Source organism: Nitrospiraceae bacterium, from assembly GCA_020632595.1.
Taxonomy (GTDB): domain Bacteria; phylum Nitrospirota; class Nitrospiria; order Nitrospirales; family UBA8639; genus Nitrospira_E.
In genome coordinates this window covers 115,343-173,013 of record JACKFF010000009.1, presented here as the reverse complement: position 1 = coordinate 173,013, position 57,671 = coordinate 115,343, and the positions used below count along the sequence as shown (strand labels likewise).

The following is a 57,671-nucleotide window of genomic DNA, read 5'->3' as shown; positions in this document are numbered from 1 at the left end:
CCTTGCGTGAAGGCGAGCAAGAGCATGGCACTGAGAACGATCTTGAGAGAGCCTAAGAAGGAGAGGGCAGAGCGACGTGTTATCATTCGACTTGTAGTCAATTTGATCTTGAGAAGAAGCTCCCCAATGGTGTCGGGGATGTCAGCGTTGAGGTGCAACCTTAGGGGATTGTCAAAAAAGTGTCAAGAGAAACTCAAGTTTCTCATTAGAATGAAAATTATTGGAAGAAATGATGACGTTTTGGAAGCTGAGACGACAATCTCACCACGTATTGACTCTGATGCTTTGAAAAGACGGGACCCTGCCTGTCATGTGAACAGTAGCAAGGGCCTGTGGTGATGTTCAGCATTCCCCTTAATTCCCCTGTTTGCAGGGTATAATTTTAGAGGAAAGCGTCTCGTGCCTCAAGCATGGGGCCCCTCTATCCTATCTTTAGATATCCTGAGATGCCCTGCGAGGGCGAAGCATTCGTGGGCGCAATATTGTGAAGGCGGTCTGAGACAGGATCAAAGGCCGCTGAGTGAAGGTCTGTGCGACGGATGTATCCTGGATAGCGTCCTACCCCGGAGAAGAAGTCAGCGTGGGATTATTTTTTTCGTGAATGGCATTGGCCCGCGTTTCCTGCGTGACGGCGTCCTCGGTACGACCTATTTTTCGCAAGAGCGTGGCGTAATTTCTAAGCGCTCGTTCCACCCGGAAATGATCTTTCCCCATGGTCTGTTCCGTGAGGGTGATGGTCCGTTGAAACAAAGGATCGGCTTTATCATATTGTCCTGTGGTGACATACAGTAACGCTAAATTATTGAGAGGGCCGCTCAGACTTGAATGTTCCGGCCCTTCTGCTTGTTCAATAATGGCAATGGCGCGTTGGATTAAGGGGATGGCTTGCTCAGGTTGGTCCTGAAGTCTGTGAATTTCTCCCAATTGATTGAGGATGATGGCCACCCGGGGATGGTCCTTGCCAAATCCCTCTTCGCTAATCGTCAGCATTCGTTCCAACACAGGCGTCGCTTGCGAAAATTGCTTAGCCGTACTATAGAGAAGCGCGAGATTATTCAAGCTGCCAAGGAGATGGGGATTGGTGGGGCCAATTTGTTTCTCCTTGATGGCTAACGCTCGGAGTAATAAAGCCTCTGACTGGTCATACTGTTCCTGGGCTCGATGGAGAAGCGCGAGATTATTGAGTGGTTCAATGAGTTCAGGTGCTTCCGGTCCTGTGGTTCTTTCCCGGCTGTCGAGAACGCGCTTCAAATAGGGTTCCGCCTGGGCATAGTGGGCTTGCCGGACAAACAGTGCTGCAAGATTTTCCAGGTCACGGATAACCTCGGGATTATCAGGACCCAGTGCTTGTTCCCGAACTGCCAAGGCTCGTTCGAATGAGGCTTGAGCCTGGTCGAACTTCTGTTGGGTGACATACAGCGCGCCAAGATTGCTGAGGCTTGCCGCTAACTCGGCTGTCTGAGGATTTGGCCCTTCTTCATGAATGGCCACAGCCTTCAGAAGGAGGGTTTCAGCCTGTTCGGGTTCTCCTTTCGCATTGTGCAGAATCGCCAGATTCGTGATGGACTGGGTGAGGCGAGGGTCCTGGCCTTCGAACTGTTCGGCCAGTTCAAGCGCAGCCTCCAGTTCCTGTTCAGCTTCCGGGAACTTTCCCTGTTCCATCATGGTCGTGCCTTGTTCGGTGTGGAGTTGCCAGGGTGTTTTGTCTTCGCTACACCCGATGAGGATGATAATGATGAGCAGGGTAAGGGGCAGGTACCACAAGATATGTGAGGGCCGAAGAGAAAGAATCATGAGATAGGGTGTATCCTTTGGTTCTGAATGAGCAAGAAGAATTGTCAGAAGTGGATTGTACTGAAGGACTCGGGGTCTTGCCAAACTGCGTGTTTCCGGTTGGAGTTTTGAGGGAGGAGCCTTTGACGGAGAGTCTGTGTGAAAATTGAAATAGTATTCCTCTGAGACCCACATGCGGGTGATCTAAAGCTATTTGAAAAAAATCGGGAGTTTTCAAAAAGGTTCGTCCAGCAAGGCCGCAGCTCCTTGGTTTGGCGGAGCGTACGGAGGAGTCTGTGAGCCAGGCCAAGGGGCGAGAACGCCGCTGGCGGCCTTTTTCAACTCTCCCACAGAGAGAGTTGCGTGGGGCCTGGCCGTCGAAAGGTAGGGGGAATAGGTATATCGGGAATGTCCTGAAATCCATGTTTCTTTGAGGAGGTGTCGAATAGTTGCTCGATGACATTCCATGTTTTCCCCTCGCCAACATGGCGTTTGAAAAACGTTTGATCCCCAACTTGGCCTCCTCGAACTTCTCTGAGGTGGGCGAGGATTTTCTGAATTCGATCGGGAAAATGATGCGTCATCCGTTCAATAAATACTTGTTCCACGTTATCGTTGAGACGCAGCAGAATATAGGCAGCATGTTGGGCTCCGGCATCGCGGGCGCGCGATAAAATTTGTGGAATGTCGTGTTCATTTAATCCTGGAATGACGGGGGCAATCGAGACCGCGGTTGAAATGCCGGCTTTGGACAACTGCTCTAAAGTCTCAAACCGTTTTGTAATTGAGGGGGCTTGCGGTTCAACTTTCCGGGCAATGTCATCTGAGGCAAACGGAATACTTAAAAAGACGCGCACCCATGCTTTGTTATGCAGTTCTTGTAATACATCAATGTCTCGTACGATGAGGGCGGATTTAGAGATGAGTCCAACCGGATTATGAAATTCTGCACAGACTTGTAGGCAGGATCGGGTCAGTTTGTAGGTGGCTTCCAAGGGTTGATAGGGATCGGTGTTGCCGGAAAAAACAATCAATTCCCCTTGCCAGGAAGGTTTGAGCAATGATTCCTGAAGTTTAGCAGGAGCATTGATCTTGACGACCAGCTTGGATTCAAAGTCCGTCCCAGACCCAAATCCCCAGTATTCGTGGGTGGGCCGGGCATAACAATAGGCGCAGGCATGAAAGCATCCTCGATAGGGATTCACGCTCCATCGAAATGGGAGGTCGGGGCTAGTATTGTGGCTGAGAATGGTCTTCACCGTTTCTTCGTAGATGTCCGGAGTCACGGGTGCAGGTGGCTCCAGGCGCTCGCGGACTTCCGGAGAAAAAGGATTTTGGGGATTGGAGATCGGTTTCATGTCCTGTTAAAGAATACGCTGGGTTCTCTTGTTCCCAATCTATAAACAAATTTTTTTTACTTCTGCCTTGAAACAGGTGGACATCCCGACATAGATAGGGTCTGCTAGGATTGTAGATGAAAGCAACTGCTTCCGCATAGTCGACTCCTGGCTCCCTAGCTTGGTCGATCAGTCGGATAGAGCTATGGATTTTTAATCACCTGCGGATATATTCCCCGCCGCTTGCGGCGTAAACGACTCGGGTGAGCGAGTACATTCACAAGAGCCATAATGTTACGGTTTTGTTGTACCACTTGGTTGTTCCTGCCAAATATCGCCGTGCGATCTTTGATTCAGCCGTCGACAACGTGTTGAAGGAGGTTTGTCTAGAGATCGAGCAGCGGTATCAGGTGAACTTTCTGGAGATTGGGACAGATCGGAACCATGTCCATTTTCTGGTCCAATCCGTTCCCGGGTATAGTGTGACGAAGGTGGTGACCATCATCAAGAGTTTGACGGCCAGAGAGATCTTCCGGCGCGCCCCTCAGGTCAAAGAGCAATTATGGGGCGGTGAGTTGTGGACAGATGGGTATTACGCCAGCACTGTGGGTCAACATGGCAATGAAAATATGAATTATAGGGAAATATGTCAACCAACAAGGGGAGGCATACCAAAAGTTGTACGCCAATCACCAGTTAGCCCTCTTCTAATATTCCGTCCGCTTGCAGAGGGGATTACTTATTCGACGTTTGGGACTATTCCGCATCGGACAGTGCGAACCAAAGGGTGTCTGACTCGGGAGGCCTGTTGCACATGATGTTCAAGCTGGGCCAGTGTGCCGAGAAGACCTGGCGGCGACTCCGCGGATTTCGTCAACTGGGAAATGTGATCAGAGGGTTTCAATTTAGAGACGGTCTTGAAGAGACAGCCACAAACTCGGCCGCCGCGTTCTCAAACCCTTGGACACCAGATTAGCTCCCAATCCTCTATTCCTACCTTTATGAACACTTTAACTGCTTTTTTTGGCTGCCCCCTCGCTAGACTCCCACTCCTACGGATCCTAATTTCAATACCCAACGAACACCTGTCGATTACTTTTCAAAAAGAAGTGGGAAACTTTTGAAGCTTACAGGCAATGAACAGGATTCTAGTCAGATGCAGGCTGATATGGTGGAACAGTTGGTCCGGTGATAAAAGCAGATCCCTAGAGGAATATAATTTAGGGACAAGCAACCTGGTGCTTACTTCTTGGCTTGTATGGGGCTTCTGAGATCCTAGTCGGGAGTGAATGGAAGTATGCGATAGACCATATTTCTCATGAAAAAACATACTCAAAGATATTTTTAGGAAAATATTGAAGTGAATTTTCAGTACACCCATCTTTTTAGGGGGTATGATGTTCGGAATCTCGATTGGGCCCCTCGCCCCCCAAAGGTATTCAACTGCGTCCTGTTTAAAACCGATGAATTTTCATAGGGATCAAACGTTCTGTTTATGAAAACTGATCATGAGGGCCTTATCTTGGGTGAAAGACGACTATTCCCACTCCCCAAATCTCTGGAGTTCAGGGGGATTATCTAATTAACCGTCAACTAGAATTGAAACTTCAAAATCAACGGCGAGATTAACTGCACTTTCGCATGGCCTGTTCGTTCAGGCGATGTGGGTGCTTATTTTCTCGAAACCTCCAAGAGGTTGTTATTCGGCTCATCCCTACAGGGGGGAATTGGAAGGTGACGGTGGCGAGCACACCGAACAAACACTTAGTTCTTTGCTCCTCTCCTTCTGACTTGGATGAGCATCATTCCCCATTGTTAGGTACTTAAGTGGATTGGGAATCAATTGGAATAACCCTCCCATATCCCGTAGAATATTTTTACGCATCACCAACACAATCTTCCTTGTCCACACATCGTCCGGAATTCGTAGGAGGGTTCGGATGCAGACCGAGAGCACTCCCCATTCTTCATTGCCTTCCCTTCGTTTTCTCTCTTCCGAGTGGGCGAAGGTCCTGGGTCTTCTCCTTATGGCCTGGGCCGCGCTGCTGGGCCTCTATTTCCCAACGGCCTTTTCCCTGGTCAAAACCTGGTCTGGGTCGGATACGTATGGCCATGGATTTTTGATTTTTCCCATAAGTGTGTATCTTGCTTGGCGGGAGAGGCATCGTCTGGCTACTCTGGTGCCCAGGGCGAACCCGTGGGCGCTATTGTTGCTCGGTGGGTCCGCTGGTGTATGGTTCCTGGGTCGTGTGACATCAGTGATAGTCGCCCAACAATTAGCGTGGATTACTATGTTCGCCGGCATGGTGTGGGCCCTGGCTGGCAATAAGGTTACCAAGGTATTGCTTTTTCCTTTGGCGTTTCTTTACTTGGCAGTCCCTGTCGGAGCAGATCTGGTTCCGCCTCTGCAAGACTTTACTGCCTTCTTTGCCGTCAACGCGCTTCAACTATCGGGGATACCGGTCTTCTGGGAAGGGCGCTACTTTATGACCCCCTCAGGCAGCTGGCACGTGGCCGAAGCCTGTGCGGGAATACGGTCTCTAATTTCCGGCGCCACGCTGGGGGTGTTTTTTGCGGGTGTTGTTTATCGGAGTTGGAAGAGGCGCGTGGTATTTGTTCTGGTTGTCATTCTAGTCCTCATTCTGGCCAATGGGATGCGCGCATATGGCATTGCGCTGTTTGGGTATCTTGTGGATCACGAATTGGCGGCGGGAGTGGACCATCTTCTGGGTGGCTGGGCGTTTTTTAGTGGGGTCATGTTTCTGCTCTTTGGGGTGGGCTTGGCGATACATAAACCTGAGCCTTCCCTCTTCAAGGATAAGGTACGTGCCTCATCCGTCGGGGAAGCGGACCTTTCTTCACAAGGAGGAGAGTGGTTTCGTCGGGGCACCCAGAGGAGATCTTTTCTCCAGATGGCTATGGTAGCGGGGTGTGGTGTGGGTGTGGTAGCCTTGGCACCTCTTTGGGTGATGGCATTACCCCCTTCTCCTCAAACCTCGTTGGATCCGTCTCCCTTTACTCTGGCGGTCTCCTCTCCTTGGCATGCTCTTTCCGACTATGCCGGGAATTGGACGCCCCACTTTGAGGGAGCCGACACCATCCTCATCAAGAGCTACACCGATGGACGCCGGGAGGTGCATCTGTTCCTGGCAGTGTATACCCAGCAGCAGCAGGGGAGTGAATTGGTCAGTGAGAGCAATACCCTCATTGATAGGAACCGCTGGAAGCTAATGTCCGAGGGCCGCAGAGAAACCCTTGTGGAGAATTACCCTTTAACAGTAAGGGAGAGTTATATTCGCTCCGAGATGGCGCCTCGTCTGGTGTGGAGTTGGTATTGGTTAGGTGGTCATATGACCTCCAATGCCTACGTGGCCAAACTCCTGCAAGCCAAAACCTATCTTTTTGGAGAGGCGAGGGAAGGGGCCGTCATCGGGATCGCCGCCGATTACGGCTATTCCTCGTCGGAAGCCGTGAACGTTTTAGAAGACTTTCTCCAACACACGTCCTTCATTCAAGCCACAAACTCTGCCCCTAAAAAGTCACCCTTTGGGGACTAAATTTTTAAGGGCCAATTCATCGGGAAAATTGGTAAATAGGATGGGTGGGTCAATTTGCGGAAAAACGTGGCGACGACTGCGAGTTTTCCGTGAGTACGCAAAAGTGGTAGACGGGGTTTCAGTTTGTTGACGGCCTTGAAGAGCCAATGAGTGATTGGGTTGCTGTGTGAGTAGCGGCTTGGACTTCATATATGACAATAGGGCTTCTCTCAGTCATCTGTTCTAATTCATTGTCCTAGCTTTCACACTTAATAAGAGCCAAGGGTAGCAAATATAGCGAGGTTTCTTGTTTCAAGGTGTGTATTTTTTCATAAAAACAGCCCGGAGACCCATAAGCCTGCTGAGGGGAACTACAATCACTGTATTTCCTCATGGTCAAAAACAGCGTTCTTCCAAACTTCACGTCAACAAAAATCCTGACTTCATTTGGAATCAAGCTTTTTGTAAAACCTATAAATTTATCCTTAATCAGGCTTTTTTGTCTTTTCGATACCTCAAAGCCCCCAGTGCAGCAAATCCTGACCCCAGTAGAAGGACGCTGGCGGGTTCGGGAAGACTAGCAGCAGTCCCGGATCCGTCTCGTATGGCAGGTAAATTAAATGTACCAAACCGTGTAGGATAGGCGTAATTGTAAGATTCCGTTATCGATCCAATCGAGTAGGGCCCTGGTTGATTCAGCAAAGGACTATAGTCCGTGAAAATCAGTGATCGTCCTGTGCCGAAGTCAGTGAAAATTAATGATAAAAAGGAAAAGTTGACTAGCAAGCTGGATGAGAGAGGGTTGTATGTAAAGTTGCTTATTGAATTTCCAATTGGATCCACCCCGCCTGATGTCATAAACGACCAACTTGTTGGAACTATATAATTTAATGGTCCAGCGTCTGAATCTATCTCCATAGATCCCGAAAGTAAGCCGCCATCACTAAAAGTGCCGTTAACCTTATACGGCATGGGAACTGCGTGTGCCTGCCCAAACGTACCAAACAAAAAGGCCACACTTAACAACATTGTAAGTAACATTTTTGGGTTCATGCATTTCCCTCCTCTAACATTGGTTATTGAAATATTTCTTGAAACTTCCAATGGCAGCTTACGCCTCTAGGTGCACAGGTAAATTCCAATTTATTAAAATATAGCCAACCGCTGGAAGCAATACCTCCAATGAGGTATCCAGTTGATTTCATAAATATTTCATCTGTCAGATTACGCCTTCTTTGGATTAAGTCTATTAAATAAAATATATTCAACCGCTGGAAGCAATACCTCCAACGAGGTATCTATAATACCGTAATCAGTTAGACCTCTAGGACAGACTTCCCACACCCAAGACCTTACTCCAGAGCACCAACGCATTCAGCTCTTCGACCCAGAGGTGAAATGCCTGAAAATGAAATAACAATTTTCAAAAAAGGTTCCCACCTTCTCCCCCGAGGCCATGTTGCCCTTTATGCCCTTACCCTTATTGATTATTTGCAATTGGACTATCCCATTATCATGCTGGGTGCGGTGTTAGCCTTAGGACGAAGTCGTTAGTCTGGCAGGATCGCCCCGTTCAGACCCAACAAGTTCATTTATGGGAGAAATCGCGCGCGGTGAACAATGCAGTTGAGGCACAGCGGGTTCAACTATAATGGCGAAGGCGTTGGGAGTGAGTCGGAGGGGCCCGCAAGCTAATGCAGGCTTTCCAGTTGCGGAGTAAACCACTAGGCACCCTGAAATTCCGGCTTGGGCAGAATGAACTTGAGGCCGCTCCCAATCAACTCAATCGGGCCTTCCATCCGAACTTGCCAAATCGTCTCTGGCGCCGAGATATTCTTGTGTGCTCATTCCATGACGCTGGGCACACCTCTCGGTCGTCCCGGACCTGTAGCCCGTCGTGTGGTGGCTTGGTGTGTGTCGCAACGCCGGACGCCGAGTAGGTGGTCTTGGCACCCAGACGAGCGGTGGAAACTTGTTAACCCCGAGGGCGGGCTACGCTTCACATCTGACCAAGGGGTGCAGCCCGAAGTAGGGTCTATCCACACCATTTGACGAGAGGGCAAATTGGTCAACGCATGAGCCAGAAAGCCATTTGTTGGGACAATGACCTGATTGCACGGTGCTCCTGAGCCTCAAGACCAAATGGATTTCTACAGTGGAATATGAGATCTTCTAGTAGGGCAGCTAGGATATGGGAGCATATTTCATTGGCTATTACAATCAGGAACGGCTGCCAATCAACAATTGCCTCATCCTTAGAGATGCCGGAGCAGCTCTGAAAACTACCTAATCCGGTGGCAAAAGAAACTCGATCACTACAAAAGCGGAACCAATAAAGCTGAGTAAGATTTTTAGAAAATCGCGTCTTTTGGAGGGCGGGATCTTCACTCTCAGAATATGACTACAGCTTTCAGCTGCTGACAAGCCCAATTTTTTGCCGAATAATCACACCTCTTGCGTATTCAATTCTCCTCTCTTTCCCGCTGGTTCCACTCCTCTGGCATGCACCTTTTTCTGACTTTCAACATATTCCCGAACTTTTAGCAGCATATCGTTTTATCATATTGGTGTGAAAGAAGATCTCTGCTCTGTGAACTATAAACTCCAAAATTCATGTAATTTGAATTGGTGATCAAACTTGTTCAAAATGCCTACGGTTTATCATCCTTTGCTTGTACGATTAAGAATTCATTTTCTTCAATCAGGGCCCGTCGAAAGTATCATTGTTCATTCTAAATGTTCAGATTCTCTTAGATTTGAGGTCCCTAAAGCTTTCGAAGCCAAGTACAGAACCACTCTAAGAAAAATGATTTCGCTAATAATTACAATATTTTACCTAATTAATTTTTGTCTGATCCCCATTAAGCGAGGGGAAATATTGAAGAATGGGAAACGTATTTACGATAGGGTATGTATGACACATAAACCCATCATGGTAGTTTTTTGCTGTGTGGTTCTTCCATTTTTGCTCGTCAGTTTAACCAATTGTACCCAATTATCGGACGAGGAAAAAAAGGCTAGACACCAGGAGAGAGCAGAAGCCTATTTTGAGGAGCAAAAATATCAAGAAGCCCTCATCGAATTGAAAAATGTCGTCCAACTCGATCCGAAGGATGCTAAGGCCTATCATCAATTAGCTCTGATTCACCTCAAATTGGGCGGGATGCCCGATCTTCAGTCTGCGTTCGGGGAACTTACCAAAGCCGTCGAGTTGGATCCGTCGATTCAGGATGCCCAACTTAAACTCGGTGAATTGTATCTGCTTTCCCAACAGCCCCAAGCGGCGAAACGACACGCGGAAGTTGTGTTGATTTCCTCTCCATACCACCCCAAAGGCCATCTGTTACGTGGCCGTAGCTTGATTATGGAAAAGAAACTTGAGAAGGGCATTGAAGAACTCAAAAAATCTTTGGAACTTGATCCCGACAATGAGCAGGTATATGTCGATCTGGCGCGTGCCTATCTAATCCTTGAAAAACCCGAGGAAGCTGAGGACATTCTCGACCAAGGTTTAAACAAGAAGGCAAATTCCCCCACGCTTATTTTGGCCAAAGGCGAATTCTACTTGCTGCAAGGAAGAAATACTGAAGCGGAAGCCCTTTTTCAGGAAGTTCTGGTGTTAGATCCTGAGAATGATGGGTACTACGTGAAGCTTGCCGGTTATTATCAAACTACCCAAAAATGGAAGGAAGCGGAAGAGGTCTATCAACGTCTCGCCAACCACAAACCCGCGAGTGAAATACCCCAAATTTTGTTGGGTGAATTTTATACGTTTATGGGAGATGTTGCCAAAGCCGCAGTACATTTTCAAAAGGGAGTGGAGTTGAACCCCAAATCTGATCCGGCTAGAAATTCTCTGATCAATTTCTATCTGGATAACCAGCAATGGCATGAGGCTGAAAAACTTCTGAAGCCACTCTTAGAAACCAAATCGAAGAGCATTATGACTATGATTTTTGAAGCCCGACTCATACTGGGGCGTGGAAACGTGGATGAAGCCATCCCCTTGTTTCAAGCAATCATTAAAGATGACCCCACTCAGGCGATGGCCCATCAATATTTAGGGTTAGCGTTTGCGAAAAAAAATGAGACGGTCCAAGCGATTCAAGAACTCACGGAAGCTAAGGAATTAGCTCCCCAAGTTCGAGGGGTCCGAAAGGCCTTGGCGGTGGGCCTCATGGCTGAGGGATCGTACAAGATGGCCATTGAAGAAGCCCAAATGGCCATTCGTCTCAATCCCCGTGATGTCCAAGCTGTAGAAATCCTGGGTCAAGCCTACTTTGGTGAAAAAGACTTTTCAGCGGCGAAAAAGGTGTATCAAGCGATCATTGACCAAATCCCTCAAGACGCGATCGCCCATTTTCACTTAGGCCTCATTGACCAACAGGATAAGAGAGTTAAAGAAGCCATTGACCATTTTGAGGAAGCCCTTAAGTACAATCCCGATTTTGTGCAAGCTTTGAGTCAAATAGCCAATGCCCGATTGTCAATGGGAGAAGAACAGCAGGCTAGAGAACGGGTTCAACAGCAAATTAAACGTTCTCCTAAAAACCCGTATTTCTATAATTTATTAGGGCGCCTCTCGATGCAGGCGAAGCAGACCGATCCAGCGGAGAAGGCGTTTAAACAAGCGTTGGCTTTGAATGATCAGTTGCAGGATTCCTATATAAACTTGGCCGAATTATACCATCGAATGAATCGTGTTGATGAGGCGATCATGGAATATGAACGTCTGTTGGACAAAAACCCCAAGGCGGCTTTTGTCCATATGATCCTTGGGATACTAGCTGAACAACGCAATGAAGTTGAGAAAGCCCAACAGCATTATCGGAAGACGTTGGAAATTTCACCCGAATTCGCGCCGGCTGCCAATAATTTGGCTTGGCTCATGGCAGAAAATGGGGGCAACTTAGATGAGGCGTTAGCGCATGCAGAAGATGCCCTCGCCCGGCAAGGCGATAACCCGTATGTCGCGGATACCTTGGGCTGGATTTACTATAAAAAGAATGCCCATATTAAGGCGGTTTCCCTCCTAGGGGAAGCGGTCAAAAAACTGCCGGAAAACCCGTTGGTTCGGTATCATTTAGGCATGGCCCTGTTTAAAAAGGGGGAGCCCAATAATGCCAAAAAGACGTTGGAGTTTGCTTTGAAGATGAGTCCAACTTTTCCAGGAGCGGAGGAAGCCAGGACGACCCTGGAGAGTTTGTAATTTTTCATTGAGGTGTGGTGCGAACTTCATGCGCCCTTTTCTTTTTAAAAAAGAAAGGGGCACACTTTTTTGATTATCGTTGAATTTTCGAATTTTTGATCGCAGAGTAATTTTATCAAGTGTTGCCTTTTGAGATTATGGGGAAGGGGCCAGGCTTTAACCAAATAAATAATGGACCTACCGTGTGAAAGGATGAATTGCGGGTGCTGAATGGGATTGATGGGAAGAAATGTCGCTAAAATGTCCCTAAAATGTGAGAATGGCCGCTCCGAAGGATGAGAGGCCCGGGTTTTCAGTGAAGAGGAATGGAACAAACTGTCTTTCTGGTCCTCCCCTAAAGCCTGTTCTGCTCATTCCGCATTTCATGGGATTTCGGCTGGGAGAGAGATTTTAAATCTGACAAAATGGTAGTTTGACCTTCAATGGGGATTTATCCCATTTTCAGAGAAAGACACAACATTTATGATTCTCGATTGTTGCCTCTGACTACCCATATTCGACAATATCAGGGGTATTTGTTCAAGTTGGGCTTTGGGGGGGCTATTAACTAACTTATTGTCTTTTGTATAATTGGCGAAGTGTTGGTTCTGTTGAAATACGTTCAGATTGCTTCGGACCTGCCGGTGTTCAGAATTTCGGTTTCATGATCTGAGCAATTGAGCAGTGACGAATGTTTGAAGATCGGGTTGGATGCTGGGACTGTCTGAAGGTCTTTAGTCATCAGTTTAGAGAAGATATTTAAATCTTTACAGGCATCTCAATGAAGAGGATTGGCTCAAGTCATAGGGTAAACGTAACTCCTAATAGCGTTCACCAATTTCCTTTACTGGTAAAATCTGTATCGTGTTCAAATTAAAGGCTGCCCCCGTAGCTCAGTCGGATAGAGCAGCGGTTTCCTAAACCGCGGGCCGCACGTTCAATTCGTGTCGGGGGCACCATTTTTTCAACAACTTACAGCGATCTCTCCCTCCTTCTCCTTCCCCATTGTGCTCGAAATTGTGCTCAAGGTGTTCAATTTGTCCTTAGCCTGAACCAGGTCTGCCTCACTCACAATATTGTAGCGGTCAAAGACGGATCGGGTCCGATGGCCAGAAATATCCATAGCCACTCGTTCAGAAATGCCGGACCGGATGAGGTTTCGAACGCCTGTCCTTCGTAAGTCATGAAACAGTTTCTCTGGCATATGGGCCTTGTCACAGGCCTCTTTCCATGTTCTCTTGGGTATTCTCCGTAACCATGTTCCCCTGTAATGGCACACCCACGGGCAATAAGGGTATTTCAGGCGGGATTCTCGCCACCATTGCTTGAGACCATGGGTGACCTCATTAGCCAAGGGAATGATTCGTCCCTCCCCATTTTTGGTGGTACCGGGGTCTAATCGGATCCACCCCTTTTCGAGATCAACGTGATCCCATTGAAGACCAAGAATCTCTCCTGATCGCATTCCCGTCCAATAGGCAATGATGAAGGGAATTTTGAGGTAATCGGATAAACGGCCCCGGAGTAACTGATACTCTTCATGCGTAAAAAAACCGGTCCGAATATTGTTTTCCTTGAGTTTCGGGATGTGGGGGATGGTATAGGGCTTTACGAGAGGTGGGGTTTGTTTGATTGCTAAATTAAACATGCGTTTGAGGGCGGCCAATTCACGATTTATAGTGGCAGGAGCGGCTTTTTCCTGTTGTCGTCTTTCGATGTATCTCGAAAGGTGAGGGCTCGTTATATCGTGGGCTCGAAACTTGGAAAAGGATTCCTTGAGATGATTAACGAGTTGTTCGACTCGGGTGAGGGTTTTTCGGCCATTATTGCGGTAATCTTGGATCAGTAGGTTGGTCAGATCCTCAAACGTGGTTCGATCAGCCTGTAAATTTGGTAACCGGCCATCGACGACTTCACCTTCCCGTTTTTTTAAGAACGCCGTCGCGACTGATTTTTGAGGGGAACGGCTACTTTCCCTAAACAATTGTCCCTGGTGGTAATATTGTATCCACCACGTGTGCCCTCTTTGGTAGACCCTTCCCATGGTTCATCCCCCTGACTCCTTGATGGATCGCTCCATTGAGTCCAAAAGTCAAGGCCCCTCCACCTTTTTGAGTCTGGAAATGTAGGCATCCAGGTCTTGCCGATCAATGAGAATCCGGCGATGAATTTTTACGGAAGGGAGTTCTCCCCGAAACCGCAAGTTTCGAACCGTCCAATAGGAGATGCCAAGGTACTGTGCGGCTTCCTGTTCGGATACCAATCGAGACTCCACAATATTAGGGCTGGATTTATTCATGATGGGCCTCTCGAAGACGACGGCGAATGGTAGACCGACTACACTTCAACTTCCGAGCGATGGCCGGAATGGACAGGCCTTCCCGATGCAAAAAACCAATATAAGAAATATTGTTTGCGACGGGCGGTCGGCCTAACCGAATCCCACGGGCTCGGGCTCGGTCTAATCCGGCCTTGACGCGATCTCGAATTATATCCCGTTCAAGTTGGGCCATTGCGCCGATGATGGTAAACATGGCGTGGCCAATGGGCGTGGAGGTATCGAATTGTTCCTGAAGGGAAATGAAATGAATATTCAGGGACCGGAAATTTTCTAATGCCGAGAGCAAATGTTTAACCGACCGAGCAAAACGGTCAAACCTCCAGACGAGCACCGCTTGAAATTGTCCATGCCAGGCGGTCTTATTCAGGCGATCTAAGCTGGGACGTTTTTCTTTTGCCCCCGACACCCCATGATCAATAAATTCCTCCACAATCGTGAACCCCCGCTGCTCGCAATGCTGCCGAAGGGCTCCTAATTGAACCTCAGGATCTTGGCTCCCGGTACTCACACGTGCATATAAGGCCACTTCCATTAGGTGTTCTCCTTTTGGAAGATCAACAAATATTCATGCAACGTAGGAATAAAAGGGGTCGGACCGTAACGAAAGAATTGCGCCCGGCGCTGATGGTCCCCTTCCTTAATAAGGACCACTTCGAGGCGCAAGAGATTCCATTGGATGATTTCGTTGTGTATGGGATAAAACTTCCCTTGTTTTCGGCCATCCCCGATAAGAAGGGCAAGATGTCCCCCTGGAGCGAGACAATCAATCAGACGGGTAAACGCTGCATGAAGGGCCAGCAAAAAATGTTTGATATTCTTGGCTGAAGAAAGATCGTTTGGATGAGTCGAATATTGGTGGCCGGGCCAATAAGGAGGATGCCAAAAGATCAATTCAAAATCTCGGTTGGGGAGAGGAGAACTGAGGAGATCAAATCCTAGTTGTAAATCTCCCCCGCAATAGTCCACCTCAAAATCAAAGCAGACATCTCCTGCGGTTCCCGATCCTTCCATAGGGTCAAATAGAGATTTTGGTTTTAAGTAATCCAATAAATCCACCACCAGATAACCGGGGCAGTTTCCAAAATAATTGGAAGTTCCCCACGGTCCCCGCTCGGGGTAGCGCAGTACGGACGTTAACCGAGGGCGGGATTGGAGATGCTGTCGGATCAGTGCCTGCCGGGTTTTGGCTTGGATGAGATGGTGTTCGAGGTCTCTTCTGGAGAATCCAAACAGGGCCTCGGCTTCCATCAGAGAATGTCCGGCTTCCGCAAACCGTAGGGCTTGCCGAAGGTTTTCTTTCGGAGAGGTATTCATAATTGGTTGATCTGGTTCCAGAGTATTCATACGCTTTTTCATTCCTTTCCTAGTCTGTATGGTCTAATGTCCGGGTTACGCTGATATCGTGTGTCACTATCCTTCCTAGAGGTTTTTGGACACCCTCTGGGAGGGTTCCCTTGGATGTTTCTTTACCCTTCCACATGAGAAAGGTGAAAAGGCAGAAAATATGTTGTCGATGATTCCCTGTTTGTTTTCCTCAAGGGATTCAATGGGCTTTTCCGTCAACAACTTGATGGCATTCATGGCATTTGGTTTTTCATCTCAACCTCCCTTGCTTTTTTTAAGGTTTTACCTTCTACTAACGAATGACCACAAAGTAATCCCTGCGAAAAAGTTTTCCTATGGGAGATAAGGGGATTCCCCTTATTCTGCGGAATGGCTAGAGCAAGTAAGAAAGATGAGCAGACATGGGCGAGGAAGTTATATTTTTTTCATCGAGAATGCGTACGGAGGAATCCACAATACGGGCGTGAATATAAACGGTGGGTCGAATCTGGAAAACCGAAGGTTTCCCCCTTTGAAGCTCTTCAGGGAAAATGGAAAGTTTATGAATCAGACCCTCCCAATCCCGAAGATATTTCAGTTTTGGATGAGGTGTTAAGAAACGGGGAATTCCCAAAGTCTGTGTGGAAAATTTTGGGGATCCCTGAGAATGAATTAATGGCTTATGGAACAATTAATAATTGCATTAAACGCGAGGATTTTACAGAAACCCAAATGGGAAACTTAAAGGGGCACCTTTTTTTGTTGTATTTTCCGGAGGAAAAGGAATTTAATTGGAATGATACGGTTGGAGTTGTTGATATGCGACGACCGAAGGACGAAATTAAAACGAGTATTTCTGAAAAAATTAGTTCCTGGTTAACTGAACGAACGGAAGCCGGACTCAAACAAGAAAAGGGGAAAGAGAGAATTCGTTTATCGGAAGCCTTCCAATATCTCAAGGCCTTTGATTTACGTAAGCATATACTGCTCCCCTTGAAAGTGAGACCACCTTTAAGACATAACCCACATCTTAAAGGAGGGCATCTGCGGGCCAAGGACAAGAAGGACCAATTAACGATGGACCGCCAAACGACGAGCTGCGCTGGTCTTGAGTGTGCTCAAAGGGGAGACGTCGGTGGTTGAAGCCGCCCGGCAACACGGTCTGCGAGTAGCCGAAGTGGAGAGTTGGCAAGATCAGTATCTGCGGGCGGCAGAGAATGGCTTGCGGCGACGGCCCAAAGATGAGGAAGCCTTGAAAGATGACTAGATCAAAAAGCTCCAACAAAAGATTGGGAGCTGGTGGTGGAGAATGATGTGTTACGGGAGGCCATGAAACCGTACCCTTAGCGCGAGAGATGTCCGACGCGTGAGAGCCGAGGCCGGACATCTCTGAACGAACCGCCTGTCGTCTGCTCCAGGTGAGCCGATCGGCGCTGCATCGGTCGACCAAAGGCAAGCGGGCTCATGCGACGCTTCCGGAGACACTCGTGGCCAAGCTTGAGCCACTGATTCAGGCCTATCCAACCTATGGGTATCGCCGGCTGTGGGCCCTGTTACGCTGTGAGGGACGTTCCTAAATCGCAAAGCGGTCTATCGGGCCTTACGCCTGAAGCGGTGGTTGGTACATCAGCGGACAGCGACCCCACGCCCTCGTGTGCAGTCTCGGCGAAGTCGAACGACACAGAGTAATCATCGCTGGGCCATGGATGTGACGTATATCCCTGTGGGCAGGATGGCTGGGGCATTTGACCGCCGTGATTGATTGTCATGATCGCGAAGTGATTGGCTATGAGTTTGCGGTTGCGCGGACGGGCGCAGGAAGCGGAACGAGCCATCGAAGCGGCCTGTCTCACCTGATTCGGCACACTTCGTCCCGTGGTGCCACCCCGTCCTTCGCAGTGACAACGGGTTAATCTTTCAGAGCCGCCGTTTTCGACAAGCCTGTCGAGACTATCGCTTAACTCAGGAGTTTATTACGCCGTACACGCCGCAACAGAATGGGTTAATCGAGCGGTTTTTTCGGAGTCTCAAAGAGGAGTGCATCTGGCAATATCGATTTGCAGCTTCAAGGAGGCGCAACACCGGATCAATGGATGGATGCGATGGTACAACGAAGGACGACCCCATCAAGCCTTACAGTATCGGAGTCCTCGTCAATATCGGCAGAAACAAGGCTTACAGGTGGCTTGATTTCGGGGGAGCACTACAATTTTGCCTGAATTAACTGACCTCGGGGAGTTCTCTAAGAGACTTTGGTTCGCTTATCTTGTCGATCAAAAAACGCTCTTTGGAGAGCTGATAAGAAAATACAAAGAAGGCCAAGAAGAAATAAGAGCGCTTTTGCAAAAAGCAAAAGATGAAAAAACCGAATGGGAAGAAGTTGTTAGGATTTTTAATAACCGATTTACTCACCTGCCATTTCGGTTGGCTATCAAAAATAAAGAAGACGTTATTTTAAAGGGTAATGTCGAAACCATCGAATTTATCTTTAATGATAGAACGGATCAAAAAACCTTTGATAAAAAAGACGACTTGTTAAAGATATTAAGCACAGGCGAAAAACGAGCATTATATATTCTAAACATCATTTTTGAGGTTGAAGCTAGAGCCCGGAGAAGTGAAGGGGGAGAGGGGGCAACGCTTTTTATTATTGACGATATTGCAGATTCTTTCGATTACAAAAACAAGCATGCCATTATCGACTATCTCAAATATATGTCAGAGATAGAAAAATTTCGTATGATGATTTTGACTCATAATTTTGACTTTTTGCGCACCATAGAAAGTAGGCTAATAGCGCCTTCTCACCAATGCTTAATGGCCATCAAAGACGATGATGGAATTAAACTAGAGGTTTTTAAGCGATCATATATTCGTAACCCTTTTAGCAGATGGAAGGGGAAGCTCAATGATAATGTAAAGCTAATTGCTTCAATACCTTTTGTTAGAAATATAGTTGAGTTCACTCAGGGTACGAGGTTCCGTCAAATAGTGTGTAAACAGAGTTAGGCGGCCACCTCAGTTTTCGATTGTTTTCCATCCACAAATTCCACTCCGCGATAGACTTCGGCCATCAACTCCGGATGTTTCACTCGACGAAAGCTCTGTTCCGCGACCATGAGCAGTTTCCAAATTACTGCGGTGGCATTGGCCACTTTCTTGTACCGTTTGGCCGCATCCGTGCGTAAGCGGACGGCGGCAAACGGCGACTCCACTGGATTCGTCGTGCGCAGATGTTGCCAATGCGGCTGTGGAAATTGATAAAAGGTCTGTAGTGCTCCCCCGAAATCAAGCCACCTGTAAGCCTTGTTTCTGCCGATATTGACGAGGACTCCGATACTGTAAGGCTTGATGGGGTCGTCCTTCGTTGTACCATCGCATCCATCCATTGATCCGGTGTTGCGCCTCCTTGAAGCTGCCAAATCGATATTGCCAGATGCACTCCTCTTTGAGACTCCGAAAAAACCGCTCGATTAACCCATTCTGTTGCGGCGTGTACGGCGTAATAAACCCTTGAGTTGCGATAGTCTCGACAGGCTTGTCGAAAACGGCGGCTCTGAAAGATTAACCCGTTGTCACTGCGAAGGACGGGGGTGGCACCCACGGGACGAAGTGTGCCGAATCGGGTGAGACAGGCCGCTTCGATGGCTCGTTCCGCTTCCTGCGCCCGTCCGCGCAACGCAAACTCATAGCCAATCACTTCGCGATCATGACAATCAATCACGGCGGTCAAATGCCCCCAGCCATCCTGCCCACAGGGGATATGCGTCACATCCATGGCCCAGCGATGATTACTCTGTGTCGTTCGACTTCGCCGAGACTGCACACGAGGGCGTGGGGTCGCTGTCCGCTGATGTACCAACCACCGCTTCAGGCGTAAGGCCCGATAGACCGCTTTGCGATTATGGAACTGTCCCTCACGAAAGCGTAACAGGGCCCACAGCCGGCGATACCCATAGGTTGGATAGGCCTGAATCAGTGGCTCAAGCTTGGCCACGAGTGTCTCCGAGAGCGTCGCATGAGCCCGCTTGCCTTTGGTCGACCGATGCAGCGCCGATCGGCTCACCTGGAGCAGACGACAGGCGGTTCGTTCAGAGATGTCCGGCCTCACGGCTCTCACGCGTCGGACATCTCTCGCGCTAAAGGGTACGGTTTCATGGCCTCCCGTAACACATCATTCTCCACCACCAGCTCCCCAATCTTTTGTTGGAGCTTTTTGATCTGGTCATCTTTCAAGGCTTCCTCATCTTTGGGCCGTCGCCGCAAGCCATTCTCTGCCGCCCGCAGATACTGATCTTGCCAACTCTCCACTTCGGCTACTCGCAGACCGTGTTGCCGGGCGGCTTCGGCCACCGACGTCTCCCCTTTGAGCACACTCAAGACCAGCGCGGCTCGTCGTTTGGCGGTCCATCGTTCAATTGGTCCTTCTTGTCCTTGGCCCATAGATGCCCTCCTTTAAGATGTGGGTTATGTCTTAAAGGTGGTCTCACTTTCAAGGGGAGCAGTATAGGTCGTGAGCCGGTCCCAATCCCGCTCCAGACAGGTGGCGGCTTCCATGTGCCCCTGTTGTTCACACCACCGCACAAACTGCTCTTTTCGCCGTTCTGCCTCCCGGCACGTTGGCGCATAGGGAATCTGACAGAGGAGAGTCTTGGCTTCCGGTTGTGCGCGCTTGGGAAGTTTGTCGAGCACATTCAGGCTCTTGTGATTCCAACAGCGCTGTTCCTCGACATCCGGATAGACATTGCGCAGGCCCGCCCAAATCCCCAGATGGCCATCGCCAATTACCAACCGGGGGGTACGTAACCCACGAGCTTTCAGATCCCGTAACACGGCACTCCAGCTGGCGGTGGATTCTCGGTGGCCTGGCACGACAGCAAGGATGACTTTTTGCCCATTGCTCAACGCCGCCAACACCACGAGGAGGGCTGCCTTGTCTTTCTCTAACCCCGCTTTCACATAGAGGCCGTCTACCCAGAGATAGACGACCTCCAGGTCCTCCAGCGACCGGCTTTGCCAGTTCACGAATTCTGCCTGCCAGTGTGTCTTGAGTCGGGCGATGGTGGAACTCGAGAGCGGCGCGTCTGCGCCTAACAATCCACCAAGAGCCAGATCAAAGTCACCCTGAGCCAGACCGTGCAGATATAACTCGGGCAAGAGATGATCTACAGCGGTGCTTTTTCGCTTGAAGAAGGGGAGCACACGACTGATCAAGCGTTCATCGCACTCGCGGACCCGTGGACGCCGCACCATGATCGTGCCGCAGCCCAAGGTTAACCGCCGTGGTTGGCCATACCCATTCCGGTATCCAGTGGACCCATCGAGGCCCCCACGCCGGACAGATTTCTGTCGGCCAAGCAACTCCGTCACTTCCTCTTCCAAGACGTGTTGAATAAATTGTTGGACATGACCCCGAATCCAGACCTCTAAAGTCTCCCAGGTTGGGCTTGATTCACCGGTCTGCGTTGTGCTCTGCTTTTTCATGGCGGTGCCTCCTTTTGTTAACCGGATTTTCCCGGTGGGTTTGGTCACCCGAGAGGATACACCGCCTCTCTCCTATTTACACACCTTTTGAAGATACCTCCAGGGTACCGAAGAAAACGATGACTATTCATTGTTAACGTCAGTGTTGCACTATAAGGATGGTACTGCGGCTTTAACTGTTAATGATATTAAGGAAGTCTTTGAGAGAAATATTCAGGACCTCGATTTTCCTGATATTGAACTTAGTAAATGTTTACTGGATTTCATTTTGGAAACTGCCGACAGTTGTGTGGATGCCAATGAGGGAATTAATTTAGAAAACAAGATAGTCTTATCAATTGCGATTAGATTGGTTGCTGAGAAGTTTATGGTTAGCCAGATAACTGATGGTAGTGAAATCGGCGCTAATCAAACGTGGGAACTTCTAAAAAGGTATGAAGAAGAATATAACAACGAACATGACAATATAGAGATATTAAAAAGAGTAAACCTAATTACGCCTGCCAATATCCATATCAATTCATTTATGTATGAGCCCATATTGGATATGGGGGATGGGGAATTGAGGCAGCTTTATGGAAAAGTCAAAGAAGGCCTAAAATAGTAGTCAGGCCAATTTATGGTCAGAATTTTCATGTCCGCTTTTGGCCGTTTTCGACCACTCGTGATCTGACCTTGAATTTGTTTTATCCGGGTAGCGAGACAACAGCAAGGTTGAATCGGCCTATAGGGTCTGGGAGCTAGATTCAAAATCAGTTGTTTTTGAATATGGAGAATTTACTGAAAAAATGGTGAATTATAAGGAGGTGTAAATTTTTTAACCAAAGAGGTTTTTGAATTAGTCCACTCTCTGAAAGAGGAGTGGTTTATGCCAAGAACAATTATTAGGATAAATCATGTAACCCATCTCCAAATGAGGATGGTTTATCTGATAGCCCTTTACTTGGTATTCAGCATCACGGGCTGTCAGGGTATTCAATCGACCGCCAAGAAGTCGGAATGTGTTCCTGGCTTGATCCATACTTCGTGCTTTTACGAAAGGGAAAAGCCTGGGAAACGAAATAAACTCATCCTTTTTGTTCATGGCGTTATTGGAAGTGCAAATACAACATGGGGTAATCCACCAAATGAGAATTTTTGGCCCGCCATGGTTCGGGGAGATTCACCTCGTTTTGAAGACTATGACATATATCTTTTTAACTATCGTACTGCCGTTAGAAAAAGATCTCCGAATATACACGAAATTGCTGTTAATGAGCTAGCGCAATTGAAATCACATGAGGTTTTTGAGCAATACACAGACATACATTTTATTGCTCACAGCATGGGGGGATTAGTGGTTAAGAGTATGCTGGTGGCCCTTAAAAGTGGAGATGAAGAGGATCTACTTCAACAGGTGAAATCTGTAAATTTCCTTGCAACCCCAGCGCAAGGAGCGACAATTGCGCGGATCGCTGCTTTTTTTTCGAGCAATCCACAATTTCGAAATATGGAATCAGCCCATATGAATGCCTTTATTCAAAGTCTTGAGGATCGGTGGGTCCAGTTGCTGATTGCCAGGGATGAAACAAAAGCAAAATATCCTCGTGCTTATTGCGCCTATGAAACGCTTCCTACGAAAGGGGTGCTTTTAGTTCCCCGTGAAATGGCCACTTCGAGATGTGATGGGCCACCCCAACCTTTACCGTTTAATCATGAATCGATATCAATTGCCAACGATCCCGAAGAAGATCCCTATCTTTGGGTTATGAAGAATATCAGAGACGCCGATCATGAGGGGAGAGAGTTACAGAAAACGCAGGTGCTTTTGTTGGAGGCAAGAAATTTAAGGAAATCGGGCCACAATGAGGAGGCGCGAGATCCCTATAACCAGGCTCTTTCTATATTTAAGGGGACCAATGATCGCCTAGGAGAAGCCACTGTTATCAAAGAGCTGGGAGGTTTGGAGCGTATCCTAGGACATTCTGATGAAGCACGAACGGCGTACATTAAAGCCCAGACTCTTTTCAAAGCTGAGGGTCATCTGTTAGGTGAAGCCGAAGTTCTCGCAGAATTGGGCGAACTGGAGCGTCTGTTAGGGCACCCTGATAAAGCGCGGACTGCCTACGATGGGGCGTTAACGCTCTATAAAAGAGAAGAGAATTGGTTAGGCCAAGCTTTTGTTTTACACAGGTTGGGGGACCTGGAGAATCAATTAGGGAATGTTGAAAAGGCACGGATCGCTTTATCCGACGCGCGGGATCTTTTCAAGACGAACGACCAGCCGTTAGGCGAAGCCTATGCACTCAGGGGTTTAGGGCATCTAGAACGTTTTTCAGGGCACCCCGACAAGGCGCGGAGTGTTTACACCGAGGCACGAGACCTTTTCAAAGCCAATGATCATCCGCTTGGCGAAGCTCATGTCCTTGTCGGCCTGGGATCATTGGAACAACAATTAGGCTACACCGATAAGGCGAGGACTGCATACACTGAAGCACGGGAGCTCTACCAAAAGGCCAAACATCCGTTAGGCGAAGCCAACGTCCTTGCGGGTTTGGGAAATCTGGAGCGAATTTCAGGTAATATTGAGAAGGCGAGGGCTGCGTATGGTGACGCGCAGGCGATCTTTAAGGCGCAGGAGGAACAATTAGGCCAAGCCCAAGTCCTCTTAGGGCTGGGTTATCTGGAATTCCTCGATGGAAGACCTGACAAAGCGCGCACGGCCTTTACGAATGCCAAAACTCTTTTCATAGCAGAAAATCATAAGATGGGCGAAGCCGATGTCCTTCGGGAGTTCGGGGAAATGGAACGCCTTTTGGGACAGCCTGACAAGGCGCGGAACTTTTACAACAGAGCGCGGACCCTCTACCAAACCATAAAATATCCCTTAGGCGAAGCCAATGTCCTCATAGGAGTGGCTGACCTAGAGCTCCAATTGGGGCGTCCTGACAAGGCACGGACTGCCTACACCGATGCGCAGGTGATCTATGAAAGCGTTAAGGATCGGTTAGGTCAAGCCCATGTTCTCCTGGGGTTAGGTGACGTAGATGCCAGTTTAGGGCGGATTACCGAGGCGCGGTCTGCCTACACCAAGGCCCAGGGGCTCTACAAAGAGGAAGAGAGTCAGGTTGGCCAAGCCCGGGTTCTTGTACGGTTGGGCCGGTTGGAGCGGTCATTAAATTCTGGCGATTCTGAGTTGGCCCGGTGGTATTTCTACCAAGCTGCAACCTTGTTTGAAGCAAGTGGATTGGAAAACGAAAAAGAAAAAGTTCTAGCCGAAGCTCTGGAGGTGGCTCACTAATGAAATGGAAGCGATCCGGCTAAGTAACAAATGAAAGTAATATCCTTCAAAAGCGAATTTTAAAGTTCTGGGCCAAAGAAGGGGGCATATCACGATGACAGCTCATTCTAGTTTTCGGGGCATGTGCTCATTCTGTGCTCGACGCCACCACTTTTCAGCCAATTCAGGCCTATCCCAGCCAAAGATAAAGAATGGGGGAATTCCTTGCTGGAATTGGCTTGAGTGAGTTTGAGGAGATATAGCAGGATAATAAATTTGCCTTCCTAAACCGCGGGCCGCACGTTCAATTCGTGTCGGGGGCACCAAAATGTTCAATAATTTCTCAAATATTTCCGCCGTAAATCTCCTCAGCCCCTTCATGCCTTGTCTTTCCTATGACTCTCTTTTCAGTGTTGTCCCTTTTAGGGTCTGATTTTTAACTACAAAAAAAGTTCTTGTGCGTAGGAAAAATCCAGCACCATTTTTATGCTTATGGGCCTTCATGGCCCCCCTGTAGTGCCTCCTAGAAATCAAGCCACCTGTAAGCCTTGTTTCTGCCGATATTGATGAGGGCTCAGGCACTGTAACGCTTGAGGGGGTCGCTCCTTGTTGTACCATCGGATCCATCCAATGATCCGTTGCTGGGCTTGCTCAAAGCTACTCAATTGATGTTGCCAAATACAGTGGACCCCATTGTCAAGACAGAAAATGGATGAAAACAAGAAGGCCTTTCCCTCAGGGCTTGCTCGCCTGTGTGCCGTGATAGATGACTGCCGGCGTTTGGTAGCCATGAGCCTGATGCGGGCGGTGTTCATTGTAAAACAGGAAATAGGCCCGCAAGCCACGTTCTAACTCTAGTCCCGTTGCATAGTCCCGTAAATAGAGGTCTTCATACTTGACGGAGCGCCACAGACGTTCAATGAAGATATTGTCAAAGACGCGGCCCCGTCCGTCCATACTGACTGCGCTGCCTGCACGCTCCACTCGGTCAATCCACGCCTGCGAGGTAAATTGAACGCCTTGGTCACTATTGAACACCTCTGGCGTTTCTTGAGCAAACGCCTGCTCCAAAGCCTCTAAGCAAAAGTCCGCCTCTAAGGAATTGGACACGGCCCAGGCCACCACGTACCGACTATACCAATCCATGATCGCCACCAAATACATAAAGCCCAGGGCCATCGGTACATACGTAATGTCCACACACCAGGCCTGATTCGGACGAACGACCTGAACATCCCGGAGCAGATAGGGATAGCGGGGATGGGCGGGATGCGGTCGGGAGGTCCGAGGCCCAGGAGCCACGCCTTCCAGGTCCATCAGGCGCATCAAGCGCTGGACGCGTTTCCGATTGATGGGATACCCGTGCCCCTGCAACCAGGCGGTCATCCGTCGGGAGCCATAAAACGGGGTCTGGAGATACTGGGCATCCAGTAACCGCATCAGATGCAAATTCTCTTGGCTCTCCCCAGCAGGGGTGTAATAATAGGCTGAACGCGACAGCCCCACCAAGTCACATTGTTGTTGGATACTGACCATCAGATCATGCTCGTCAATCAGTTGGCGTTTCTGCTCAGTGGAGTGGGCCCAGTTTTTTTTTCAGCCACTCCAATTCCACATCGAGGCGGCCAATCTTTTCATATGCCTGTCGCAATGCTTCGTCAGTGCCCTCGTCACACTCGGAGCCTCGCTTAAAAAGCCCAGCCACTTGGCTCGTTAGCTGTTTCTTCCACATCGTGATCTGAGTCGGATGGACCTGGAAGTCTTTGGCCAGCTGTTGTAAGGTTTGCACGCCCTTCACGGCTTCCAGGGCCACCTTCGCCTTAAATTCCGCACTATGCCGTTTTCGCTTCTTGGACATCTCGTAGACCCCTCCCCACATGGTAGAACAAGCAGTCGTTCCACCATCTTAACTGACTGTCCGAATATTGGGGTCCACTATAAAACGCCCTCCTGTTTGAGACTCCGAAAGAACCGTTCAATGAGCCCATTCTGTTGCGGCGTGTATGGGGTAATAAACTCCTGACCCAAACGATAGTCTCGACAGGCTTGTCGAAAGCGGCGGCTCTGAAAGATTAACTCGTTGTCACTTCCAGGGACCGGGGTGAAACCAACGGGACGAAGTGTACCGAAGCGGGTGAGGCAAGCGGCTTCGATTGCGCGTTCTGCTTCCTGGGCCCGTCGGCGCAAGGCGAACTTATAGGCAATCAGCTCGCGATCATGACAATCAATCACTGCCGTTAAATGCCCCCAACCATCCCACAGGGGATATGCCTCACCTCCGTGGCCCAGCGACAATTACTCTTTGACGTTCGACTCCGACGGCACGGCACTCGAAGCTGTGAAGTAATGATGCGTTGAAGTACAAACTAGGTCTTGAGCCGTAAGGCCCGATACACGGCCTTGCGATTATGGATCCGTCCATGGCGATAGCGTATCAAGGCCCACAGGGGTCGATACCGATACGTCGGATTCGCCTGAATGAGGGGCTCCAGCTGAGCGACTCATTTCTCAGAGAGCGTCGCCCGAGCCCGCTTTCATTTGGTCAGCCGATGCAGCGCCGATCGACTGACCTGAAAAAGACGACAGGCGGTTTGTTCCAGGATGTCCGGCCTCGCGGCTCTCACGCGTCGGACATATCCCGACCTAAATGGTACGGTTTCAAGACCTCCCGTCATACGTCATTCTCGACCACTAACTCCCCGATCGTTTGTTTCAGTTTTCTGATCTGCTCTTCTTGCCGCACCTCTTCGTCCTTGGGGCGACGACGCAAGCCATTTTCCGCCACACGAAGAAACTGATCCTGCCAGTCTTCGACGTCCCTGACCGTCAGGCCTTGCTGCCGGGCGGCTTCCTCCACCGAGGTTTCCCCTTTCAGGATCCGCAAGGCAAGTGCTGCTCGTCGTTTTCCTGTCCACCGTTCAATTGGTTCTTCCTGACCCATGGCTTTCCTCCACTAAGATCTGGGTTATGTCTTAAAGGTGGTCTCACTTTAAAGCGGGGCAGTATACCCCCTAACTTCTTTGTGTATTTCTCATCCCATATTGGTTGCAATCATGTGTGTGAAGAACAAAAAAAACAGATTTTCAAATATTATTTTTAATTTTTAGGCTCCTCCCACCGATTGTATAGTTTATTGAGAGGTCTCTGATCCGAGCTTATCAGGCTGATCAAGTTGGGAAGTGGTCAAAAAAGCCATGGATTCGAACGATCGCGGAAAAGTTTTGCCCAGACAGTCATGGTGATGAGGCGGTCAAAGAATATTGAGAATATTGAACCTATATGGGTCAAAAGTGCCAACGCGGCTTTTTTCATAAACCACACACACATTCATACCAGTCATTTTGGGGGGTATAACTTTTTACAACCGAATTGCTATCGTTGGTTATTTTAGACTTTCGCTAAAATAAAACTTCTTTTCTTTTGCGTATCAGTTGTTAACGAAATCGAACAAGAAAATTTACCATCCAGTCTGTGAGGGGATCTTTTACGGGGAATGAGGTGCGTTATGATTCGGATTGCGTATCGGAGGAATGGCCAGGTCGTTTTCCTGGTGGCTATTTTGATCAGCACATGTTTTACAGGGTTGACTTTTGCTGATTCTAGTATGGGTGCCATATCCCAGGAGATTAATCGAGCAGAAAGTCGTGCTGAGAAAAGAGCCTTGATTGTTACAGATCAATATATAATTGGCCCAGAGGATACTCTGGAGGTCAGTGTGTGGCGCACTCCCGAATTGTCGCGCGAAATTGTGGTTCGGCCGGACGGACGAATTTCACTCCCGCTTATCGGAGAGGTGATGGCCGTGGGAAGTACAACGGCGGAACTCCGTGATGAAATCACAGAGAAACTGAAAGTTTACAAGGAAAATCCTACGGTGGCCATTATTGTGAAAGCTATTAAAAGTTATTTCTTTACTGTTCAAGGTGCCATTGGAGGAGGTGGAAGTGCTGAGGGCAAAAGCGGGGGCGGGGGCGGAAAAATTCCTCTCTTGAGCCATACCACCCTTGTTCAAGCTATTGGTCTAGCCGGTGGGTTAAGTTCCGATGCGGTCAGAAGTAGAATCACGATTTTTCGATTAGGAATTAACGGTGAGGCATCGAAAAAAATTGTCGTAAATTATGAAGATATTATTTTGAGGGATGCGGAAAATATTGAAATTAAACCCGGTGATACCATCGTGGTTCCTTCACAAACCCAGATATTCCTACCCTAGTGTCCATGGGGTCGAATATTTTTAGAAATTTGAGTAGAGAAAAGGAAGATGAGAATAACAGACATGTTTATTCGCAGGGTTCTTTTCATTCCTTAGACTTTCACCGATAGAGATACTGAAGAGGAATATCAGCCGTTTGGAGATCCATGAAATATTGTTACGCACAGATCATAGTCCGAGCCTTGCTTGTAGTTAATATTATCGTGGGGCTTGGATGTTTCAAGCCTGACGTCATTATACCCCCTGGTCATCCCGCGGAAGGTTTTGTACTGGGGCCGGAAGATGTCATTGAAGTGGTCGTATGGAAAACCCCGGAATTATCGAGGCAAGTCGTAATCCGTCCGGACGGAAAAATTTCGTTGGCTTTAATTGGAGATGTGGTAGCGAGCGGGTTGACCGCTGATCAATTAGCACAAAAAATTTTGGAAAAATACAAGGCGTTTAAAGAAAACCCTTCGGTGTCCGTTAATGTGATTGAGGTTAATAGTTACTATGTGTTTATTGTTGGAGAAGTGGTAAAGCCGGGGAAATTGCCATTGAAATCTTATACGACGGTTCTTCAGGCGATGTCATTGGCCGGGGGATTTAGCCAATTTGCCTCACGAAATAACATTCTCGTTATTCGAAATGTTGAAGATGAGGAGGGCAAGCTTAAAGAAATACGTATCCCTCTAAGATACTCCGACCTTATTTCGGAAGATGGGGGTATCTATAACCTTACCCTGAAGTCCGGTGATACCGTCATAGTTCCGTAAACAGGGTTCCGCCCAAAAATCGGACGGGCTACGTAGATCCTTAAAAAATCTTTTACACAATTAAACAATAAAAGGAAATTCATAGGCTCCATGGCTGGTACCCCCACCGTGCATACAAACACAGATCCCGCACTTGTGATCCAACAATATCTCAAGGAATTTTTGGACTTGGCTGTGCGGCGAAAGTGGATGATTCTCAGTTTTGTGTTTTTGGGTATTACCGTAGGTGGAATTCTGGCCTGGCTAAAAGTGGAATTATATCGATCGGAAACGGTAATTCTCATCGAACAACAAAAAATACCTGAAAAATATGTTCCATCAGTTGTCGGAGGTAGTACGGCGGAACGAGTGTCCACGATGACACAGCTGGTCTTAAGCCGGACCAACCTTCAAAAGGTCGTCGACGAGTTTCATCTATATCCTAAGGCTATTAAGGACAAAGGTTATGAGGAGGTGGTTGCAGGTTTACGGGAAAACATTCAGATTAAAACCAAGGGTGGGGGAGAAGTCGAGGCTTTTACGATATCATTTGCGCACTCTGATCCGATAGTGGCTATGAAGGTCACGGCCAAGTTGGCTTCCCAGTATATCGATCAAAATATCAAAATTCGGGAACAATTTATCGAAGGAGCCATGGAATTTTTGGATCAAGAACTTATGCTTGCGAAAGCAGGCTTAGATCAAAAAGAAAAAGAATTGTCGGAATATAAAATGAAGTATTTAGGCGAATTGCCCGGGCAATTGGATGTTAACCTGAGGACGCTCGACCGGTTACAACTGGAAAAAATTCAGGTGCAGGAATCCATAAATTCGCTTAATCCTCGGTTGGATCTATTGCAAAAATCCATTCATGATTATGAGACAATGGGAGGGGCTTTTATGGGATTTGAAAATGTCCCATTGAATGTTGGAGAAGCGTCCTCTCCGGATCCATTGGAAAAGCGTATTGAAGAGTTGAAAAAAGAATTGACTAATATGTTGGGTGAATACACGGCTGAATATCCCGATGTGATTTCTCTTAAAACCCAAATTAAAAATTTAGAAAAAAAAGAAGCTACGCGAAACTCAAAAGAAGCCAATCTAAAAGAATCTCTTGTTCAGAAAAATGAATCCCTAGACTTTGACAAGGATAAGCCTGACTTTGATCCATATTTAAACCAATTGAAAAGTTCCCATGAAGAATTAAAGTTCCAACTGGGCACTCTTCGTGATCGTTTGAAAAAAATTTCTGAGGATATGTATCTCTATGAGAGGCGGATTGAAGCAACTCCGCATCATGAACAAGAATTGCTTGCACTAGAGCGGGATTACGACAATATGCAGAAGCATTATCAACGCCTGCATGAAAATCGGATTAACGCTAAAATTTCTGAAAATCTCGACAAGCGGCAAAAGGGAGAACGATTTCGCATCCTGGATCCAGCCCATTTGCCCACTAAGCCAGAGGGATTCCCACGGGAATTAATAGCCATTGGTGGGGTGGGCGTGGGGGCCGGTTTGGGTTTTGGCCTTGCTTTCCTTCTGGATGTGTTATGGCCGACTTTTCGTCGATCCGAAGATGCGGAGGTGTTGTTAGGGTTGCCAACTCTGGCTACCATCCCTAGCTTCACAGTGGCCTATGGAAAACCACTAAAAATGGTTGCAAGAGAGCCGGTGTTCAAGGTCGGAGCTAATGGCAAGCACATGGCATTCTCTCAATATACCGATTCCTTGATGAAACCCAAAGGTTCTAATGATGTTGGAGTAGAAGACCATGGTCAATTCAGGGGACTCCACAGGAAAATCCCTTCAGAAGCGTTTTCACCTCAGTTGAATTTGGTGACAAAATGGAGACCTCAATCTATTGTGGCCGAGCAGTACCGCATCGCTGCGACCCGGCTGGATCTTTTGGATGCCACCGCGTCCCACCAAGTCGTGCTGATTACCAGCGCCTTGCAGGGAGAGGGAAAAACTTCCACATCTGCGAATATTGGCTACACGCTGGCTTGTGATTTGGATGAGCCGACACTGGTGATTGATTGTGATTTTAAATGTCCGAATCTTCCCAATATTTTAGGGCTTGGTCCGGAGCCGGGCCTTGCAGAATATTTCGCTGGAGTTGAACCCTTAGAGGCCTGCCTTCAACGCATGCCGGATATACCGCTTTGGTGCCTGGCGGTGGGTAATGCCAGTCGCTATCCGGTTCCCTTTTCCAAATTGCAAAATATCTCCACGATCTTGGAGCAGATGAAATCTCGTTATCGGTTCATCATTCTGGATGGCCCTCCAGTATTACCATTGGCGGATGTCAATATATTAAGCGAATTGGCTCAAATTGTGCTGATGGTGGTTCGATCCGGAGTCACACCCAAAGACGCGGTGCAGAAAGCCCTCGAGATGGTCCATCAAACAAGGACTATGAGGCTGGTGTTAACTGATGCATGGACCAAGGGGGTACCTTACTATGTGCGTAAAAACTACACCCCGTCTTACTCGTTGGGCAGCAAGAATTAGAGGAATTTTTCTAGGAATGAAACTTTCATGATTGTGAGGCAAGAAAACACACAGATGGGAGAAAGGTATTGTTTTAATTTTCACGGCAGATAGTCTGGGTTTAGCGATCTTAAAACAGGGAAACGCTTTAGTTCTTATGACAGATTGAAGTTTCACTCAATAAGGACACATACAGGGCTTCATTTAAAATGCCATTGTTGATCACGTTTCGTTTTCTCTAAGACTTCGGATCAAGCATGGAGGCGGATCCAATGACCGGTCAAGGATTGACAGTAAATTTTGATTGTTTCGGCAATAAATCCGGGTTGCCTTGTACCGTCGGGGTCTCTTATGCGAAGTCCATGGAGAATATTTTCCCATCTAGCCTTAAACCGGTGGATCAAAAAGCGTGTCCTTATTATAGGAGACGGGCCGCTGGCCCAAGAGCTGGCACGCGTTTTGGTGTTCGATCGGTCTTATCGGTATGACGTCAAGGGGTTTTTGTCAAATAATCCCGCACTTTTAGGAACATCATTGGTCAATCCCATGGTCATTGGGACGATCAATGAGTTGTTTGCACTTTCCGAAAAAAATCAAATAGAGATGGTTGCAGTTTGTGTAGAAGACCGTCGGGGGACTTTGCCCCTGGATTCCCTCTTGGATGTGAAATCCATGGGTTTAGAGGTGATCGATGGTCACCGTCTATATGAGACCGAGTGTGGACGCCTGTCAATCGACGAGCTCAAGCCGAGCTTTCTTATTTTTTCCTCAGGATTCAGGCGAAAACCAATCATTATGTTTCTTAAGCGCCTTGGGGATATAGCAGGTTCGCTCCTTGGCCTCGTGATGTTAGCCCCTCTGCTCGTTCTGATAGCCTTATTAGTAAAATCAGACTCCCCTGGGCCAATCTTCTATCGGCAAACACGGGTGGGGCAGCATGGGTATCCCTACACACTGTTAAAATTTCGTTCGATGCGAGCTGATGCTGAAGCCGAAGGTATCCAGTGGGCGGCCCTGGGAGATGCGCGTGTCACGAAAACGGGAGCCTGGCTTCGAAAGCTTCGATTGGATGAATTACCCCAATTGCTTAACGTCCTGAAAGGGAACATGAGCCTAGTGGGCCCTCGACCCGAACGTCCGCATTTTGTTCAGGAACTACGAAAATCTATTCCTTATTATGACCTTCGACACACGGTTCGTCCAGGAATTTCTGGTTGGGCGCAGACCTGTTTCCACTATGCCGGGTCTCTGGAAGATTCGCATGTCAAATTGCAATACGATCTTTACTATGTCAAAAATCTCTCGTTGTGGTTGGACCTACGAATCCTTGTCCGCACCATTAAGGTCGTCTTCAAGGGCGAAGGTGCGCGGTAAGACCAAAGAGTTTAAACGTAAAGCGAAATATGAGCAATAGCTATGATCCACGGATTGAGCTTCGACATTGAGGAACATTTTCAGGTGGCCGCCTTTGATTGTGTGGCAAGACGCCGGCATTGGGAGACTCATGAAAGCCGGGTTGAGCGCAACACCCACCTGATCCTTGATCTTCTGGAGGAACGGAAGATTCATGCCACGATGTTTGTGCTGGGATGGGTAGCAGAACGACATAAAGGTCTAATTAGGCGCATCGTGGAAGCGGGGCATGAATTAGCCTCACATGGGTATGCACATGAACTCATTACCGGGCAAACTCCTCAGATGTTTCGGGAAGATATCCGGCGAGCCAAACATACTTTGGAAGATATCGGAGGTAGGCCTATTTTAGGTTATAGAGCTCCGACTTTTTCTATTACCAAGGAATCAGAATGGGCTTTGTCGATCCTAGTAGAGGAAGGGTATCACTATGATTCCAGTATTATGGCTGTCGTGCATGATTACTATGGAATTCCCGGAGCCATCTCCACCATCCATACCATCTCCACCGATTCAGGATCCATTTGGGAGGTGCCACCTTCGATTTGTAAATGGGCTGGGATGAGGTTTCCAGTTGCCGGAGGCGGATATTTTCGTCTATTTCCGTATCGGTTCCTTAAGCCGCTCTTGCAGCGAATCGAGTCCCAGGGCCATCCTCTCATTATGTACCTCCATCCCTGGGAGCTGGATCCTTTTCAACCGCGTATGAAGGGTACAATGCTTTCTGAGTTTCGTCATTATCTAAATCTAGGAAAGGTCCACAGCCGCCTCATTCAACTGTTGCAAGACTTTTCATTCGGACCGTATCGCAATCTCATCACCCATTAATTGGTAGATCGTGTCTGTTGGCACTCCCCGCATTATCTATTTCGAATCTCATTATACCTCCTAAAAAGATCTCCCATTTGCAGTCCTCTAGCAAGTCTATTCGCAGAGCTAGCTGCAAGAATCTGAGCCACTGAAGGTGGGGTTACGAACCTTGCATTTTGAGATGCTTATGCTCAAAACGAAAATAGGCTCTCTGGTGGGCAATGTTATTGGGCATTGGAACCGACGTACATGTCTTGCTGGGAGTTGCCTCATCCATGTGGCTGGGTAAGGGTTCCTGACTATCCGCCCATCAGAATTGACGGTTCAGATTGATTATAGCCTACAAGTTGTCTGTCTAGAGAGCCAGTTCAACCTTTATGGAAACCACCGAGGTGCTATTACAGGGTTGTTGTCCTTAGTTCGTGATTTCAAAGCAAAACAGCAATAGGTCTGTTTGATGGGCGTCAAGATTTTTCAGCTTGTAGCTGAATTTTTTAATTTTATGACCGATAGAGTACCTTATGGAAGATTTTTCCCAATGCCTCTTTTGTTTTTAAATTTGAGGGCGACATTTTTTGACTTGAATTCTTTTTAAGCCTACTCATGGGATGCTGATGCCAGCATTGTGACAGGGTCTGCGGTGGTCTTTGTTTTCAAGGCGTAACTTACGTGGGCAGTTGCTGCTTGCAGGTCTATGATTGTAGACAGATGAAGGGGGATGTACTTTAGCGTATGGGTAATCGAGGTATATTACGTCTGGCTATTTTCGTCGTGTTCTGGGTCATGGCTCACCCTCCGAGTCTCGTCTTAGCTTCCCTTTCTCTGCAATCCTCCTTTAACGTCACTCAACAGTATACGGACAATCTTTTTTACTCTGATAAGGACAGAGAGGATGATTTTGGAACCTATTCGGGACCCAATCTTGAGCTTAAATATGCCAATCCTGACATTGTGCTTGGCGGGACGTATTTCGGCCGGTTCGTTGCCTATGTCAACAACCCTGACCAGGATCGGTATATTCAAAACGCCAATCTTATCTTGGAGCTCCCGTTTTTAACCAAACAGTATAAAAACTTGACGGTGAAAATCGATGAAGACATGAATTTCACTCCTCAATTAGATGCCTTCTCTTTGTCTGGGGCGCAGGATGCCTTCACCACGCCTGGAGTGCGAGCTGGGACTGGGGGGGTCTCAGAGGTCTCCTCTACTTCTTCACAAGGTGTTGGTGGGACCCAGGGGGTGTATACGAGCCGTGCGAGTTCGTTCTTGAATCGGTCCGGTGTTACGCTAGGATATACCTGGTCACCTCGCCTGACTCCGACTCTGGCGTACAACAACCAATATCGCCATTTTTTTTCAAATCAATTTCAAGATTCCATGATACACATGGGATCATTTTCTCTGCCTTATGAGTTGACGAATGCCACGATCGGTGCTTTATATTCCTATCGGCAAACAGAATTTATAGGTAAATCCACGGAAAACACCTCTGCGGATCAAATTGTTAGCCACAATGTACAACTGCAAATTGCCTATAGTTTTACTTCTTCGTTGAGCGGTTCTATTCGTGGTGGGGTGGCGTTTACCAAACAAAAAAGAGCTGAAGAATTTAATGAGGGAGGTTCAACGACCGACCTTTCCAATAAGTGGCAGACCAATCCCATTGGCGGAGCGACGCTGACAAAAACATATCGAAATGGGAGCATTTCCCTTGATGCTTCTTCAACAATTGGGAGTGGCGGAGGATTAGCCTCTCAAGCGACCCAAACGCGGATCCTTACGGGAAGGATTCAACATGCTCTGACTTTAAAGATGAATACCTTTGCGTCTGTTGGGTACGCGCAGAATAAGTCCGTCGGCGATGGGGATGCCTTGGACACCAAGACGTATCGGATCCAATCTGGAGTTGGGTATGGCTTTTTGCCATGGCTTTTCGGCAATCTGATCTATTCCCACATTGACCAACGTTCCCATGGTTCCGCGGCTGGTAATGTAAAAGTCAACGAGATATATTTTGGAATTACTGCCATTGCGGATCCCTGGGTTTTAATAAGATAAAGAAGGGAGGAAGGATAATATTTCCAAATACTTGGAATATCTTTTCTTGGTTGTTTTTGATCTATGAATACAACACTTTATTTTGGGTCTTCTCCCAAACGAGTGGGTAAAAGTTAGACCGTAGCGGCTGGGAAAGGCGAGTAGGGCAAGGGGATACAGTGTTTTAAACACGAGAAAAATCTGTCATGATCACCGGATGTCAACGAGCAAGAGCCTGCTGGATCCTTCTAGGTTTTCAAGAGCACGATCAAGGGAATTTGGCGACCGCAGGCCGTTATTGGCGCGGCGTCAAAACTGGATGTTGGGGACTCCATCGGAGTTTTCTACGATCGAGGGTCGGCAATCGCTGTCCTGTGGGGAGGCATCCAAGTGAGTCCGCGTTCTGATGTCGCGTGGCAGTGAACAGGACGTTTCTGGGGCGACACCGTTTTAGGGACTGGTATGTGGGCCGCGTCGGAAACGGCCGTCGGACGTGGCCAGGAGCTCAGCCGGTGGAAGACCAGGCTGAAGGATAGGCGCTCCGCGGCGGCGGCTGGCATTAGACTTCCATCAAAAGGCAGACCTCCGGATTGTGTCAGCGATCTGGGAGGCGCATCTGTCGGCGTCATGGAGAGCCTGATCGTTCTACGAGGTGGAAGCCAAGAAAGTGGCTGACAGTTGGCGATGGATGGCGGCCTTCGAGTCGACCGTGAAGCATGCCCAGCGCGATCTTTATGCAAATTTCACGTGATGCGGCATCTCGGTCAGGCGCTCGTACGGGCAAACGAAGCGGCTGGAAGGGACGTCTTTATCAAGGGCAAAGTATACCCTCCTGTCCGAAGAAATCTGACCTGAGGACGCAGGGCGAAAAGCCTCGATGCGAAAACGACTCCACGGCCTATGTGGAAGAATTCGCTTAGATACCAGACCGAGGCTGGGCGCGGAGGTTTTTCGAGAACTGGAAAGCCGCATTGAAGAGGCAGCGCCTGAAACCCTTCGAAGACTTTGCGGAGATGATCGAGCGGCACTGGGATGGGATTGCCGCCTATGCCAAGGCTGAGAATAAAGTTTCGCTTGGGTTCGTGGAGGGACTCAACAATAAGATCCGGGTGATTCAACGCCGGGCGTATGGGTTACGCGATGAGGAGTATCTCCGCCTGAAAGTCTTGACCTGTATGCTCAAGCCCATCTGAAAAACAACCCAAAATCACCCACTCACTTTGGAGAAGAGCCTTTATTTTTGAATGTTCTGGCAGGGTTGACTGACAAGAAAGGGTTATCTCCGACTCCTTTTTGTGTGTTCTGATTAGAGTTTCTGTTAAAATGATTTTTTTACCCCTTGTCCCACGCCTATGAGAAATCCCTGCCCGTTTTATGCTGGAAAATGCCTGCGAATTTTAAGGTTTTTTCTTCGGTCATCCCAAGGCTGTTTCCAATGAAGTGGTTGAGGTAGTCTTTAATAAGTTCCTTTTCCGTTGGGTTATGGGATACCTCATGAGAACTGTAGATGATTCATCCCTTGATACACCGACTTTTTTGGGGCTTTTATTCGATTGCGGATGCAAAAGAGAAATCCTCATGGATTAATTGGCAAGGGAGCTTAGGGTATACCTGTTGCCATGGAATTTAACTTTTAAGCTTGTACCAGATACTCAGACCAAAAATCGTTTGGTCCAACGTTTCGGTTGGACTTTCTCCGGATCGGGAGAGGAACGGCTGCTCGTTTCATTGACAGCCTGGGAGGATATGGTAGGACGAAGGAGCGAGGTGCCGAGGAGTGCAAACAAGAGGCGGTCAAGCAAGGTATCGAGTCGGGAGACGCGGTTGGTGATGGGGCGAAGCGATGGAGGAGTTCCGGACGTGGATATTATGCGAGAGTGGAACGCCCCCGTTTCAGCGGTCGCAAGAGGATGATTGCCTGTGGGGTCTGATTTGGCGAGCGCATGAGGTAAGGGGCCACCGCGATAGTGCCCTTGCGTACTCGGCGATCTGCGTGAGGTCAGTGAGTGCGTGAGCAACCATTGCCTGGGCAAGCTCATGAAGCGCCACAAGAAGATCCGCGCGCACCGCGGCTCCAAGCCGCCAGGGGTTGGCGACATCAAGCCGGCCGTGGCCGCCCCGAATCAATGGGGGCAACCGGGTACGGTGGACAGACCGGATTGGGCATGGGGGACTGACCGTGTCTCTATTCGGCCCGACGAAGGGGCTCTACCGGGCGGGGTGATGGCTCTTGATGCGCGGAGGATTATTGGTGGGTCGATGAAGGCGAGGTTGGCCAAGAAGCTGGGGGTGGACGCCGTATTGCTGACAGTGGGGCGACGCCCGCCCGAGCCTGTCGAGAGAATCCACTCATATCCGAGGGCGCCGTTACGTAACGATGTATGGAAGCGATTCTGCCAGGCGTATGGGTGTTTCCCTGCAGGAGCCGCCGAGGGGAGGATTACGAGCATGCGGCGGTAGGGGCTTCTGCGGAAGCCGGAAGAAGAAGAAAATCCGTCGCCCAATCGTTAAAACCCGTAAAGCGGCGCGACCAGAAAGCTTCGATGATAGGGAGGTGGTGTCTAATCGGACGAGACGCCATCAACATCTGGACAATAGCAGCCCAATAGAATAGGCGCATCAGATGACAAAACTCGGCCGAATGTCCACGGAAACGATGCAAGTCCCCAATCGAGGTAATTGTCTTTTAAGATTCGTGGTATTGAACGGCCACTCGCATTCCTTAAAAATATAGAAAAATGGGTTTAGGTATCCGGTAAAATCAACCAAGATGCTGTTTTGGCCTGACTCCTAAGGTTGTCAATGCCTTAAATGCGGTTCTGTGTGTCGGCCAAGGGTTCGGAATTATGAATTCGGAAAATATGTACAGTCTGGAACGTCCAAGAAATTCGAACGGTATAGGTCAGAATACACAGTACCATCAGAGATCACGTACCGTTCAATAATACTCCTCAGAGTGCGGCTTCTCGTGTCGTGGCGTCGCTGGCCCACGGCCATTTGTAGGGCTCTGGTCAGCAAGGTCGTCGCTATTGAGGCGGCACACCCCCACCCCTTTTCGGGAAAATCTATCCACCCCCATTGCGCTCTACAGCCACCCTTTGAAGGTTCATACGCTAGGATATCACTGCCCCAAGCGCGATTAGGGGTTGTCACCGTAAACTGCCGGTTAAGCACAATGGGAGAAATGGGGAAACGTGGTCGACTGTCCATGGTGTGCGAACCATGGCGCAATTGTCAGACTGCACGCAGCGCGAACTCAATACCCTCGCATAGCGGTTGAACACCCGTCCCAGAAAATGTCTGGATTGGGCGACCCGTAAGAATTGTTCACTGCGGTATCAGTCACCCGGTGGACTTGGAACTTGATCCCGTCCCTTGTATTCCCCGTAGTTTGCTACGTGGGTTACTGGTTCAGTTGGGGAATTAGCCTTCCTCTGAACATCCCGTCAGCTTGCTAGGGGGGTGCTTCACTCCCAGGCTGGGTGCCCACCCTATGGGGTATTTCCCCTATCAGGAATTTGCTCTACCTTGCAAACAGAAAAATTCTATAAAAAATAATCAAAGTAATGTTTAGGCCTTACGCTACTTACATACAAGCAACTCCCTTCATCAACATGACAGGAGTCCGGCAACTATGAACTATACGATGCGCGTGATATTTTCTGTCTTTCTCTTTTACTTGACATTAGGCGGGTCGTATATTTGGGAGCTCAAGCAGGTCTTGGCTGACGGACTTCCGATCATTGACATTAAGGCGTGGGCGCATGATGCGGAACTCACTTTGCCGGCAAACCAGACAAGGCTGCAGGTTGCCGCTTCCCAGACCCATCAGGGTCTGAATCCGTTGACGTATCGTTGGGTTAAGGTCAGTGGCCCACCTTTAGGAGAGGTAACTTTCCTGCCTAATGGTAATGAGGATGCGGACATCACGACTGCCACGTTCCGCGGAAACGTTGCCGGTATTTATACGCTGCGAGTGATCGTTTCCGATGGCCTACAGAAGGAGTCAATCTCCGAGGTTGAGGTTTTGATAAATCCGAATCGATCAGATGCCAGATCTGGAAATGCAAAGGTCAGGGTGGAGCGCGATGGTGGGCGTAAAGTCATGACCAGGGCCGATAGAGTGATTGTACGCTTCGAGATAGACACAAATGAAAAGGAGGGATCGCTACGATTGTCAGCGGCTTCACTGGCAGTCATGGATTCGCTTGGGGCTAAGGTGTCGAAAACCTGGTTAGAAGGACGTTTCGGTCTTGTTGAGCTGGCGCCCGGAGTGAATTATCAAGTCGCCTTGGACAGACTACAGGCGTTGCCCGAGATCCGATATGCCGTCGCCGATCAGTCCATAAAGCTCGACCAATATGTGCCCAACGATTCACAATTTGACGCCCAGTGGGGACTCAAAAACACGGCGGGGGTCGACATCCGTGCTACATTCGCTTGGGATCAAACAACTGGCAACGCTCATAGTCTTGTGGCGGTGATGGATACCGGAATTGACTATACACATCCAGACCTGTATTTAGCGATTGCTATCAACAATGGCGAGATTCCCACCTCGTTGCTGGGCCAACTTATCGATACTAACTCAAATGGGTTGATTGATTTCTACGATCTCAATTCGCGGAATGCGAATGGGGATATCATTCTCGATGAATTCGGTGAAAAGTTTAATCAGGCCCTTGTATCTGACCACAACGGAAACGGTTACATCGACGCGGGCGATTTGCAGGTTCCATCGTGGAGTGACCAGATTGATGGCGATGGTAATGGATACGTAGATGACCTCTCCGGCTGGAACATCCTAAACGATAGCTACGATGCGATGGACACACATGGGCACGGCACCCATGTCACTGGCATTATCGCCGGACGAGGGGACAATGGAATTGGAATTGCCGGAGTCAACTGGCGAACCCAAATTCTGCCTGTCCGGTTTCATGACGGCGGCGGTGGGTCAGTCTCAGATGCGATTCAGGCCATAGAGTATGCTGTGTTGTTGAATCCAGACGTGATTAACGCAAGTTGGGGGACAGTCATCGATAACCCGGCACTGAAGGAAGCGGTCCAGTGGGCAGGAGATAACGGTGTGGTATTCGTCGCAGCGGCTGGCAATGGGTCGAACGATATTGGTGATCCGGCCTTCGCCTACTATCCGGCGGCTTATCATGATCTGACCAATCTCATTAGCGTCGCTTCGGTGGATCCCAGCGGCAGCCTGTCTTCGTTTTCAAACTACGGCTTAAACTCTGTCGACCTTGCCGCTCCGGGTGCCAATATTCTAAGTACAGGGCTTGGCGGAAGCTATGTTTTTTGGAGCGGGACATCCATGGGAGTGGCTCATGTCTCTGGCACAGTGTCACTTCTGGCTGGACTTTTCCCCGACCAATCGCCTGACTGGCTTGTCAATCGAGTACTATCAACCGTAAAAACGCTTCCAGACCTCGAGTTCAAGACACGCACTGGCGGGATGGTAGATGCCTTTTCGGCGGTAAACACACCCAGCCTCGCAGGCCCACGAATTGTTATAGCAAGCCCAATTGGCGATGTTTTGGGGCCGACCGATCGAGTCTTCCTCACTTTTGATAGTGCCATGTTGGCCCAGACATTTACAACAGACGACATCGAAATCGTCGGACCTCCAGGTTCGATTACCCCGACGGCTGTGAATAAGATCACGGACTTCATCTTCGAGGTAGTATTCCCGTTGCAAGCTACAGTCGGTACATACACCTTGCATGTAGGCCCGGAAATTCAGGACAACCTAGGTCGACTTATGGATCAGGATCGGGACGGTAGTATCGGGGAGAGCCTTCATGATCGTTTTACTGTCATTTTTCGCTTGTTACCACCTCCAACCGCATTGATCCTTGACGATGGGGAGGCGGGGTACAGTGCCAGTGGGGGTTGGACCACATACACGGGGGTCGGGACGCAAGGGGACTTTGCCTATAAGGTAGTCGGCAGTGGGACGAACACAGCCACATGGACGCTGAGCGGGCTGCTCCCCGGACAATACCAAGTGGCGGTGACCTGGCAGGCGTACATCAATCGGCCCCTGGATGCGCGCTATACAATCCTGGACGGGGCCACGGCGTTGGGGACGGTGACCGTTGATCAGCGTCAGGACCCGGTGGGCTTGGTGGAGAATGGGGTGTTGTGGCAGGACGTCGGGGTGTATCACCTGACAGGTGACACCTTGGTGGTGCGCCTGAGTGACCTGGCCGGGCCGGCTGGGAGTTACGTCATTGCCGATGCCGTGCGCGTGGAGCGCGTAGGGGAGGGAACACCGGGCCCGGAGGTTCAGGTGCGGGTCAGTGGAGGGGAGGTGCCTGACGGCACAGGGTCGGTAGATTTTGGCAGTACGGTGGTCGGCACGCCGGTGTCGCAGACGATAACGGTAAGCAATGTGGGCACGGTCGATCTCCAATTGGGCACGATCACGCTGCCCACCGGGTATAGCCTGGTCACGGGCTTTGGAACGACGCTGGTGAGTCCCGGGCAAACGACGAACTTTGTGGTGCAGTTGGATGCAGGTGTGGTGGGCATGTATGGGGGCGTACTCAGCTTCGACTCCAACGATGCGGACGAGAATCCCTTCGACTTCAGTGTGTCTGGAACCGTAACGGGGGGAACAGTGCAAGTCCCGGAGATTCAGGTGCGGGTGGGTGGTGGGGAGGTGTCTGACGGCACGGGGTCGGTGGGCTTTGGCAGCACGGTGGTCGGCACACCGGTGTCGCAGACGATAACGATAAGCAATGTGGGCACGGTCGATCTCCAATTGGGCACGATCACGCTGCCCACCGGGTATAGCCTGGTCACAGGTTTTGGAACGACGCTGGTGGGTCCCGGGCAAACGACGAACTTTGTGGTGCAGTTGGATGCAGGCGCGATAGGCACATATACGGGGGTGCTCAGCTTCGACTCCAACGATGCAGACGAGAATCCCTTCGACTTCAGTGTGTCTGGAACCGTAGCGGGAGCGCTGCCCCTCGTTTTGATCCTTGATGATGGGGAGGCGGGGTACAGTGCCAGTGGGGGTTGGACCACATACACGGGGGTCGGGACGCAAGGGGACTTTGCCTATAAGGTAGTCGGCAGTGGGACGAACACAGCCACATGGACGCTGAGCGGGCTGCTCCCCGGACAATACCAAGTGGCGGTGACCTGGCAGGCGTACATCAATCGGCCCCTGGATGCGCGCTATACAATCCTGGACGGGGCCACGGCGTTGGGGACGGTGACCGTTGATCAGCGTCAGGACCCGGTGGGCTTGGTGGAGAATGGGGTGTTGTGGCAGGACGTCGGGGTGTATCACCTGACAGGTGACACCTTGGTGGTGCGCCTGAGTGACCTGGCCGGGCCGGCTGGGAGTTACGTCATTGCCGATGCCGTGCGCGTGGAGCGCGTAGGGGAGGGAACACCGGGCCCGGAGGTTCAGGTGCGGGTCAGTGGAGGGGAGGTGCCTGACGGCACAGGGTCGGTAGATTTTGGCAGTACGGTGGTCGGCACGCCGGTGTCGCAGACGATAACGGTAAGCAATGTGGGCACGGTCGATCTCCAATTGGGCACGATCACGCTGCCCACCGGGTATAGCCTGGTCACGGGCTTTGGAACGACGCTGGTGAGTCCCGGGCAAACGACGAACTTTGTGGTGCAGTTGGATGCAGGTGTGGTGGGCATGTATGGGGGCGTACTCAGCTTCGACTCCAACGATGCGGACGAGAATCCCTTCGACTTCAGTGTGTCTGGAACCGTAACGGGGGGAACAGTGCAAGTCCCGGAGATTCAGGTGCGGGTGGGTGGTGGGGAGGTGTCTGACGGCACGGGGTCGGTGGGCTTTGGCAGCACGGTGGTCGGCACACCGGTGTCGCAGACGATAACGATAAGCAATGTGGGCACGGTCGATCTCCAATTGGGCACGATCACGCTGCCCACCGGGTATAGCCTGGTCACAGGTTTTGGAACGACGCTGGTGGGTCCCGGGCAAACGACGAACTTTGTGGTGCAGTTGGATGCAGGCGCGATAGGCACATATACGGGGGTGCTCAGCTTCGACTCCAACGATGCAGACGAGAATCCCTTCGACTTCAGTGTGTCTGGAACCGTAGCGGGAGCGCTGCCCCTCGTTTTGATCCTTGATGATGGGGAGGCGGGGTACAGTGCCAGTGGGGGTTGGACCACATACACGGGGGTCGGGACGCAAGGGGACTTTGCCTATAAGGTAGTCGGCAGTGGGACGAACACAGCCACATGGACGCTGAGCGGGCTGCTCCCCGGACAATACCAAGTGGCGGTGACCTGGCAGGCGTACATCAATCGGCCCCTGGATGCGCGCTATACAATCCTGGACGGGGCCACGGCGTTGGGGACGGTGACCGTTGATCAGCGTCAGGACCCGGTGGGCTTGGTGGAGAATGGGGTGTTGTGGCAGGACGTCGGGGTGTATCACCTGACAGGTGACACCTTGGTGGTGCGCCTGAGTGACCTGGCCGGGCCGGCTGGGAGTTACGTCATTGCCGATGCCGTGCGCGTGGAGCGCGTAGGGGAGGGAACACCGGGCCCGGAGGTTCAGGTGCGGGTCAGTGGAGGGGAGGTGCCTGACGGCACAGGGTCGGTAGATTTTGGCAGTACGGTGGTCGGCACGCCGATGTCGCAGACGATAACGGTAAGCAATGTGGGCACGGTCGATCTCCAACTGGGCACGATCACGCTGCCCACCGGGTATAGCCTGGTCACGGGCTTTGGAACGACGCTGGTGAGTCCCGGGCAAACGACGAACTTTGTGGTGCAGTTGGATGCAGGTGTGGTGGGCACGTATAGGGGCGTACTCAGCTTCGACTCCAACGATGCGGACGAGAATCCCTTCGACTTCAGTGTGTCTGGGACCGTAGCGGGAGCGCTGCCCCTCGTTTTGATCCTCGACGATGGGGAGGCGGGGTACAGTGCCAGTGGGGGTTGGACCACATACACGGGGGTCGGGACGCAAGGGGACTTTGCCTATAAGGCCGTCGGCAGTGGGACGAACACAGCCACATGGACGCTGAGCGGGCTGGTCCCCGGACAATACCAAGTGGCGGTGACCTGGCAGGCGTATACCAATCGGGCCATAGATGCGCACTATACGGTTCTGGACGGGGCCACGGCGTTGGGGACGGTGACCGTTGATCAACGTCAGGACCCGGTGGGCTTGGTGGAGAATGGGGTGTTGTGGCAGGACGTCGGGGTGTATCACCTGACAGGTGACACCTTGGTGGTGCGCCTGAGTGACCTGGCCGGGCCGGCTGGGAGTTACGTCATTGCCGATGCTGTGCGCGTGGAGCGCATAGGGGAGATGTAGACCTCTCCTCCATAAGCCGTGCTGGGTCATATGGTCAAGACAAAGGACATCAGTGACCGACCCAGCTGTCGGGTGCCCAAGTTACATCGATCCTTGTTGCGCATCGTTCGATCTCTCTGTGGGCCAATGTTCAAAGGGACAGTTGGTTCGGGGATTTTGGCGTTACCGTCTTTGGCTATTTGGTGGTCCTTCATTTTGATGCGAGCCGAAAGGTAGTTTCGCAAACGCATTAATCGGATCAGCCAGGCACTAGAACTTCAGGTACGAACCAAGCATGGCAATATGTTCCTCATGTAGATATACCAGCCAGGGAAAAGGAAGGTCGGTGTATAGCCGATGCCACGCAAAGCCCACCGCCTACGCCGAGTAACAAATACCAGTTTTCGAATGCAGGAAGTGCGGATAGGCCCCCCATCGCTGCAATAAAAAAAGCACCGCAAAAACCGCCAACCCCAGCAAGAATCCACCTCACTGGACGATTTGATATCAACCCAATCACACTCAGAAAAAAGGTAGCAGTGAATGCGCCGGCGAGAATTGCCATCAAGGGAGCATCATAATCAAATAGCGTCGTTCCAATCTTTCTTTTGGCAGCGATATTCAGTCGGCCAACGAGTTTTCCGTCGAGGTATAATTTCGATATCTTGCCGTCATACGTCGCTGCTACAAATAGTGGTTTTCCTATTTTCAGCACTTCAGAAGTTCGCAAGGGAGGATCAAACCCGTTCGGGCCAGTGGCCGGAGTCCGCAGTCTGAAAACCATTCGACCTCCTTCCTGTCCCAGCGTAAAGTTCCTATTGTATTGATCTCTTGAAAAAGTAACGATACGGGCGGAGTCGAATTGCTCAAGACTATTGGTTTGAACCCACGCTACAAGCGTCATTGTCCCCCTCTTCACCAGAGCATCAAAAATCTGTTTTTCCTGATCTGGTTCAAGGATGGGTGTACCATATTCCTGCTCAATAATCCTTGGTGGAATGAGCGCGAAAATCGGCTTTGTTCCCGTGCTTGGCTTCTTTAAATGACTTGACTTGGAAAAAACATCGCTGAGAGTCAACAATTGGGTTTGGCTTAAAGCCTGATCGAAAAGTTCAAGCGCATAAACGGTCCCGCTCCAAGGTCGGTCGCGAGTCAGTTCATTGTTTATTGCAATTCGATATGACGGATTCCAATTCGAAAAATCAGTGTCAAGCCCAGGTTGGGAAATGACAACAAATAATATCAATATTCCCGTGGCACTGCTGATCAGAAGGAATGCTCGAACTATTGCTGGCTGTGGCAAGGATATTTTGAGAGAGAGAGAGATGTTAGCCAGACACCATCCAGCAATTCCTCCCAAAATATTTGCAGTCATATCTATTAAACTGGGATGGCGGTTTGGATAAATCAGTTGGACAATTTCCACGAGGCAGCTAAGTATAGCTATTGTGATGATTGCGAAAGGCAGTCGTTTGCGTTGGAGGGCTACTCCCAATGGCATGTAAAGGAGCAGGTTATTTAGCACGTCCATGAAGTTTGGACGCCAAGACACAAAGTCGATCGAAGGATAACGAAAATCGACTGGAATGGCAGTTGCACCGATGATCAGTGCTACGGCAATGGGTAACAGTCTAATATTGTTTGCGCTGATAGGCCTACTGTCAGATTTTGTATCTCTCATCAGATATGGGACCTGCCTTGATTTTTACTATCTCTATCTTACGTTAAATAGGAGGCTATAAAAAGAATGGTTTCCTCTAAAAATGGGGAGGGAATTGTGAGGATTTTAGGCCAATTTTTCGGATTCTTGTCCTCAATTCTTATTGCATTCAGGTTTGTAGGTAAGCCAGCAATGATTTGTTTTTTAACTTCAGCCGGGAAAAACCCATAAAGAGGACTTAAGTGAGCCATGTAGCGGGGGACCTCGTGGCAAAAGGAAACTCTTTTAGTAAGAGCATGGGCCTTTAGAATAGCTGGTGCTTTTTTATCCTTCGGAAAAGGGTATCTAAAATAGCCTTTCTCGTAATCTTGATGTGTGAGTTGAATGTTGAATGGTTTAATTTGCCGGTCCACACTGCAAGGCTTGCAGAGTAATCTCATCTTCAGACCCAAACAGATTCCCCAATAGAGTCACGTGGGGAACAAAATTAAATGTATGATAGGCTTTGCTCAGATCGCGATGGTTGTGGAAAGACGTTCATAGACCATGCCGGACGGTATCAGAAATATGTTGTCATAGGGATCCGAGTGGTCTTTCTTTGATTTCTCAAGATTTGAACACTCTTCAGGTCCTTCAAACAGTTTTTTTTTATTCGCTTTCAGCCCATCTCAGGTTGAATGGAAGAATTCAAAACTGTTGTGACAGCTGCATCATAATTCCTAGCTAGTATTTTTATCCCAGGGCAGCAAGCAATTAAAAAAATGAAAATATTATATGGGCACTTCTAAAAACAGTCGAGGTAGCGTGTTTGCTCCGCTGTCACTGGGCTAGGCATGCCATCGGGAAGGACCATGAGAAAAGAGCGGGCCTCCTGATTGAGCTTTCTTTGCGTCATGATCGTTCCCCACCCCATGGTTACACCGTTTGCTCTCGACTGACGGTCGTGAGCACCAGAAATCGCTGGAAGTTGTAGGCGAGCTTCTTCAGCCCGATCTTCGCGTGGGCCCGGATCTGGCCAATCGTTCGAATCAGTGTGCCGCCCATCGCCATCGCCTGGTGGCCGAAGATATGTTCAACGCGGGCGCGGATCCGGCTCCGACGCTGATTCGTATGCTGTTGAGCGGGCGTCAAGGGGCTGGCTCGATAGCCTTTGTACTGCATCTTGGACCGCAGCTTCCGCTTCTTGAGTTGCGCTTCGATCTCGTCCGACCGATAGGCCGCATCGCCCCACACGTCCCGTCCGGCGGCCTTGCTCTGCAACACGTCCTCCAGGACTTGACTGTCATGCACGGCGGCATCGGTCACGGTATACCGTCGAATCAGTTTATGCGTCTTATCCACGTTCACATGATTCTTATAGCCAAAGTGACTGACCCCATGCTTTTTCGTCCAGCGGGCATCCGTATCTTTCTGCCGTCGCTTCGCAGGCTGCGCCTCCCACTCTGCCGGGCACTCCCCGGCCTGCACGGTCGCGTTTTCCTCCCGCGTATTCCGTTGCTTGGGCACCGGGACCAGCGAGGCATCAATGAGTTGGCCCCCGCGGGCTTGTACCCCCGGGGCCGCCAGATAGGTGTCAAATTGCTTGAAGAGCTTCTCCACGACGCCGGCCTGCGCCAACGTCTCCCGGAATAGCCAGATGGTCTTCGCATCGGGAATCCGCTGATGCAGGTCGAGGCCCAAGAAGCGCATGAAGGAGAGCCGATCGCGAATCTGGTATTCCGTTTGGTCATCGGATAAGTTATAGAGGGCTTGCAGCACGAGGATTTTAAACATCAGAATCGCATCAAACGGTGGTCGGCCTCCCTTGGTCCGCTTTGACCGACGAAGACTTTTCTCCAGCATCTTGCCAAAGCCAGCCCAGGGGATCTGTTGGGCGAGGTGTTCTAAGGGATCGCCCTTCGCCGTAAGCGCATCGTAGCGGTGAGTTAAATCAAAGAAACCAAGTTGGTCCGATGTATCCATGTGCGATCCTCCTTGGACCAGACTTATGCCAGAATCTCACAAAATTGTCAGCAGTTTTTAGAGATGCCCATATGGTATATCGGGTGAAGGCATGGAATACGCCACTTGCAGTTAGGGCATATTAGATTATCTGGTACAAACCCAAGATTTGAGATTTGTTTCAAGTTCACGCGCGTACAAATTACTTCACAACTACTTTGTCAATTCCTTACATAGAATAAAGGAATTCGATTCTTTATATGATAAAAGCACCATGTCAAATTCCAAAAAATTGACTTCAAAGTTTAAAGAAAAGCTCCTCAGGCTTTTATAAAAATCTCTCAAATGAAGCTATGAAAAGTGCACACTTTAACTTGATATAGGGATATCAGGTTGCAAATCATTTCTATATTACTTTACCTAGATGAATATATTTTACATTTTCAGTATTGAAAACATGCAGATTATTGGCCGGTGCAATCTTGGCAATTCAGTACCGCTTTACTGAGAAACAAAATTATTCAATCGCCAAAAGCATTGTCAAAAAAATTCCGGATTGCAATCAATATCACTAAATTTTTGTTAAAAATCAAATAGATTCAATTGGTTGTCGAACAGCTTATCCTCACGCCTGGTATTTCCGTCCAGAAAGGCTGAGTTTTAAAGGGATGTTCACTGAGCAAATCTGTAGTAGTTTTTTGAGTGAGGCTTAAGGGTGGCCCGCTTCTTGACGATAGACACAGGGAAGTAGACCGAGACTGCGGTCCAGGTTTGTACTTTCTAGGCATTTTCTGACGTGACTGAGAGTTTTTTCTTCGCAGATACTGGTTGACCCATTTGAAAAACAACTCAATGTGCCACCGCATCTGGTACCGGGCACCGATGGATGGCAGCGGTCAGATCAACGAGGTTGGGTAGTGAGATAAGTGTCTTGCAAGACTTGAGATCTTTGACACGGTACGGGGAGATGAATGGGGTCCATTTTTTTGTGTAGAACCCGGACAACACCCTAGTCTGATCACAGTCCTTTTGTCTTCATCGCTCAGGGATGAAATAGATGCTGCGACAATCGGGATTTGACTTGGGATAGGTAACAAAGAAGGCCTAGGGTGGATGAAGGGTGAATAGTTGTCTAGGCGCTCATGGCCAATGAAAAATACTCCAGGTTCAGGGAGTCGTAGATCGGGGCCATGCCCCCTGTTCGAAAAGTCCAGGCCAGGGGCTTCTGTTTTGTAGAGGATCTGGGCTTGCTTGTTCAGGCATGGGGCGAGGTTGAGGCAAAGGTGCCAATTTCCGTGTTCGTTGCCTCGGCCGGACATGCGTAACCAGTTGAAGAATATGTCCGTGATACTGCTTTGCGGCTTGCACTGACAAGTAGTAGTCCTTGATATCGCGAGGGCATTTTCGCGCGAGGGCAATTAGATTAATGCCAGAATACGAAAATGTTCAGTGTATGGCAGCGTCTGCATCCGGTTATCGCCCTCATGGCGAGTGCCAATGGGAGCAAAGGTGGTTCATGGCAAATAATCCATAAACTAAGCGAACAAGGTCTGGTCGACCTATATGATGGATGCTCAAAAAACTACGTGGGAGGATACCATAAGACTGTGGTTCTGGCTTGTAAGTCGACAAAATCACAGCATGCTAAAAAATAAAGTAATTCATATGCTTAAGCGGCTCGAAGCCCATTCGGCCAAACACTAGTGAATCAATTTATACTATCTTCTTTCTTGGGGAGTGGGTATCCGCAGAAATGACAGCTCAATGGTAGCCGGCATTCTACGAAATGAGATCATTCAAAAACATCTTTCTCATAAAAGTTTCCTACATGTTTATTAAACGACATCAAGAAAAATAATCTAATAAATATTTTTCAACAGGGTTCTATTGAAATTTTTTGTGTATGGTTTTTAACGCGGAGAATATCAGAGAAATGGTTTCTTTTCTGCCCAGACAAAAAGAGTTCTTAAAAATCATATCCCCCAGTAAAGTTTTTTGGTGAGTCAATCAGAAAACAACCCCATGGGCATCCGTGTTGGAGGCAAAGTAAGCCGCATCAGAAACGTCCTAGCGAATTGGGGCGGCTACATTTTTGCCGTCGGCGTTAACTTTGTTCTCTCTCCGTTCATCGTCCATAGTTTGGGGGATGAATCCTACGGTATTTGGGTGCTTCTGGGCTCGATCGTTGGATATCTTGGGTTGCTCGATCTCGGCGTCCGCGGCGCGGTTACGCGCTACATCGCCAAATTCCACGCTCAGGAGAGTCATCTGGAGGCAACACGGGTCGCCTCCTCGGCTCTGGTCGTATTCGTCTTGGTTGGGTTCGTTGCGATCGCCGTTGCCGGGGTCTTGGCCATCGTCATCGACCGGGTCTTTCAGATTCCACCAGAACTCGTCGCCGTTGCCCGCGTAGTCTTGATACTGGGCGGCGTCAACATGGCGATTTCGATGATCAGCGGCGTTTATGGGGGCGTGGTTGCCGGACTCCAGCGCTTCGACATCGCCAATCTTTTCGAAATCGCTATCGGCGTAGTTCGCGTGATATTGGTCGTCCTCGCGTTGAAGACGGGCTACGGGCTGATTGCGTTGGCATTGATACAGTTGGGCGTGTCTGGGTTAAGGGGATTCGCGAGCTTTGTGCTCAGTCGTCGTTTGTATCCACAACTCAGGGTTTGCTTTAAGGAGTGCCATCGCTCTCACGTGACGATGATTTTTTCGTTCAGTGTTTCAGTGCTCCTTTTGCAGGCTTCCGGGACGATTATCCTGTTTACCGACTCGATCGTGATCGGGTCATTCCTGCCCCTTAGTATGGTGACTTTGTTTGCAATCGCATCCAACCTGACCGAGTATGCACGAGCGCCAGTCAGTGGCATCTCACAGACCCTGACGCCATCAGCAAGTGCACTCGAGGCCGAAAACGAAGGAGACGAGTTGGAGCGCATCCTCCTCGTCAGTGCTCGCATTGCGACCCTGATAGTATTGCCGATTGTTGTGACCTTCATCTTTCGAGGGGAGGCTTTCATTGGCTTGTGGATGGGCGAAGAGTATGCGAAGCCGTCTGGCGAAATTCTTTGGATATTGAGTTTGGCTCTCTGGTTCGCAATCGGGTATCAGGTCGTAGTGGCCACTATGATGGGTATCTCAAAACATGCCGGGCTCGTCCCCGCATTTATTATTGAAGCGGTATGCAACATTGGCCTTAGTCTATACTGGCTTCAATCGTATGGTATTGTCGGCGTAGCATGGGGAACAACTGCACCGCGTTTGGTGGCATCCATCATATTTGCGCCGTGGTACGTAAATCGAGTGTTGGGGACATCGATTCCCAAGTTCTGGCTTACAGTGTGGATTCGACCAGCGGTTGCGATCACCCCATTCGCGCTTGCGACCTGGCAAATCGAGCAGATCTGGCCAGCCGATAATCTGATTCTCTACTTCGCTCAGGTGGCAGCCGTCCTGCCGCTAGCGGCGTTCGGAGCTTGGGCCGTAAGCCTTACGTCCTCTGAAAGGAATCGCCTCGCCCCCCCAGGATTTCTGAGGCAATTAATAAGCAAGAGCTCCGACTGACCGGTCTTGGCCCTTCTCATATCGCCTTCAGAAACGACGATGGAGCGACGAGAAGTACTTAGATAGATGGGGGCGGGTAAAGATTTTGAAGTCCGCTGATCAAAAGGAGAAGTTTTATGGATAATATTGCAAAGAGTGGAGCAAATCCGTCGGTTGAGGCACAACAAGCATACTGGGACGACCGGTGGGGAAAGCAGGAAACGCCCAACGAATGGCAGAAGAGGCGATCCCAAGTAATCATCAAGATGCTCAAGGGACTCCGGCTCGATCATCCGAGAATTCTCGATGTCGGCTGTGCAACCGGCTGGATGACCAAAATGCTCTCCGAGTTCGGTACGGCAGAGGGTGTCGACCTTTCCGAAGCGGCGATCGAGGCAGCCAAGAAGGACTTCCCCGGAATCAAATATACTGCGGGCGATCTCTACGAAATCGAGCTGACTAGCGAGCCTGTTGATTTGGTCGTCTGCCAGGAGGTGATCCCCCATGTCAGCGATCAAGCTCTGCTAATGAAGCGGATCATCGATGTCATCAAGCCTGGTGGGTATTTGATTATTACTGCCGCGAATCGTTTCGTAATGGAGCGCATGAGAGATTCCGATGGCGTGGGCGTTGGAGGTGAGGACCCGGAGGATCACATCAAGAAATGGCTGGACATGAAAGAGCTAAAGGGTATCATTGAGCCATACTTCAATGTCCTTGACTCCACGTCGGTGATACCTATGGGCAACCGCGGTTGGCTGCGAATCATCAACTCGCCCAAACTCGCGAGGGCACTGAGTTGGTTCATCACACCGGCCCGCCTGGACGAGTTGAAGGAGCAGATGGGGTTCGGCTACTCAATCATCGTATTAGGACAGAAGAAGTCGTGATGGAGGAAGGTGCCGTGCCAACTGCAAGATCTCAAGGACAGGTTTCCTCGTCGCGCCCTAAGCGGGTTGGAATCATGGGACACGTGGGTAATGAAAATCTCGGAGACGAGTCGATTATTGCTGCGGTAATACAAAACACTCGCGCTCGTTGGCCCGACGCAGAGATATATGGCCTCACGATCACGCCGGTCGACACACAAAGGAGGCACGGGATTCCATCCTTTCCGATTCGCCGCGGGGCGGTCCCGATGCTTCCAGCCTCGTCGAGTGCAGACTTTGCCGTAACTCAAGAAACAACGGCGACCGAGGCGACCTCAGGGTCGGCAGTGGTGCCCCAAGCACCGAATTCATCTTTGCTTCAGGGCGTGAAGGAATTTGTGAAAACTATTCCAATCTTGTCCTCGCTGATGCGTGGTGCCATGGTGGCGTTGAAAATAATTCCCACGATCGGCAAAGAATTTGGATTCCTGCGCGAAAGCCGCCAACGCATCGAGGGCCTCGATCTGCTGATCATCGCCGGTTCCCACCAGCTGAATGATTTCGTGGGTGGGCCATGGGCCTTCCCCTATACCGTGCTCAAGTGGACGCTTCTCGCGCGTAATACTGGAGCAAAAGTGGTTTTCCTGAGTCTGGGAGCGGGTCCAATTGAAACTTGGCTCGGTCGTCGCTTCCTTCGGTATGCACTGCAACAGGCCTGCTATCGCTCCTATCGGGACGTGACCTCAAAGCGTTGGGTGGACACCCTCCATGGATTCGATGCTGACCAGATCGTTCCCGATCTGGCCTTCAGTCTCCGATCCTCGATCCGCTCCAAACAGTCTGATCGCAGTGACCGACTGCCTGTGGTTGGAATCAACTTATTGCCCTTCTACGGCGATTATTGGTTCGACAGCGATGCGGCAAAGTATCAGTCCTATGTCGCGAAGTTGGCCAGGTTCGCGGATGGGCTGGTAGAGCGTGGTTGTGAAGTGCGCTTCATACCGACTCAACTCAAGGTCGACCCCGAAGTGGCCACTCACGTAATCAATCAGATGAAGACCAAGGGCGAAGCGAAGTATGACCAACTCATCGTAGAACCAACTTTTCAGAGCTTGGACGATTTACTAAGCGCATTGGCAGAGTTGGACATCGTAGTCGCCACGCGTTATCACGGAATTCTGCTCTCCCTAGCGCTTCAGAAACCCGTTTTAGCGATTGCCTATCACGATAAGTCGCGAGACTTGATGAAATGGCTTGGCCAGGGCGACTACGTGATTGAGGGAGAGAGCTTTAGAGTTGACGAACTGACCGACCGCTTCATAGCTTTGGAAAAACATTCCGCCTCCATTACAAGCTCGCTTCGAGAGCAGATGCCTAAATTCAAGTCCGCGGTCCAGGCCCAATACGACACAGTTTTCAACCTGATCGACGGATAGACTGAGATCGGCGCGTTGCGAGAGCGAATCGCTCCTTGTCGTTCTGCCAGCCTCCATTAATCAGATTGAACCCGAATCGCTTCGGATATAGACCCGGACGCTTCCCGATTGGGACATCGTAATCACTATGTAGATGTAGTCTGTTGAAATACAGATACCCACGCATTTTCAGCGCCAAGCGTCGCTTTTCAACAGAGTTGATTAAGGTCCGTCGAATAGCCTGCATGTCCGCCCCATCCTTACGCCAAGCCGGCAACGTAAAGTCCCTCCCACCTGCCGACCAGAAAAATGTCTGCAGCTCGGCATCGATTCGATCGGCACCATTATTAATAATGCGATTTGATAAGGTAAGTGTTGCAGTAACTCATTGCCACACGCCTGCAGGTACGTAGGCCGATCAGCGCAGTGGATGAATACCTCAAACGCTGGGGGTTCACTCGATAAGAGGCCTCTCGAGCGTGCCTATGGGCAATATTCCGCTGCAGTTCGCTAGTGGTTCTGCCGTGACCTTCCTAGTAATGCCGCAGGTGGTAATCAGGAACAGGCCGAATCTCATTGGGGTATGAGACAGGGATCCGCCATGACAGCCAATATGGACCTAGCTATGCGTTCAGAGGTCAAACTCCAGTGGTTCGGCTGTCTGCCAAACAAGCCTCGCTGAATATGATTTCGACGATGATAAGCCAGGCCAAGATCTCGTTCATGATTTACAGGGACATCTCAAACGCTTTACGGCTACTTAAGTTTTTCAATCAGCTGATCAAGATGGAGAACAAGAAAAATTTTCCGACCTTTGATAACTCGGTAGTCTACCATTCCAGGCTTGGCAAGAAATGGTTAACCAAAAAATCATACACAGAAAATTGCAGTCTTCCTTCTCCGAAAAAAATCAGAGGAATATCTAATAAAGCGATTTAAATTTAGTCTGCATTCCAAACACCCAGTGAGGGAGACCCCCACACTGAAGGGAAACGATCAGGCGCACACGCGTTTGGAAACAAATACTTAAATCATCCGAAATTTGCCTATGCCCCATAGGGGGAATACATTAAATTGCCTGGTTAAATTATGATGCGCAAAGAATTCAGCAAATTGTTTGGGGTTCCAGTCTGCCGTGAAGTTATCACAGTTCGACTGGAGGCGCCTGAATTTCACTGCTTTTTAATGAAGTTTCACCTATCCGCATTTCTTTGAAACGTTCAGGAGGACATGGCCGATATGTTCAACTCCTGCTGGGATTTCGTCGAGAAGGCTCCGATCTACCTGCTCGTCCAACACTTTTGGCGAGAGATCCTTAACATTGTGTTAAGAGCTGAATGCAGTGACGAACGGTCCTCAGAGACCCTGCCAAACGACTCCATCAAGGTGGGTCATGAACGTCTCGCATGACCCATCTATCTGCACCAAGAAACAAGAGTACGTTGTTTTTCTGGTTTGGGGTAAGCTCGAGCATCTGACGTGTAAGAACTCTGTTTTCGCGACAGTCTTGACCCGTCGCGTACTCCAGCAGGTCTTAGAGCGGGAAAAGGTGGTTTTCAATATTTCTCGTGTCACTCGCAACCAGGGTGACGCCATCTTCAAGCTCTACCAAAGGCTAAATCTCACAACGATTAACAGGATCATCTGGAGGGATCTGTGTCTGCTACGGATGTTCAATCGTCCTTTCCGGCCATTGTTAAAGTCAATACCTCCGTTTGCCGATAAAAATTTTACTCCTGTTCTTCAGCATTAAAATGAAATCCAAGTGGAGAAACATTTGATGAAAGTTGTTCTGTTTTGTGGTGGCCAGGGGATGCGGATGCGGGACTATTCCTCCACGCTGCCTAAGCCCATGATTGAAATAGGAAGCAGGCCAATTCTATGGCATGTTATGAAGTATTACGCTTATTTTGGCCACAAGGATTTTATTCTGTGCCTTGGCTACAAAGGGGAGAGTATCAAAGCTTACTTTCAGAACTATGACGAGTGTCTGTCGAATGATTTCGTAATGTATAACGGAGGCCAGACGCTCCACCTTTACAATAATGACATTCATGACTGGAGCATTACCTTCGCTGATACAGGAATCTACTCGAACATTGGGCAACGCTTGATGGCTGTAAGAAAATATCTTGGGGGCGACGATATTTTTCTCGCCAACTACAGCGATGGCCTGACTAATCTACCGCTTCCAGAGTTAGTAGACTTCTTGAAAAACAGTGACAAGGTTGGCTGCTTCGTTAGTGTAAGGCCAAATCTCAATTACCATTTCATTACTACGACACCAGAAGGTGTGGTCACGACGATCAAAAATGTAAAATTTACAGATCATCGAATCAACGGCGGATTTTTTGCCTTCAAAAAAGAAATATTTGACTATATTCACGACGGTGAGGAGTTAGTACAGGAACCATTTCAGCGACTCATCAAGAAAAACAAGCTTCTCGCTTACACATACGACGGTTTTTGGAAGGCCATGGATACTTTCGCGGACAAGAGAGAATTCAATAACTTGGTTGACGCCGGTGATACGCCTTGGCAAATATGGAACAAGCCCTAGTTAAATTTATAGTTACAAGTATTGGAGTCCCATGTTGCAAATGACCTGCGCAAAGGAGCCAGGCGCGAGGCTAAAGGTCTTGTGCCTTGGGGCTCATAGTGATGACATCGAAATTGGATGCGGCGGAACGATACTCCAGTTGATCAGAGAGTACAGGAACATAGAATTTTTTTGGGTTATTTTTGGCGCCAACGATAACGAGAGGCGACAAGAAGCGGTCCAAAGTGCGGAATTGTTGCTGGAAAAAGTAGAAAACAAGACCATCGTGGTGAAGGCATTCGAAGATACTTGTTTTCCGTTCGCAGGCAAGGATATCAAGAACTTTTTTCAAGAAATTAAAGCATCCTTCCAGCCGGACCTCATTTTCACGCATTATCGCCATGACTTGCATCAGGATCACCGTATCGTATCCGAGTTCAC

Annotated in this window: 45 protein-coding genes, 1 tRNA gene and 1 pseudogene (2 of these 47 running past the window's edge); 27 read left to right on the top strand and 20 right to left on the bottom strand. The window is 49.4% G+C overall.

The window, feature by feature from the left end; all coding sequences use genetic code 11:
- The 3 genes from H6750_15725 to H6750_15715 form a co-directional block, all read right to left on the bottom strand.
- Nucleotides 1-86 carry the beginning of a hypothetical protein gene (locus H6750_15725; GenBank protein MCB9775756.1) on the bottom strand. It extends 772 nt beyond the left edge of the window, so only the first 86 of its 858 coding nucleotides appear in the window; the start codon lies at nucleotides 84-86; its stop codon lies off the left edge, out of view.
- A gap of 472 nt (nucleotides 87-558) precedes the next feature.
- Nucleotides 559-1,794 (bottom strand): tetratricopeptide repeat protein, encoded by a 1,236-nt coding sequence (locus H6750_15720; protein MCB9775755.1) that lies wholly within the window; start codon nucleotides 1,792-1,794, stop codon nucleotides 559-561.
- A gap of 317 nt (nucleotides 1,795-2,111) precedes the next feature.
- Entirely contained in the window at nucleotides 2,112-3,131 is a 1,020-nt protein-coding gene (locus H6750_15715; protein MCB9775754.1) for a PA0069 family radical SAM protein, read from the bottom strand.
- 242 nt (nucleotides 3,132-3,373) lie between these two features.
- On the opposite strand from H6750_15715, the pseudogene tnpA reads away from it, so the two are divergent.
- Nucleotides 3,374-3,821: pseudogene (gene tnpA / locus H6750_15710) on the top strand (IS200/IS605 family transposase).
- Nucleotides 3,822-5,050: 1,229 nt separating this feature from the next.
- Nucleotides 5,051-6,667 (top strand): exosortase A, encoded by a 1,617-nt coding sequence (gene xrtA, locus H6750_15705; protein MCB9775753.1) that lies wholly within the window; start codon nucleotides 5,051-5,053, stop codon nucleotides 6,665-6,667.
- 468 nt (nucleotides 6,668-7,135) lie between these two features.
- Here the strand turns inward: xrtA and H6750_15700 are convergent, their stop codons facing one another.
- Nucleotides 7,136-7,699: a hypothetical protein gene (locus tag H6750_15700; protein ID MCB9775752.1), complete on the bottom strand. Its 564-nt coding sequence runs from the start codon at nucleotides 7,697-7,699 to the stop codon at nucleotides 7,136-7,138.
- Between the two features lie 345 nt (nucleotides 7,700-8,044).
- Here H6750_15700 and H6750_15695 point away from each other — a divergent pair, with 345 nt between their 5' ends.
- The 3 genes from H6750_15695 (at nucleotide 8,045) to H6750_15685 (ending at nucleotide 12,793) form a co-directional block, all read left to right on the top strand.
- Entirely contained in the window at nucleotides 8,045-8,200 is a 156-nt protein-coding gene (locus tag H6750_15695) for a hypothetical protein (GenBank protein ID MCB9775751.1), read from the top strand.
- A 1,360-nt stretch (nucleotides 8,201-9,560) separates the two neighbouring features.
- The gene (locus tag H6750_15690; GenBank protein ID MCB9775750.1) at nucleotides 9,561-11,855 is read left to right on the top strand and encodes a tetratricopeptide repeat protein; all 2,295 of its coding nucleotides are present in this window, start codon (nucleotides 9,561-9,563) and stop codon (nucleotides 11,853-11,855) included.
- Between the two features lie 861 nt (nucleotides 11,856-12,716).
- Nucleotides 12,717-12,793 (top strand) — tRNA-Arg (locus H6750_15685).
- Nucleotides 12,794-12,798: 5 nt separating this feature from the next.
- Here the strand turns inward: H6750_15685 and H6750_15680 are convergent.
- Genes H6750_15680 through H6750_15665 form a run of 4 tightly spaced genes read right to left on the bottom strand, consistent with a single transcriptional unit; the run spans nucleotide 12,799 to nucleotide 15,519 of the window.
- The gene (locus tag H6750_15680; GenBank protein MCB9775749.1) at nucleotides 12,799-13,878 is read right to left on the bottom strand and encodes a tyrosine-type recombinase/integrase; all 1,080 of its coding nucleotides are present in this window, start codon (nucleotides 13,876-13,878) and stop codon (nucleotides 12,799-12,801) included.
- Between the two features lie 48 nt (nucleotides 13,879-13,926).
- Nucleotides 13,927-14,133: a helix-turn-helix domain-containing protein gene (locus tag H6750_15675; GenBank protein MCB9775748.1), complete on the bottom strand. Its 207-nt coding sequence runs from the start codon at nucleotides 14,131-14,133 to the stop codon at nucleotides 13,927-13,929.
- The gene (locus H6750_15670) at nucleotides 14,126-14,707 is read right to left on the bottom strand and encodes a recombinase family protein (protein ID MCB9775747.1); all 582 of its coding nucleotides are present in this window, start codon (nucleotides 14,705-14,707) and stop codon (nucleotides 14,126-14,128) included. Before H6750_15670 ends, H6750_15675 begins: the two co-directional genes overlap by 8 nt.
- Nucleotides 14,707-15,519: a hypothetical protein gene (locus tag H6750_15665; GenBank protein MCB9775746.1), complete on the bottom strand. Its 813-nt coding sequence runs from the start codon at nucleotides 15,517-15,519 to the stop codon at nucleotides 14,707-14,709. Before H6750_15665 ends, H6750_15670 begins: the two co-directional genes overlap by 1 nt.
- A 579-nt stretch (nucleotides 15,520-16,098) precedes the next feature.
- On the opposite strand from H6750_15665, the gene H6750_15660 reads away from it, so the two are divergent.
- The 6 genes from H6750_15660 to H6750_15635 all read left to right on the top strand — a co-directional run bounded on the left by H6750_15660 (nucleotide 16,099) and on the right by H6750_15635 (nucleotide 18,507).
- The gene (locus H6750_15660) at nucleotides 16,099-16,641 is read left to right on the top strand and encodes a hypothetical protein (protein MCB9775745.1); all 543 of its coding nucleotides are present in this window, start codon (nucleotides 16,099-16,101) and stop codon (nucleotides 16,639-16,641) included.
- Nucleotides 16,601-16,765, top strand: coding sequence for a hypothetical protein (locus H6750_15655; GenBank protein ID MCB9775744.1), 165 nt, complete (start codon nucleotides 16,601-16,603; stop codon nucleotides 16,763-16,765). Before H6750_15660 ends, H6750_15655 begins: the two co-directional genes overlap by 41 nt.
- 151 nt (nucleotides 16,766-16,916) lie before the next feature.
- Nucleotides 16,917-17,075 carry a hypothetical protein gene (locus H6750_15650; protein ID MCB9775743.1) on the top strand — a complete coding sequence of 53 codons (159 nt, stop codon included), beginning with the start codon at nucleotides 16,917-16,919 and terminating at the stop codon, nucleotides 17,073-17,075.
- A gap of 168 nt (nucleotides 17,076-17,243) precedes the next feature.
- A complete protein-coding gene (locus H6750_15645; protein MCB9775742.1) occupies nucleotides 17,244-17,411 on the top strand; it encodes a hypothetical protein in 168 nt (55 codons plus the stop codon).
- Complete coding sequence (locus H6750_15640) at nucleotides 17,411-17,722, top strand: transposase family protein (GenBank protein MCB9775741.1); 312 nt, start codon at nucleotides 17,411-17,413, stop codon at nucleotides 17,720-17,722. Before H6750_15645 ends, H6750_15640 begins: the two co-directional genes overlap by 1 nt.
- A complete protein-coding gene (locus H6750_15635) occupies nucleotides 17,710-18,507 on the top strand; it encodes a hypothetical protein (protein MCB9775740.1) in 798 nt (265 codons plus the stop codon). Before H6750_15640 ends, H6750_15635 begins: the two co-directional genes overlap by 13 nt.
- A 124-nt stretch (nucleotides 18,508-18,631) precedes the next feature.
- Here H6750_15635 and H6750_15630 read toward each other — a convergent pair whose 3' ends face one another.
- From H6750_15630 to H6750_15620, 3 genes are read right to left on the bottom strand one after another with little or no spacing between them, the layout of a single operon-like run.
- Nucleotides 18,632-19,618 (bottom strand): DDE-type integrase/transposase/recombinase, encoded by a 987-nt coding sequence (locus H6750_15630; GenBank protein MCB9775739.1) that lies wholly within the window; start codon nucleotides 19,616-19,618, stop codon nucleotides 18,632-18,634.
- Nucleotides 19,615-19,941 (bottom strand): transposase, encoded by a 327-nt coding sequence (locus H6750_15625; GenBank protein ID MCB9775738.1) that lies wholly within the window; start codon nucleotides 19,939-19,941, stop codon nucleotides 19,615-19,617. The genes H6750_15630 and H6750_15625 overlap by 4 nt, the downstream gene beginning before the upstream one ends.
- 24 nt (nucleotides 19,942-19,965) lie before the next feature.
- Complete coding sequence (locus tag H6750_15620) at nucleotides 19,966-20,982, bottom strand: IS256 family transposase (protein MCB9775737.1); 1,017 nt, start codon at nucleotides 20,980-20,982, stop codon at nucleotides 19,966-19,968.
- A gap of 130 nt (nucleotides 20,983-21,112) precedes the next feature.
- Here H6750_15620 and H6750_15615 point away from each other — a divergent pair, with 130 nt between their 5' ends.
- The gene (locus tag H6750_15615) at nucleotides 21,113-21,586 is read left to right on the top strand and encodes a hypothetical protein (protein ID MCB9775736.1); all 474 of its coding nucleotides are present in this window, start codon (nucleotides 21,113-21,115) and stop codon (nucleotides 21,584-21,586) included.
- Between the two features lie 315 nt (nucleotides 21,587-21,901).
- Nucleotides 21,902-24,262: a tetratricopeptide repeat protein gene (locus H6750_15610; protein ID MCB9775735.1), complete on the top strand. Its 2,361-nt coding sequence runs from the start codon at nucleotides 21,902-21,904 to the stop codon at nucleotides 24,260-24,262.
- Between the two features lie 509 nt (nucleotides 24,263-24,771).
- On the opposite strand, the gene H6750_15605 is transcribed toward H6750_15610, so the two are convergent.
- The 4 genes from H6750_15605 to H6750_15590 all read right to left on the bottom strand — a co-directional run bounded on the left by H6750_15605 (nucleotide 24,772) and on the right by H6750_15590 (nucleotide 27,182).
- Nucleotides 24,772-24,963, bottom strand: a complete 192-nt coding sequence (locus H6750_15605; GenBank protein MCB9775734.1) for an IS3 family transposase — start codon at nucleotides 24,961-24,963, stop codon at nucleotides 24,772-24,774.
- A gap of 13 nt (nucleotides 24,964-24,976) precedes the next feature.
- Nucleotides 24,977-26,120, bottom strand: a protein-coding gene (locus H6750_15600) for an IS3 family transposase (GenBank protein ID MCB9775733.1) whose coding sequence is annotated in 2 segments (ribosomal slippage) — nucleotides 24,977-25,826 and nucleotides 25,825-26,120 — 1,146 coding nt in all. Because the reading frame shifts where the segments join, the coding sequence is not laid out codon by codon here.
- 56 nt (nucleotides 26,121-26,176) lie between these two features.
- Nucleotides 26,177-26,503, bottom strand: coding sequence for a transposase family protein (locus H6750_15595; protein MCB9775732.1), 327 nt, complete (start codon nucleotides 26,501-26,503; stop codon nucleotides 26,177-26,179).
- A gap of 409 nt (nucleotides 26,504-26,912) precedes the next feature.
- A complete protein-coding gene (locus tag H6750_15590; GenBank protein MCB9775731.1) occupies nucleotides 26,913-27,182 on the bottom strand; it encodes a transposase in 270 nt (89 codons plus the stop codon).
- 564 nt (nucleotides 27,183-27,746) lie between these two features.
- On the opposite strand from H6750_15590, the gene H6750_15585 reads away from it, so the two are divergent.
- The 7 genes from H6750_15585 to H6750_15555 all read left to right on the top strand — a co-directional run bounded on the left by H6750_15585 (nucleotide 27,747) and on the right by H6750_15555 (nucleotide 37,134).
- Complete coding sequence (locus H6750_15585; protein MCB9775730.1) at nucleotides 27,747-28,454, top strand: polysaccharide biosynthesis/export family protein; 708 nt, start codon at nucleotides 27,747-27,749, stop codon at nucleotides 28,452-28,454.
- A gap of 146 nt (nucleotides 28,455-28,600) precedes the next feature.
- Nucleotides 28,601-29,209: a polysaccharide biosynthesis/export family protein gene (locus tag H6750_15580; GenBank protein ID MCB9775729.1), complete on the top strand. Its 609-nt coding sequence runs from the start codon at nucleotides 28,601-28,603 to the stop codon at nucleotides 29,207-29,209.
- A 90-nt stretch (nucleotides 29,210-29,299) separates the two neighbouring features.
- A complete protein-coding gene (locus H6750_15575; protein ID MCB9775728.1) occupies nucleotides 29,300-31,702 on the top strand; it encodes a hypothetical protein in 2,403 nt (800 codons plus the stop codon).
- Between the two features lie 330 nt (nucleotides 31,703-32,032).
- Nucleotides 32,033-33,055 (top strand): sugar transferase, encoded by a 1,023-nt coding sequence (locus tag H6750_15570; GenBank protein ID MCB9775727.1) that lies wholly within the window; start codon nucleotides 32,033-32,035, stop codon nucleotides 33,053-33,055.
- A 42-nt stretch (nucleotides 33,056-33,097) separates the two neighbouring features.
- On the top strand, nucleotides 33,098-33,922 hold the full coding sequence (locus H6750_15565) for a DUF3473 domain-containing protein (GenBank protein ID MCB9775726.1): 825 nt from the start codon (nucleotides 33,098-33,100) through the stop codon (nucleotides 33,920-33,922).
- A 714-nt stretch (nucleotides 33,923-34,636) separates the two neighbouring features.
- Entirely contained in the window at nucleotides 34,637-35,962 is a 1,326-nt protein-coding gene (locus H6750_15560; GenBank protein MCB9775725.1) for a hypothetical protein, read from the top strand.
- A gap of 899 nt (nucleotides 35,963-36,861) precedes the next feature.
- The gene (locus H6750_15555; GenBank protein MCB9775724.1) at nucleotides 36,862-37,134 is read left to right on the top strand and encodes a transposase; all 273 of its coding nucleotides are present in this window, start codon (nucleotides 36,862-36,864) and stop codon (nucleotides 37,132-37,134) included.
- A 459-nt stretch (nucleotides 37,135-37,593) separates the two neighbouring features.
- Here the strand turns inward: H6750_15555 and H6750_15550 are convergent, their stop codons facing one another.
- A complete protein-coding gene (locus tag H6750_15550) occupies nucleotides 37,594-37,980 on the bottom strand; it encodes a hypothetical protein (GenBank protein ID MCB9775723.1) in 387 nt (128 codons plus the stop codon).
- On the opposite strand from H6750_15550, the gene H6750_15545 reads away from it, so the two are divergent.
- Nucleotides 37,979-38,401: a hypothetical protein gene (locus H6750_15545; protein ID MCB9775722.1), complete on the top strand. Its 423-nt coding sequence runs from the start codon at nucleotides 37,979-37,981 to the stop codon at nucleotides 38,399-38,401. The genes H6750_15550 and H6750_15545 overlap by 2 nt on opposite strands.
- 1,174 nt (nucleotides 38,402-39,575) lie before the next feature.
- Entirely contained in the window at nucleotides 39,576-45,281 is a 5,706-nt protein-coding gene (locus tag H6750_15540) for a choice-of-anchor D domain-containing protein (GenBank protein MCB9775721.1), read from the top strand.
- Nucleotides 45,282-45,570: 289 nt separating this feature from the next.
- On the opposite strand, the gene H6750_15535 is transcribed toward H6750_15540, so the two are convergent.
- The 3 genes from H6750_15535 to H6750_15525 form a co-directional block, all read right to left on the bottom strand.
- Nucleotides 45,571-46,941 (bottom strand): VanZ family protein, encoded by a 1,371-nt coding sequence (locus tag H6750_15535; GenBank protein MCB9775720.1) that lies wholly within the window; start codon nucleotides 46,939-46,941, stop codon nucleotides 45,571-45,573.
- A gap of 38 nt (nucleotides 46,942-46,979) precedes the next feature.
- Nucleotides 46,980-47,171: a hypothetical protein gene (locus H6750_15530; protein ID MCB9775719.1), complete on the bottom strand. Its 192-nt coding sequence runs from the start codon at nucleotides 47,169-47,171 to the stop codon at nucleotides 46,980-46,982.
- Nucleotides 47,172-47,835: 664 nt separating this feature from the next.
- A complete protein-coding gene (locus H6750_15525; GenBank protein MCB9775718.1) occupies nucleotides 47,836-48,882 on the bottom strand; it encodes an IS5 family transposase in 1,047 nt (348 codons plus the stop codon).
- 2,001 nt (nucleotides 48,883-50,883) lie between these two features.
- On the opposite strand from H6750_15525, the gene H6750_15520 reads away from it, so the two are divergent.
- The 3 genes from H6750_15520 to H6750_15510 all read left to right on the top strand — a co-directional run bounded on the left by H6750_15520 (nucleotide 50,884) and on the right by H6750_15510 (nucleotide 54,712).
- A complete protein-coding gene (locus H6750_15520) occupies nucleotides 50,884-52,428 on the top strand; it encodes an oligosaccharide flippase family protein (GenBank protein ID MCB9775717.1) in 1,545 nt (514 codons plus the stop codon).
- 116 nt (nucleotides 52,429-52,544) lie between these two features.
- Nucleotides 52,545-53,297, top strand: coding sequence for a methyltransferase domain-containing protein (locus tag H6750_15515; protein MCB9775716.1), 753 nt, complete (start codon nucleotides 52,545-52,547; stop codon nucleotides 53,295-53,297).
- A gap of 74 nt (nucleotides 53,298-53,371) precedes the next feature.
- On the top strand, nucleotides 53,372-54,712 hold the full coding sequence (locus H6750_15510) for a polysaccharide pyruvyl transferase family protein (protein ID MCB9775715.1): 1,341 nt from the start codon (nucleotides 53,372-53,374) through the stop codon (nucleotides 54,710-54,712).
- Here H6750_15510 and H6750_15505 read toward each other — a convergent pair.
- Nucleotides 54,693-54,968, bottom strand: a complete 276-nt coding sequence (locus tag H6750_15505) for a hypothetical protein (GenBank protein MCB9775714.1) — start codon at nucleotides 54,966-54,968, stop codon at nucleotides 54,693-54,695. The genes H6750_15510 and H6750_15505 overlap by 20 nt on opposite strands.
- A 1,503-nt stretch (nucleotides 54,969-56,471) precedes the next feature.
- On the opposite strand from H6750_15505, the gene H6750_15500 reads away from it, so the two are divergent.
- Nucleotides 56,472-57,251, top strand: a complete 780-nt coding sequence (locus H6750_15500) for a glucose-1-phosphate cytidylyltransferase (protein MCB9775713.1) — start codon at nucleotides 56,472-56,474, stop codon at nucleotides 57,249-57,251.
- A 31-nt stretch (nucleotides 57,252-57,282) separates the two neighbouring features.
- Nucleotides 57,283-57,671 carry the 5' portion of a PIG-L family deacetylase gene (locus H6750_15495; GenBank protein MCB9775712.1) on the top strand. It continues 274 nt past the right edge of the window, so only the first 389 of its 663 coding nucleotides appear in the window; its start codon is at nucleotides 57,283-57,285; the stop codon falls past the right edge of the window.

Excerpts from the sequence above, each read along its gene's own strand:
- H6750_15720 (MCB9775755.1), bottom strand. The coding sequence starts at position 1,794 with ATGATTCTTTCTCTTCGGCCCTCACATATCTTGTGGTACCTGCCCCTT.
- H6750_15715 (MCB9775754.1), bottom strand. The coding sequence starts at position 3,131 with ATGAAACCGATCTCCAATCCCCAAAATCCTTTTTCTCCGGAAGTCCGC.
- xrtA (MCB9775753.1), top strand. The coding sequence starts at position 5,051 with ATGCAGACCGAGAGCACTCCCCATTCTTCATTGCCTTCCCTTCGTTTT.
- H6750_15700 (MCB9775752.1), bottom strand. The coding sequence starts at position 7,699 with ATGAACCCAAAAATGTTACTTACAATGTTGTTAAGTGTGGCCTTTTTG.
- H6750_15695 (MCB9775751.1), top strand. The coding sequence starts at position 8,045 with ATGCCTGAAAATGAAATAACAATTTTCAAAAAAGGTTCCCACCTTCTC.
- H6750_15690 (MCB9775750.1), top strand. The coding sequence starts at position 9,561 with ATGACACATAAACCCATCATGGTAGTTTTTTGCTGTGTGGTTCTTCCA.
- H6750_15680 (MCB9775749.1), bottom strand. The coding sequence starts at position 13,878 with ATGGGAAGGGTCTACCAAAGAGGGCACACGTGGTGGATACAATATTAC.
- H6750_15675 (MCB9775748.1), bottom strand. The coding sequence starts at position 14,133 with ATGAATAAATCCAGCCCTAATATTGTGGAGTCTCGATTGGTATCCGAA.
- H6750_15670 (MCB9775747.1), bottom strand. The coding sequence starts at position 14,707 with ATGGAAGTGGCCTTATATGCACGTGTGAGTACCGGGAGCCAAGATCCT.
- H6750_15665 (MCB9775746.1), bottom strand. The coding sequence starts at position 15,519 with ATGAATACTCTGGAACCAGATCAACCAATTATGAATACCTCTCCGAAA.
- H6750_15625 (MCB9775738.1), bottom strand. The coding sequence starts at position 19,941 with ATGGGCCAAGGACAAGAAGGACCAATTGAACGATGGACCGCCAAACGA.
- H6750_15620 (MCB9775737.1), bottom strand. The coding sequence starts at position 20,982 with ATGAAAAAGCAGAGCACAACGCAGACCGGTGAATCAAGCCCAACCTGG.
- H6750_15610 (MCB9775735.1), top strand. The coding sequence starts at position 21,902 with ATGGTTTATCTGATAGCCCTTTACTTGGTATTCAGCATCACGGGCTGT.
- H6750_15590 (MCB9775731.1), bottom strand. The coding sequence starts at position 27,182 with ATGGGTCAGGAAGAACCAATTGAACGGTGGACAGGAAAACGACGAGCA.
- H6750_15585 (MCB9775730.1), top strand. The coding sequence starts at position 27,747 with ATGATTCGGATTGCGTATCGGAGGAATGGCCAGGTCGTTTTCCTGGTG.
- H6750_15580 (MCB9775729.1), top strand. The coding sequence starts at position 28,601 with ATGAAATATTGTTACGCACAGATCATAGTCCGAGCCTTGCTTGTAGTT.
- H6750_15575 (MCB9775728.1), top strand. The coding sequence starts at position 29,300 with ATGGCTGGTACCCCCACCGTGCATACAAACACAGATCCCGCACTTGTG.
- H6750_15570 (MCB9775727.1), top strand. The coding sequence starts at position 32,033 with ATGCGAAGTCCATGGAGAATATTTTCCCATCTAGCCTTAAACCGGTGG.
- H6750_15565 (MCB9775726.1), top strand. The coding sequence starts at position 33,098 with ATGATCCACGGATTGAGCTTCGACATTGAGGAACATTTTCAGGTGGCC.
- H6750_15560 (MCB9775725.1), top strand. The coding sequence starts at position 34,637 with ATGGGTAATCGAGGTATATTACGTCTGGCTATTTTCGTCGTGTTCTGG.
- H6750_15545 (MCB9775722.1), top strand. The coding sequence starts at position 37,979 with ATGAAGCGCCACAAGAAGATCCGCGCGCACCGCGGCTCCAAGCCGCCA.
- H6750_15550 (MCB9775723.1), bottom strand. The coding sequence starts at position 37,980 with ATGAGCTTGCCCAGGCAATGGTTGCTCACGCACTCACTGACCTCACGC.
- H6750_15540 (MCB9775721.1), top strand. The coding sequence starts at position 39,576 with ATGAACTATACGATGCGCGTGATATTTTCTGTCTTTCTCTTTTACTTG.
- H6750_15535 (MCB9775720.1), bottom strand. The coding sequence starts at position 46,941 with ATGAGAGATACAAAATCTGACAGTAGGCCTATCAGCGCAAACAATATT.
- H6750_15530 (MCB9775719.1), bottom strand. The coding sequence starts at position 47,171 with ATGGCTCACTTAAGTCCTCTTTATGGGTTTTTCCCGGCTGAAGTTAAA.
- H6750_15525 (MCB9775718.1), bottom strand. The coding sequence starts at position 48,882 with ATGGATACATCGGACCAACTTGGTTTCTTTGATTTAACTCACCGCTAC.
- H6750_15520 (MCB9775717.1), top strand. The coding sequence starts at position 50,884 with ATGGGCATCCGTGTTGGAGGCAAAGTAAGCCGCATCAGAAACGTCCTA.
- H6750_15515 (MCB9775716.1), top strand. The coding sequence starts at position 52,545 with ATGGATAATATTGCAAAGAGTGGAGCAAATCCGTCGGTTGAGGCACAA.
- H6750_15510 (MCB9775715.1), top strand. The coding sequence starts at position 53,372 with ATGGGACACGTGGGTAATGAAAATCTCGGAGACGAGTCGATTATTGCT.
- H6750_15500 (MCB9775713.1), top strand. The coding sequence starts at position 56,472 with ATGAAAGTTGTTCTGTTTTGTGGTGGCCAGGGGATGCGGATGCGGGAC.